The following is a 57671-nucleotide window of genomic DNA, read 5'->3' on the forward strand; positions in this document are numbered from 1 at the left end:
ATGCTCATGATTATATTGGTGAGATGGAATTATTAAACGATGTGTACTATACAAAAGGAATTCAAGCATCCACAAAAACAGTCTGTTTTGCAATGCCTTTTTCCAAGTATCGAACCAAACTGCTTGAAGATACAAAATTCCTTCGTGAATTGACAAAATTCTTGAGTCTGAAAGCAACGTTAATGGCAGCCAAGTATTCACAGAGCCTTGCTTTTCCCTTGGAAAACAGGCTTGCAGACTTTATTTTACAAACGTCCGATAAAGGAGTTTACCTGGAAAAGCACGTCATTGTTTGTGATTATTTAGGCGTCTCTTACCGACACCTGCTGCATGTCCTGACACAGTTTTGTGAAAAGGGGTATTTGCAAAAAGAAGGCAGGAACTATCGGATTAAAAAGCAGCATGCTTTGTATGAGCTTGCCGAAGCGATAAAGAATAAATAAATGTTGATCTCTTGAGTTCTTGACATCTGATATGTTTAGATACAAAAGGTGAACCTTACCATATAGTAAATGGTGAAAGTTGCTGAAAAGGTTGGAATTAAGGAAGGCACGGAGGGTTGAAGAAGAGTATTTTGATTCAGAGGAGAATCCTTGTGATTAATGCACTGATTATCACAGGTGCGGCCATCTTTGCAATAAAAGGCCTAGAAAGGTGTAGGCAAAACCAATGAAGAATGTGGGGAATCTACTGCTTCGAACATTTTGTGGAGCAAGGTCATCGCTATTCCGAAGTCAACGTGGACAAGTCTCCGACTCGGAAATCTCCATGTTTACGGTTACTTCGCTTTGGGTTGTTTGATGACTTCGTCCTGCCACATTTAATACAGATAGATGATAAACGCAAAACCGGCCATCATAGCAACAATAGCTATTGTAAACAAAGTCGATTCACCCGATACCAGTCCCATCCGTTGCCATACCCGGTAAACGATGTACATAAATAACCCATCCAACAATATATTGACAGTCAAATACATCCAAAATTCCCCGAAAGTAAAGCGGAATATCCAGATAACTATAACTAAATATGCTCCATACAACCAAGGGACCGGGACGACTTTATCCCACCCGAACAGAATTAATGACATGAAACAAATTATTCTCTGGTCACTCTTGATATTGCCTTGGGCGTCCTTGTTTTTTTGAAAATGGATACGGTACGCAGGTACATGCCGGTCGCTCTATTTATGACAGTTATTCATACCTTGGCATATCAAGCGGCTTACCATTATGGATGGTGGAAAGAGACAGGTTCCAGACCCTGAAGTATCCCTGATTTAAAACTTTAATAATTATGTCGCCTTAATTAGGTGCCATTAAGCATTTACTCTTAATCCAGATTCTCTTTAGGTTTTTTTTTATGCTTTCTATTTTTAACCTCGGTAAATAGGTTATCTGAGGTACTTGAATGTGTTTTTGAATTATCATTGGGGGGATTAGATTGATTTGATTCAATCAATGCTTTCAACATTTGAATATCCTCTTTCGTAGCATATTGCTTATCAGATTTCAGCATATAACCTAATTGCCCGTTTGATTCTATTGTTGCCCATTGTAAATCAGTAAAATGCTGAATCTTTTGTTGTCTCATTCGTACTTCAAGCATATCAACAGTTAACCTCAGTTTTTTTAAATTGCTTTCATTAACTTGTCCATTTTCGACTACTAAAAGTGATTTTCCATATATTAAAGTTTCTAGAGTATTCGACCTCAAAACCATATACTCAATAGAAATAAGCGTAAGTACCATTAAAAAGGTAATCACCATCGTAATCCAGATGTTTCTGTCACCCACAGGTTGAATAATCAATGATCCGACCGCTATCATCATGACAGTCTGAGCAACCGTAAGCTGTGAGATTGACTTTCTTCCAGCTAACCGTAAAATAAGGACTCCTCCAACGACGACAACAATTGCTTTCCATATGAAGTGAAAATCCATAAGCATCCGCCACCCTTTCTGAACAATCAATTGTGTTTAGTGCTTTTTTTCTTTTTTTCTACATTTTCTATGGTTTCTCCAGGTGGAAGATTATATAACCTGCTCTTAGGGTCATATATTTTTTGAGATGGCCATAGTCCATGATGTCCTGAAAATAAATAGCTGACTAAACATGCAACCAAAAAGTACTCTAATCCTTTACCGTTAAACATCTCAATTGCCAGCAGGAAAGCAGCTATAGGGGTATTGGCCCCCCCGGAAAAAACCGCGATTAATCCTAAAGCGGCAAGAAATGACATAGGTAAGTCAATGAACGTGTGTAAGGCATTACCTAATGTTGCCCCGATAAAAAATAAAGGGATGGCTTCCCCGCCGACAAAGCCGCTGCCTAGAGTTACCGCGGTAAATACCAGCTTGCCCAGGAAAGCAAAAGTCGGCACCTCTTCTGAAAAAGATTGTTGAAGCATTTGTAATCCCCGGCCATTGTAGTCTTGTGAACCCACAATTAAAGTTAATGCCACAATGACAATTCCTCCAAAAAAGGCTCTCTTCATATGGTTTTTCTTAAAAATCTTTTCAGAGAAATTTTGTATTCCGTGCCTCAACTGACAGTACAAAACACTCATGAGGCTAAAAATGACTGCTAAAAGAATAACTTTTAAAAACGTAATAGACGATATTTCCGGTACTTTTTGTATAATGAATTCTTCGTGTTTATGTCCCCAAGCTGCTGTAGTTACATAGTGGCCAACAAAGCTGGCCGTAACACAAGGAACAAGTGCTTCAAATTTCAGTTTGCCTAAAGCTGCCATCTCAATCCCAAAAATAGCACCAGTTATGGGCGCTCCAAAGGCAGACCCAAAACCAGCACTTATACCGCTCATAATGAAAATTTTCTTGTCGAATTTGTTTACCTTGAAAAATTTGTTGACTGCTGCAGATACACTCCCTCCCATTTGGACAGCTGCCCCTTCCCTACCCGTAGAACCACCAAAAAGGACGGTGATAAAAGTCCCCAAATAGACGATCGGTCCCATTCTTCGCGGTACCTCTTTTTTTCCATGCACTGAGTCTATCACGAGGTTATTTAATTCAGCGGTGTCATTCAAAGTATTATTCAAAAATACCTTTCCATAGTTCATATATATGTATCCTATGATAATTCCTCCAAAGGGAAGAAGGAAGATAAGCCAATCTCTTTTTGATCTTATATCATCTCCTAGATAATCGTTTGTCTCTAAAAGAAAAGTTGTTGCCGAGCCAACAATTAAACCAATTATGCTTCCAAAGAAAATCCATTGACCAAGAATTAAATAAAAGTTTTTATGTTTTAGAAGTATCAATAATTCACCTTATTTCTAATTTAGTGGGAATATTAATTCTAGTTTTACCCAGTGTATTAAAATTATTAAAATAAGTATGGAATAACTAAGGATTGAATGAAGCAATTGGTATCATACCTTTCAGAATAAATGTGTCCTACACACTAATCTAAAGATTCTCATATAGATACATGAGGTGAAGTGTCACAAACATTCAGACTAGTAAACCTAAGTTCTATACCCTTAACAAAAAAAGGGTCAATTTTTTGCTTTCTCTAGGTTTCTGCCACCTCGAAAACAGACTTTCCACTTTTTTAAAAGCTCAAAATAGTATATAATTATCAGATAATGGTAGATATTTTGATCCCAAAATCATTATAATAGATTATGGTATGGTTATAACAGAACAGGTGAATTCCAGGGTGGCGCCTTGCTTTAAGTGAGACCCGAGCAGGTGCGCTTACTCTTTTTTGAAAATATAAAGAGTAAGGAAGGTTATCATGAGCAGCATACAGAAAAAGACAGACGTAATTTTAATTGGTGCCGGAGTCATGAGCGCGACTTTGGGATCATTGCTGAAAGAGTTAGCACCGGATTGGGAAATTAAAGTGTTTGAGAAACTGGCAGAAGCGGGGGAAGAAAGCTCGAATGAATGGAATAATGCGGGTACAGGACACGCTGCATTGTGCGAGCTTAACTATACGTCAGAGAAACCAGACGGATCGGTAGATATAAGTAAAGCGATTAAAATCAATGAACAGTTTCAGCTATCAAGACAGTTTTGGTCCTATCTTGTAAACAAAGGTTTGATAGGTAATCCGCAGGACTTTATCATGCCTATACCTCATATGAGTATGGTACAAGGGGAAAAAAATGTAGCGTTTTTGAAGAAACGATTGGAAGCGCTCTCAAGCAACCCTCTGTTTCAAGGGATGGAATTTTCCGATGACCCTGTCAAACTGAAGGAGTGGATTCCGCTTATCATGGAAGGCCGTACATCGAATGAACCGATAGCGGCGACCAAAATCGACTCTGGGACAGACGTCAACTTCGGGGCTTTAACACGAATGATGTTTGACCACTTAAAGAGTAAAAATGTCGAGATGAACTACAAGCACAGTGTGAAGGATCTTAAACGTACAAGCGACGGGTCGTGGGAAGTTAAGGTGCATAATATTGATAGCGGCAAAATCGAACACCACATGGCAAAATTTGTCTTTATCGGCGGTGGGGGCGGTAGTCTGCCATTACTGCAAAAAACCGGTATTCCAGAATCGAAACATATTGGGGGATTCCCGGTAAGCGGACTATTTATGGTATGTAACAATCCGGAAGTAGTGGCGCAGCATCATGCTAAAGTATATGGTAAAGCCAAGGTGGGGGCACCTCCAATGTCCGTTCCGCATCTTGATACTAGATATATCGATAACAAAAAGTCGTTACTGTTTGGACCGTTTGCAGGCTTTTCGCCCAAGTTTTTAAAAACAGGTTCAAATCTTGATCTGATCGGTTCCGTCAAACCGAATAATGTCCTCACGATGCTCGCGGCAGGTGCTAAAGAGATGTCATTGACCAAATACCTGATCCAGCAAGTATTGTTGTCGAATGAAAAACGCTTGGAAGAATTACGGGAGTTCATACCAAACGCTAAACTCGAAGATTGGGATATCGTAGTAGCCGGCCAACGTGTGCAAGTGATCAAAGATACTGAGGCAGGGGGTAAGGGAACACTCCAATTCGGTACGGAAGTGGTCAGTGCCGCTGATGGTTCAGTCGCTGCACTACTTGGCGCATCCCCTGGAGCTTCCACTGCCGTTCACGTTATGCTTGAATTATTTGAAAAATGCTTCCCGCAACATATAAGCGAATGGGAACCGAAATTGAAACAAATGATTCCTTCATATGGGGTGTCATTAGTGGAAAACCCTGAGCTGTTTAAAGAAATTCATACTTCAACGGCAGAGACGCTTGGTCTAAGCGAGAAAGAGTTAGCTTATAGTTGATTCTCTGTATGTTTTTTAAAAGATCATTATAGTTAAAAACCCAAGTCGACCAGTCCCTGTCGGCTTGGGTTTCTTTATTGTACTTTACTAGATTTTAATCGTGGTACCGTCAAATTTTGTGAGGGTGAATCCCTCGAACTTCTCATTATAAGTGGCCTTGTAATCACGAAGGATACCAATGGCTATCGATTCTCCAAGTTGGAACCCATTGATACCGCTGGCACGATAGTGAACACCGGCGGCATCCCGTCCATTCGCAATATTATAGGCAAGTTTATTCAATTCACCGCCGACAGTGAGAGGTGGACCTTCATACCGATCCAAGGACAGACCGTCGCTTGTTGCTACGACAGGATCAGGAATGACGAATGATTCGTTGAACAATGCCTTTAGCATCGTCACCATCGCCCCGACAAATGAAGCATGTCCAGCGGGATAAGATGGATGTGTAGGACAGCCTTCTGGGTAAGCCTGAGGTAAAAGATAGGATCCATATTTTTTATAGGTTTCCTCTACTGCCTTTGAGTTGAGTACATCAGGATGAATAGGATAATCGGCTTTTCCTATCAGCTTGTTGTGGATGCGCCCACCGAATTCCTCAGGTCGAAGCCGTCGATGGACCAGCCATTTTTGGTACCAGGCTGCTTCTAAACCTGGACGGGCTGCTCTTGTCACAAAATCCAGTATATGTGGAATTCCAAAGGTAGGGAAACCGATTTGTGTGTCAGATTCGAGATAAGGATTATTCTTATCCCATGCGGCAGTCCCATAACCGAGCAGGATCAAACATGCACCAAATCCACTTTCAATGGAGAGATCGTTATGAACAAATTGAGCCATATCTCGTGCATTTCGAATATAACGAGGGATAGGATCATAATCAGGACCAGGTGGTATGGAACCATTCTGAATGGCAAGCCAATCATCGTAGTCGGTTAAAAAGTCTTCCCCTTCCTTAGTTGTTCGATAGCGTTGGGTAATATTAGTCGCCACATAAGGGATGTCTTTCCAAAGAAATTGTGAAATATACGGACCTGTCAATGCTCCTTGGAGATTGTCCCGGAATAATGTCCCGGTGGTGACTTTACCATCAACTTTAGGCCCGCGAAAATCTGATAAGGTAGATAGCTCATTTGCAGCTGCAATCGTTAGAGGATTCGTGTCATATTCGTTGAAAGGGATATCCCGTGTAAGTGCTTGCCAGTAAAGCTCCACCATTTCAGCAGCGATTTCTGGACTACTGAAGGACGGAGCCGGCGGTATAACCAATTGGTGACTGTCCGGTCCAACCATTTCAAATGCATAAGCAGCTTGAGGGTCTACCAGTTTCCTTTCACCAGCAAGTGGAAGATTTTCAAAATCATCTGGATCGCCAGAATTCAGAATCTGAATATATTTGTCATAAGCCTCAACATCTACCTCCCCGAGTTCATTATGAGGTAGCCCTTTTGAAAAATTGGCTATTTTCTCAGGATATTTTACCTCGTCTCCATTATTTGGGTGGCTCGGTGTGGGAAGTAGTTTATAGAACAAGGAGGCCCTTACACGAAGGATGAGGACCTTCATTCGTCGTAACCACGTTGATAAATACTCTATTAACTTAAATTTCAAATGTCTTACTCCTTTCTATATGATTTTATTACCATCGTATGTAATGAAATCAATAAGGAGTGGACATACCTACTGGTTTTCCCGCAATTTAATAGTTAAAAGATAGGTAGTGTTGTCAAAACCTAAACTATTGTGCCGTTTTATAAACAAAGCCCGAAATCAAAGATGATTCCGCGCAATATTGATAGGATATGCAAGCTTTCGTAAATCGCCACTAACACCACACAATGATTCTGTAAGGTGTGGTTTGAGCGGGTATACTCATCGTGCTGGGGCCATAAATCACTATAAGGTTTCGATTGGCAGGGTATCTTGAAAAAGATTGTCCGTTGGTTAATACAATTTGAGTGTAGGGGGATAGATTTACTCTTAACATGCCATCGCTGCTCTCCAACTGTGAGTTGAAATAGTCTACCTTCACATTTTGTGAAGGGTTATCTTTTACCATGACAAGAGCGCGGTATTGTGGTGGATAAATAAGGGGAACAGGTGCATTCACGTCATAATAGCCGGTTACCCTGTCCCCTGCTGCCACCATGACATGGTCCACAAAGTAGGTGGTTGGTGACACGACAAAATTCACCGAACCACCTGATCCGTCGTCTACAGATATTAATTTATAACAGCCTTCCCCTTCACCATTTTGTCCTGTCACAAAATCACTGATCATGGTGATGGTACCGTAGAAAGAATTAAAATTTATCATGCGAATCCTCCATTCATAATGAATTGAGTGGTCCGGCATTCAAGCTTAATGAATCATGTCTTCCCTGCGAAATTTCGAACCAAGTCATTGAAAATCCATATCCATTAACACAATATAGTTTTAAAGTAAGGAGATTATCCCGAATAGTGAAAAATAATTTCTTTCTCCTTTTGTAAAGATTTCATGAAGAAAGCCCCGTTATAAAGGATTTTCCATTGCCATCTAAGAATGAATACTGTAAACCAGGTTTCTTAAAAGGGGTGTCAAACATGAAGTGGAATACTGCTATTCGAAAGCCTTTTCTTATGCGGGTATGGGAAAACTATCCGAAGACTTGGAAATTTATCATTGATGTAGGCATTTTAGTAAAGTACAAAACGTTGAATATTAAAAAGCTGCCTAAAACATTAACACTGCCCAGTTCCACGGTTCTATATATAGATTCCGAGGAAAATCGCGGAAGGGCGCTGCTGATCAGCAATGGGGTGACCCAAAAACGGCTGGCTCGATTCTGGTCCGCTGCAGTGAAGAAAATGAAGCCCGACCTGGTGATAGATGTAGGCGTGAATTATGGGGAGTGTATCTTCTCTATTCAGTATTTACCTGAAACCAGGATAATAGGCGTTGAAGCGAACAGCCGCTTATTACCGTTTATTGAACAATCCAAAGAAGTTCACCCTAACCGGTCACAAATAGCAATCTATAACGCAATCGCCTCGGATAAAGACAATGAAGAAACGGTTTTCTTTGTTGACCGGCATTGGTCAGGTACTTCGTCAGCCACTTATAAACCTTCTCATAAGTTATTAGAAAAAATACCTGTCCAGTCCATCACCATTGATACCATTTGCAGTGATCAAACCTATGAAACAGTCCTTTTTAAGGTGGACGTTGAAGGATATGAAGCGTTTGTATTAAGAGGGATGACTAACTTATTCAAAACTAGTAAGTCAATTCTTGGCTTTATTGAGTTCAATAGCGAGTACATTGAAAAGCTGGGTATCAATGTAGATGCGTTTCTCCTGTTTCTACAAACGTACTTTACAATCTACGTATATAAGAAAGACCATAGTCTGGTAAAGGCAGACCATTATAACCATATGGACCTGAAAAATTTATTTGGAACAGATTATATTCATACTGATTTTTTATTAATGAGTGATGAATCCTATATCGAACGAATGCATCTGGACAAAGTGTGAAGTTCCATCTCATCCTGGGGTGGATTTCTTCATTCACGATAGGATAGGTGATAACCCACCCTGAATTGAATTTGGAAGCACCAAAATAAATCCGTCTCGATTCGAGGCGGATTTATTTTGATACCACTCATATCATAAAACGTACTCGCTTCTTCTCTCGACACTCCAAACAACATACTCTCATGGAACGGATCTACAATATTCGAGAACATGATGACGGCTAATCCGAACTTCCGGTCCAGCCAGGAATGCTTTACAGTTACTTGTTGTATTCGATCTTGGTGGGGAACGAATGATTCTTATCCCTTCCTTAAAAATACGCTTTTGTAAAGGGATTTTCATTTTCTTGGAAAATACCTACTAATAAATAGGTTTCAATCTACAGAAAATGTGCTACTTAACAAGTAGTTCATATTGTTCATTGTTCAACGAAAATGGAAGCAAATAAAAGAAATAGGTAATATGAATCACGATTACATACGTTAAAAATAAACAGATTCTATCATTCTGACCCAATTTCATCCGTGTTATAGTTAAAAAGATTGGAAAAATTTAATAAATAAGAGTAATAGAAATCGAGTGAGGTGAACGTTCTTGTCTTTATTTTATTACTACGGGTTGTTGAGGGAAAAGCGGGAGCACCTTCAAAGACTTCAGGAATGTCAAAGCAAACTTCAAGGGAACAAACAGGAATTTGCAAGTTATCGGGAATCCATTACTAATCCTGAATTATCAGCATTCACCTGGCAAGGATCGCTTGCAAATAAATTTGATGAAATAAGACTTGAAGGAATGCTTCATTACTTTACAGACATTGAACATAACCAGTTTAGTGAAGTGTTCTCCATGCTGAGCAGTAAGATGCAAACCATACGAAGTGAAATCCAGGCGATTGAACATACCATTCTCAGGTTGGAATCTGAGGCAGAAGCAAAAGCCGAATAGATTGAAATGCATTGAATAGAGCGGGAGGTAGCTTGTATGGGTAATGAAATCAGGGTAGTACATGGTGAGATAGACCAACACCTTTCAAAGATGAAATCCTCTGCAGAGTCTCTTCAACCGGATGTACCTAAAAACATTGGTCATGAAAATCATCTTGAAGTGGTAACAAAATTGAACGAGTTAAACCAGAGCATGGAACAGATGGTACAGAGTTATAAAGAACTGCTTATCAGAAATGAAGAACTGACACGACAAGCTGTCCAGGATATGGCGGATGCCGACCAGGAACTGTCTTCACATATCAAAGCCAGGTAAGGAGAGAAATTGGGATGAAAACACTGGATGTCATGTCTTTGGAGTCAGGATTAGAACAAGTCCTTCGAAAGGTAAACCAGCAAAAAGAACAGATGATTGAAATCGAATCAGCCATAAATGACTTTATTTCTCAAGATGCCTCTTTCAAAGGAAAAGCGGGGCAATCGATACGGGCTTTCTACCAGGATTCCCATCAATCCTTCCTGGAGTTCTACCAGCAAATGGTGACGGCATATGAGTCGACCCTGGAAGCCATTAAAAATGAACTACAAGGGTTGGAGCCGGCACAAAATGGATATATACAGGAAAACTTTTTGCAGCACGATATGGAAAATGGATTAAATAGGGGTAGGGATATGGTCATGGACTTAACAACTGAGTCCAATGAGACGATTCAAAGTGTTCAAGATATCGTCTCATTACCAAGAATACAGGACGATTTTTTCCTTCAACAGGTTCACATTGCGAGGCAGCAAAAAGATCAAACCGTCGAAAAACTCCACCAGTTTGATCAAAGTCAGTCTGCTAAGCTAGAGCCAATCCAACAAGATGTCCACAAGATGAACCAATACATTCACCAAATTCAAGGTCTCTTCTCCAACGGGAAAATCTCAATCGATACGTATCAGCCCAATAGCTGTTACAACCCTCAATATATGTCCGAGAGCGGGTCGACAAACCCTTATTTCGAGCTGACCAACAATCCCCGATTTGTCGAGAATGGGGTTGAAGCGGCTGATACCGTAAATGGACTGCAGCCTGAATGGGACCCGACACCGACGTTGGGAGTCAATTTTGATCAGTGGCGAGAGCAGCCGATTAATGCCGCGACGAATTTGGGTATTGCGACTGCTGCCGGTTATGGCGCTGCGAAGAGTGTGAATTTAGCCAGAAAAGGTTTTGGTGTGACGAAAAACAGTTATACTACCGCACAGGGCAAGGATAGAGTAAGGTTAAAAGTAGATAAACCGGAATTATATAAAATTAATAAAAGAAACTACTCAGGTACCAATGCGACAAATTATACAAAACTTTATAAATTAGTGGACCCCATGACCAGTGTCAAAGAGTCATTTAAGTGGGCTGGAAACAGAATCGGTTACATAGGTGTGGGAACAACTGTTGTGGGTGATATCGTCCACGGGGTTCAGCATAAACAATCAGGGAGTGAAATTGCCGGTAATGTAACGGGAGATGTAGCAATAGCAGGTGCTTCTATTGCAGCATCTGCCATGGCAGGTGCCAAATTTGGAGCTATGGCAGGCGTAGCATTTGGTGGTCCGGTTGGGGTTGCCGTCGGAGCAGTAGTGGGTGCTGGAATAGGAATTCTAGTAACGACAGCTCTTTCAGATGTTAAATTTATGGATGTTGATGGTGATGGCGAGAGTGATTCAATTGGAGATGCAATTAAAAAAGGGACCACAAGTATCATTGATAAAGTTGGATCTTGGTTTTAAACTCAATTAATTCAATATGATTGGTCTTATGTTAAAAAGAGGTGTTTATTTGAAGAAAGCTAAAATAGATGAGATTACATTATCTTATTTAAGATTTCAGAATCCAAAAGAAAATAGGGGGAATATAATCGTTTTCTTTCTCATATTTTTGGATTTCATTGGAGTCATTTTTCTATTAGGCGAACCAATGATTCCCTTGATCTTTTGGTCAGGAATCATTCCAGTCATCCTAATACACTTATGGGCCATTCCAATTATTATTGCTCCATATAAATTTGAACACTCATACTATCTATTTTTTGGAGTTTATGGTGTTATTAATACCTTTGTTTACTTTTTAGTCATTCAAAAACTTATTTATAATACTTTTCAAGTTGAAGGAATGGTACCTGCATTCATGGGTTTGGTAATCTGTGTTTCTCTACTTGTAGTCTTGAATTGGATTAACATACGTTCACTATATTCCGGTACATACTCACGTCTTCAAAAAGGAGAAAAGTCCTTAAATCTTTCGCCGATAGCTGCTGCCTCAGGTATAGGCTACGTATTAGCCCAATTTATACTATCTTCCTTTTTTGTAGAGTCGATGAAAACACTTATTATTATAGGGGTTTTTTCGTTACTCTCTATAGCTACAGCTTTCTTTTCAACGAGTATTCACAAATTTTTCTTTATTAAAAGAAACATGGAAAAGGTAAAGCAAGTTTATCCTGAATTTGGATTACCTAAAAAGCTAAGAAAAAACACATAGAGGGGATGAAGACTATGTTCCTAAAAAAGAAAAAAGAAGAAAATCGTTTCTGTATCGCTATTTTCACAGAAAAAGAAATGAGTGATGAAGATTATGACTACCAATCAAACAAAATCTTGGATGCAACAGAAGAAAATGTGGTGGTTGTGACAGAGATTGAACCGCAAAATGAAATGGTCGAGGAGTTAAAGAATGCTTTTCCTAACACGAAGATAGAAGTGCCAAGTTACGGCGTCTACAAGTTTGACTCTGAAAAATTAGATGAAGAAACAAAAAAGATGGAGAAGAGGAACAAGTGGAAAAAGTTCTTTAACAACATCCATCCTGATGAGTACCTTATCGTTGAACATAAAGTAATGTACGATATCAACCAGGTTTTATATTATACGACAGATATTAACAAGGTCATATCATATATTCATGAAAATAAAAAAACAGGTTAAAGGGAACACAAATGAAATAACAGAGTGAAGTCTCAACCTTTTACCTGCAGAATTTGCAATTCCCCAGAGAACACAGAAGAAACGTCATCGGATTTTTATTAATTTTAATGGACTTTGTAGGATTATTGCCGCTCCTGAGTATTCCCTTTTTTGCCCCGCTATTTTGGGTAGCTCTTATTCCGATAATATGTATCCATATTTGGGCTCTTTTATATATAATTGCCCCTTATAAATTCGAAAAGTCTTATTACTTGTATCTTGGTGTTTTTGGAATTGTAAATACGTTTGTGTATTTTCTGGTGATTCAGAAGTTCTTATATAGGCATGTTGGTGTTGAAGGTAGCAGTTATTTTGTAATAGGGATACTATTAATGCTTTTTCTACTGGTTTCAATACAAATTATTAACGCAAAAATGCTATATTCAGGGACGTATACTAAACTTGAAAATGGAGAATCAAAGTTTAATGTATCTTTAATAATAGCCGCTTCAAGTTTTGGATATATTATTGCGCAATTTCTGATGTCGTATTTGGTTACTGATTCTGCCTATATGATTGTTATGATCACAGCTTACTCGGTCATATCCATTGTAACGGCTTATTTATCAACTTATATCCATCGCTTTATTTTCATTAAAAAGAACTACGAAAAAGTTATAAAGAGTTATCCTGATTTCGGAAAACCGAAAACATCGAGGAAATTCGGTTAAGACATAGGTTTATAAAGGGGGACTACAATTGTCTAATTGGATAGTGACCAGCAAGGACTTATATTTACTGGTAAAGATGTTAGGCGGGAAAGTACTGATAGGAATAACAAATCCATTTCCTCATTATCAAGAGGATGAATTAGAAAAAGAATGGGAAAAGATGTTCAAAAAGCTTAATAAGATGGGGCTGGTGGATTATATCCAAGGAGAATTAAAATTCGAGGATCAATTTATCGAAGCCATGTGGGTACTGGCAAGAAGCAATTTAGTTGCAGAAATCGTAACAGATCATCAGGAACAAAGTGTTTTTTATTTTAGTGATGATCGGGTCATTGAATGCCTGAAAGAGAATGAGTTGGGCTATAAGGTGATTAATCACCCAGCCCCCGACTATACAATAAAACAAATTATTCTTCCCCGAATGCTGATGGGTATTGAAAATCGATCTGTTCGATTAAATGATCCCCTGTATATAATCCCAAGTGATTATCTACTCTACTGTGAACGTCAAACCTTAATCAACCTGAACCAGATAGCGATTAATAATAATGTAGATTCGGATAGTTTACTAGTAAAGCATTTTAATAGATCAATACAAAGAAAGATTCATACGAATCGATTAATGATGTTCTACAGAAATAAATTTGATTGGAATATTGAAGGTGTTCATGTCCTATCATCCCCCTCTTTTAATTGGACGTTAAGAATGGTGAGTAAAGACGGTATTGAGTGGTTGGAAGCTCAGCAAGCAACGGGCGAAAAATTAGTAAGGGAGATCGTTGGGGTATTGGATAGAGTAAAGGAAAATGATTTAGTAAATTAACATCCCCCCTTCTGGCGAAATGGGTCTTTCAATGAATGAACATATCAAGATGGAAGTAAAGAATAAATTTCACGTGCATGTCCATAATAACCGTGAAGACAGGAGGTGTGGACATGCCAAATCAAAACGATAACAAACTAAAAAAGATTCAATCTGAAAGCTTCAAACAAGGGAAATCCCAAGAAGAATACGCTGCGGAACTTGAAATGAATAAGATGAAAAGCCAGAAAAGGAAGTAACGTTGAACTACATAAAAGAGCCATCCCGGTATCATACCAAGGGATGGCTCTTTCCGTTTACAGCGATGCTTTTATCACTTTTTTATAATACAGGACTGATAATATGCCAAAGATCGAGTATAACACCGTATATAACCCCATCACGATGATCATCGGAGTCCAAACCTCTGCACCGAACAGGAACCACCCGGATTGAACCGCGAAGTAACTGTGCAGCAGACCGGTGAGGAGTGGGATCCCGAAGCTGAAAAGCTGCTTGGCTTGAATGCCTCTCAATAAGTCACCCTGAGTGAAGCCCAGTTTTCTTAAAATCGTATAGTTCGGTTTCTCATCTTCACTTTCGTCCATTTGCTTAAAGTACAGGATGCATCCGGATGTGATCAGGAAGGTGAGACCCAGGAACCCGACGATGAACATGATGAGTCCGATATTTTGTTTCTGTTCGGCTTTCATATCATACTGTGAGTCGTTTGCCCATCCTTCGTCGAGTTTTAACTCATGAAAGAGGTCGTTTGCTTTCAAGATATCTTTTTCTTGTTCAATCGTCACCCCGATGTAAAGGGAGGATTCTCTCTGTATTGCAGGATCTAAATCATTCTTCAAGCGTTTGAATACAGTGTCATCCACGATCACGACAGGTGAACCACCCGCTGTAAAATACCATGAAATCGGGTAGTCATCACGCATTCCCAAGTACTTGAGCTTGGTGACCTCCGTTTTTCCTTTCAGCTCCGTCATTCCTGAATCATGTAAGGGAATGACCTTTTGAAGTAAGTCGCTATAGCCTGTAAAGACCGTTTCGTCTTCTTTTACTTCGACGCCTTCAACGTTTTTCTCGCTGATGACCGAGTTCGGCATGGCATCCAATGAACCGTTCAGTTCGCCAAATTCAGAGTCTGTAATGCCTTTCAGGTTGACCAACACTTCAATGACTTCGATTTCTTCCTTCTTGAATTCAATGCCATTATCCAGTAGGGCTTCTTTAAAGTGTTGGAAGTCTTGTGTATTTGTAAATGAAAAATCGGTCGGAACATTATTTTGAGCTGTTTTTTCAGCCGAATAATAGCCGATATAGCTCAGGGACAATAATGCTATAGCCAGTGCCGATACCGTCGTGATGATCGTCAGCAATAAAGCGTTCGATTTCATCCGGAACATGATGGATGAAAGGGACAGAACTTCATTGATATTCAGATATCCATCTTTCTTCTTTCGTATCATGTTAAAAATAAAGCTCACGGATCCCTTATAAAACAGGTAAGTACCGAGAATGACCGAGCCAAGGATGAAGAGCATGGCTCCAAACAGCTGAGGCATGGTCGTGAAGTCCCCGCCAAACAATTTGGAAGACACATAGTACCCCGAGGCAATCAGGATCATCCCGAGGATCCCGAGGATGATTTCAACCTTGGACATTCTTTTCACTTTAGTTTCCGTTGATGAACGGACTCTGAACAGTGATAGGATGCTTTGCCTTTTAATAAAGACAAAGTTCATCAGCATGATCAGCAGGTAGATCGCGCAGAAAACAAGGATGGTCTGGATAAGTGCCTGGGTTGAGAAGTGGAGTGTGGCAATCGCCTCGACTCCGGTTATTTTGAATAAGATCATGATGATCAATTTTGAGAAGGAGAATCCGATCAAAATGCCGAGTATCAATGACCCGAAATAAAGGATGAAGTTCTCCACGCTCAAAATGCGGAAGATTTTATTTTTTGTCATTCCTATTAATTGAAATAGGCCAATTTCTTTACTTCTTCTCTTAATGAAGAGAGTGTTGGCATATAAAAGAAAGATCGAGACGATTGCCACAAGTAGTACGGAAGCGGCACGAACAGCTGCGCCGCCTTTAATGGATCCCTTCGTTGCATCCATGGATGGATCATACTGCAGGGTGACAAAGGCAAAATAAAGCGCGACACTAAAGACCAGAGCAAATACATAAAGATAATAATTCTTGAGGTTCTTCTTCAGATTTCTGAAGATGAGCGTATTAATGTTCATTTTGCACCCCGCCAAGCACCCCTTGGGTTTTCATGATGTCCTTGAAGAAGTGCTGTCTTTGCTGCTCGCCTTTCGTTAATTGTGTATAGATCTGCCCATCCTTGATAAAGATGACCCGGCTGCAGTAGCTGGCTGCAACGGGATCATGTGTGACCATGACGATCGTGGCTTTCAGCTTTTGATTTAACTCACTCAGCTTGTTCAAAAGATCAGAGGCTGACTTTGAGTCGAGTGCACCTGTTGGCTCGTCGGCAAAAATGATGCTTGGTTCATGGATGAATGCCCGAGCTGCTGATGTACGTTGTTTTTGTCCGCCTGAAATTTCGTTCGGGTACTTATCTTTTAATTCTAGAATCCCAAGCTCCGAAGCAAGATCATTGAATTTCTGATCGGCTTCCTTTTTAGGTGTCTTGGTGATGGATAAAGGCAGAAGAATGTTCTCTTTCACTGTCAATGTGTCGAGCAGGTTGTAATCCTGAAAGATAAAGCCAAGGTGATTCTTTCGGAACTCGGCGAGCTGCTTCTCTTTCATCATCGTCATTTCATTGCTTTCAATTTTAATCGAACCTTCGCTCACTTTGTCGATGGAGGAAAGGACGTTTAAGAGAGTGGTTTTCCCCGAACCCGATGCCCCCATGATACTGACGAATTCTCCTTTTTGGATCGACAGGTCGATTCCCTTTAAGACTTCCTGTTTATTGAATTTATTGCCGTAGCTTTTATGAAGTTTTGTTGCTTCTAATATCGTCATCGTGAAAAACTCCTTTGATTTGATACTCTCATTATAAAAAGCAGGAAGATTCTTTTCCTTTTATTATCCGAACAAAACAGAAAAGCATGTGACATTATTGTCACACGCCGGTAAGATGGACGAAATCATTTTTCTTTGGAAAGGTGAGGGTTACCTTGGTTCCTTCACCCCTTTTGGACTCTACACTTATGGAAATCAGCAATTGCCCCGAGACTTTTTTGGTTAAATATAAGCCCATGCCTGTGGATGCATGATCATTGTGATCGGTCGTAGATGTAAATCCTTTGTCAAAAATCCTCGGCAAGTCCTTTGGGTCAATTCCCCTGCCAAAATCCTGAAACGCGAGCGTCGTATTATCATCCTGTTGCCCGCTTTTAATGATTATATCTTCACTTGTGCTATATTTCACAGCATTGGTCAGGAGCTGCCTGATCATAAAGGCAAGCCACTTGGCATCACTTAGCACTTCTTTTGTTTCCAATCGAATATCAAATCCAATTCCTTTCTGTATGCACCAGGATTGTAACATTTTAATTTCCTGGAAAATCACTGTTTCGAGATCGGTTTTCTCAATATAAAGATCATTTTCCATAAAAGCCATGCGCTTATGATGTAATTGTTGATCCAAAAGGAGATGGATACGCAGCCATTCGTACTTTAATGGAGCTTTTAACGGTTCGTTTCCCATTCGTTCTATCATTAAATGCATGGCAGTTAAAGGAGTTTTCACTTCATGAATCCAAGATAGGAGTTCATCTTTTTCCTGTTCAAACATCATCTTGTTCTTGGAAGCGGCATGTCTTAGGAGGTTCGCTTGTGTGTTTAGAGCATCCGAAACAATTTCTTCAAATGGAGTTTCAGGTACGCCCACCCCAGTAATATTGAGGTTGTGATCCCAATCGTTTAAACGTCTATAGAAACTCGTTTCCTTGTGATAGCGAACAATAATGAAACAAATAAAAAATAGAGTGGATAAAAAGATCATATACAGGATTGGCTGTAGTGGAATCGCTGTATCAATATAAGCGACAAAGATAAATAATAGCTGAAGAGTCAAGAAAAAAAGAATCCAGCTTTTTCTTTCCCATAAATATGTAAAAATCATACGGTTTCCTCTTCAAAAGCCATATACCCCTGGCCGACTTTGGTTTCGATAAATCCACCCAGCCCGATTTCTTCGAGGCGCTTTCGAAGACGATTCACATTGACAGTTAACGTGTTATCGCTGATAAAACGTTTATCATCCCACAAGCTGTTAATCAAGTTATCTCTGCTTACAATCTTATTCTTCTGTTCAATAAGGAGTTTCAGAATAAACATTTCATTTTTAGTCAATTCGATGGAGCCCTTCTCATTCGACACCGTGTTGCGTTCATAATCCACGGTAGCCCCGCACCACGTCTTCAAGCTGATCAGGTCGGTATTGTAGTTGTACACCCTTCGAAGAGTCGCCTGTACCTTTGCAACCAGCACATCGAAGTGAAAAGGCTTCTGTATGAAGTCATCTGCCCCAAGCTGCATGGACATCACCATATCAGTTGGATGATCCCTGGATGACAGGAACAGTATCGGCACATTCGAATGAGACCGAATCATCCGGCACCAGTGGAAGCCGTCAAACTTAGGTAATTGAATATCAATGATCACGAGATCGGGCTTAACCTCAGAGAACTCTTGCATCACTTTGTTGAAATCCGTGATTCCATGTACATCATAGGACCATTGGGTAAGCCGATCCTTGATCTCGTTAAAAAGGGTTGAATCATCTTCGATAAGTAATAATTTGAACATTTAAGTCACCACGCTATCTTACTATTTACATAAATTGTATAGGAAAAAGAGATTGTTTGCCAGAAGCCGAAAGCATGAAAGAGCCGGGAGAGAAACACAAAGTCTCCTATCAGAGGCTGGCCAAAACTTAGACATCTTGTGAAAACGGGTTAACCGTTATTATGGAACTTGTCTATATCATTTTCAAAAGCAAGAAATTAGTTTTTGAAAGTAAAAATTAGGATATATAGTAAGTAATTATTACTAATAATCGTAATGTTGAATACCTCCATCACTTTTTCATCACGACTGTTGACTCATGTACGGACAAGGGTATGTGACGGAATCTGCTTCGTTCTATCGACCTAATGGAGAAGGAGTTACTTTATACCAATTGACCCAATTCAATATATTCCTGTAGTTATATAGTTTTCTTTTTTCTGTAAAAATTGTGTTTATATAGATATTTATAATAGTATGATATTGGAAGTGTGTGAACATTTGTAAAAAACAGGAAAAATTCTCATATCTTCAAGAAAAGAGTTACATAATGTCATAGGTTTGCTTCTTATTTGGGTACTCTGATTTGATATAGATGATTACCACCAACAATTTCATTTAAGGGAGAGGAATTACATGTCAGGAATTATTCGTGTTACCCCAGCTGAATTGATTAGTATGTCTAACCGTTACACTGGCGAAAGCAGCCAGGTCGGAGAACAAATCTCACGCCTGGATAATATGATTTCAGAATTGGAAGGTATGTGGGAAGGGGAATCGAGCCGTGCGTTTGCTGAGCAATATCAAACACTGCGTCCTTCATTCCTGCAAATGCAGCAGCTGCTTGAAGACATCTCAATGCAATTGACTAGCACTGCTAAGTCTCTTGAAGATGCAGATGCTCAAATTGCCAATCAAATTCGTGGATAAGTATATCCCCATCCATTTTAAACATGAAGGAGCGCTTATCATTATGTGGCGCTCCTTCCTTATGAGGTGAACCCGGACATGTATATTGAAATCACCATTGATTTAGAGCGATATGATAATAAGTGCTTTGATCTCAGGTTATCAAACTATCATACCGTAAAAAAACTGATTGAACTTGTGTGGCAGTCACAGAAGCTTACAGCTGAACCTAGAGAAGGCTATTGGATTCGAATTGTGAATAGAAGACAAGTGATTCCTGGTCACACACGGTTGATTGATGCAGGAATTCATTCTGGAGATCGAATTGAAATTTTATAAAGGAGACCAATGGAATGACACAAAAAAGTGGATCATACCTACAAGAAAAGCTGGAAGCCGTTGTACATAGAAAAGAAAAAAGAATGACTTTGATCTTTCAAAAAGAAAAGATCAAGTTGGACGAAATAGCGGAAATTCACTTTCTGAAGAACATTAACCCGGCCATACAAAAAGAAATCACGATGGAAAATGATGAATTATGCATCGTGAATACCATACCTGACTCCTTCTCTTTTTATCCCCAATTAAAGGCGAATGAGAAGGAACGGTTGATGTCTGCCTATCAACTGGTACAAAATGTACGAAATCATACCTTGTCGCGCCTGCATCTCATTATTTGCCCGGACAATATTGTGTTTGACCAAGGATTGACTCCACACTTCATCCATTATGGTGTTAAGGAGAGCCTGCCGCCATATGAAAAAAATGCGGATCTGTTGTTAAAGCAGACAAAAGCTACGGTAGCAGCTATTGTGGATCGCCAACATACGTTTGATGATTACTTTAAATTCAGTGAGACGTTAAAATTGTCACCAATGACTAAAGATATCTTAGAAGCCGAAAGCATTGAAGATGTCGGAGAAGTGTTAAACCGCTATATTAAAGAAGCCAAAAAGTCTGATACCCTCCTCATGACTGTTAGTAAGAAAAAGTGGAAGATAAACCGGTATGTACTGCTGGGAGTGTCATTACTTTTGATACCAGCACTTATTTATTCAATTTATTCTTTTTTCTTTATGTTTCCAAAGCAGGAAAGGGTAGTAGCGGCCCAAGAGAGTTTTCTCCTTAATAAATATAGTGATGTGGTAACAGAGCTTCAGCCTTATGAGATCGATGAAATCCCGAAGGTCACTCAATATCAACTTGCACTCTCCTATATCATTAACGAATCCTTAACGGAAGACCAAAAAGAGAATGTACGTAACACCGTCTCTCTTCAATCGGACCCGCTTTATTATGAGTACTGGATCAATATCGGAAGAGGAAAGGCTAAGGAAGCATTGGAAACAGCCAGGTTCTTGGAGGACCGGGATTTAATTCTGTTTGGACTTTTAAAGTACCGTGAGCAAGTCAAGGCAGACGGAGATCTTGATAGCGAGGAAAGACAGCAGGAATTAGATGACATTGAAAGTGAAATATCTGAATACGAGGAAGAAATGAAAGCATTGGAAAATGAACAGCCGTCTCAACCGGCACAAACAACGGATGATCCGCAACAATCTGAAGAGAAAAAGACACCTGAACAAAAACCGGAGGCTACTGATGGAGAGAATTCCACGTCTCCAGCTGAAGCTGATAATAAGAAAGAATCCTGACTAACAAACTAACTGGGGGGTGAGCATATGTATGCCCTATGGCTATTTCACGATCACTACTATCAGTCGATCATGATTGAAGATGAAAATAAAAAAATCACTTTAGGTCCGCGACTGGAAGATACGATCACGATTTTGTCGTTGCCTCCGTCTGCCAAGTCCATTCTAGTGGAGCATTCCGGCGATGCTTTCAGGCTTTATCAAGACGGAAAAGAAGTGAGGGTTCTTGAACCAGGTCGCACAGAATCCTTTCTTGCAGGTGATAAGGAATTACAGATGATGGTCACGCCATTTTCAACAAAGTCAAAAATCTATTATATCGGTCATAAGGAAGAAATCAGTATATCTACTGAACAAACCGATGCCACCATTTATTATAAGAAAAAGGATCCCATTCAAAACTGCCATTGGTATAAAAACGGCGATGGTGCATGGGTAATGGATGCCGATGAGGCGTCGTCTCTTTATCTGAACGGACACCTGGTTACTGGAAAACATGAGCTTGAGGTTGGAGACATTTTATTTTCTCCTTTTTTAACTATTACCCTATTAGAAGACGATTTAATCGAGATACATAGTATCGATGACTATCAAACTGAATTAATGGAATCTACACGTCCTACCTCAGAAATGCAGAAGAAATACCCGAATTATCGGAGAACGCCACGAATGATTTATGACCTTCCTGATGAAAAGGTTCAATTGTCCTTTCCGAGTCAGGAATCGAGCGATACAAACCGGAGTCTGTGGTTGATCATTCTTCCCCCATTGATGATGCTAATCGTCATGGCCATAGTAGCACTCGTGATTCCACGTGGGATTTTCATTATTATCTCAATGGTGATGTTTACTACCACTTTAGTAACATCCACCGTTCAATTCTTTAAAGATAAGAGCAATAGAAAGAAATCCAAGGAACGAAGGAAGCGCATCTACACTCATTATTTAGAGAGTAAGAGAAAAGAACTTCAGGAGCTTGCCGAGAAACAGGCAGACGTTCTGCAATTCCACTTTCCTGCTTATGAAAGAATGAAGTATCTGACAGATCAGCTTTCCGATCGCCTTTGGGAAAGGACCCTTGAAAGCCCAGACTTTCTTCAGTTTAGATTAGGAAGTGGGAAAGTACCTGCAAGCTACAGTATTTCAGTGAATTCTTCCGATATGTCGAACCGTGAAATGGATGAGTTATTAGAGGAGTCCCAGAAGTTAGAGATGGTCTATCGTGAGATTGATCACTTACCTGTAACAGCTGATCTACATAAAGGGGCCATTGGGTTAATCGGTAAGGAATCCGTCTATAAAAATGAGATTCACCAGCTAATCGGGCAATTGGCTTTCTTTCATAGTTACCATGATGTCAGGTTCGTCTATATTTTTCATGAGGAAGAGTATGAGGACTGGGAGTGGATGAAGTGGTTGCCACACTTTCAATTACCTCAGTCATTTGCTAAAGGATTCATTTATAACGAGAAAACCAGGGATCAAATCCTTTCTTCCATTTACGAGGTCCTTCGGGAAAGAGATATCGAAGAGGACTCAGATAAAGTGCGTTTTTCACCACATTACGTTTTTATCATTACAAACCATCAGTTGATCTCCGACCATGTGATTCTGCAATACCTTGAAGGTGAGTATTCTCACTTGGGAATGTCCGTCATTTTCGCTGCAGAAGCGAAGGAGAGCTTGTCTGATAATATTCATACCCTCGTCCGTTATATCAATGACAAGCAAGGGGACATTCTGATTCAGAATAAAAAAGCGGTTAAGATTCCATTCGAAATGGATGAATACAAGCATGAAGGCAATGAGCAGTATGCAAGAACCTTGAAGACGCTTAATCATCAAATCGGTATGACAAACTCGATTCCTTCAAGTGTTTCCTTTCTGGATATGCTTCGAGTGAGAGATGTTGATCAGCTGCCTATTCAAGAGAACTGGCTATCCAGAGAATCGGCTAAATCGTTAGCTGTTCCCGTTGGTTTGAAAGGAAAGGAAGATATCGTCGAGCTGAATTTGCATGAAAAGGCTCATGGACCCCATGGACTACTTGCCGGAACAACCGGTTCAGGGAAGAGCGAGTTTTTACAAACGTATATTCTTTCTTTAGCGGTTCATTTCCATCCTCACGAAGTAGCCTTCTTATTAATTGACTACAAGGGTGGAGGAATGGCTCAGCCATTTAAGAGTATCCCACATTTATTAGGAACGATAACGAATATTGAAGGAAGTAAGAATTTCAGTACGAGAGCCCTTGCTTCCATCAAGAGTGAGTTGAAGCGCAGGCAGCGCCTATTCGATCGTTACGAAGTGAATCATATCAACGACTACACACGCCTTTACAAGCAAGGTAAAACGGAAGAGCCTCTTCCTCATTTATTCTTAATATCAGATGAGTTTGCTGAACTTAAGAGTGAAGAGCCAGAATTCATTAAAGAACTTGTAAGTGCGGCCCGTATCGGTCGAAGCCTGGGAGTTCATCTTATCCTGGCAACTCAGAAGCCTGGAGGAGTCATTGATAATCAGATATGGAGTAATGCCCGTTTCCGTGTCGCCCTGAAAGTTCAGAATACGGAGGACAGTCGTGAAATCCTTAAGAATGGGGATGCAGCCTCGTTGACTGTAACAGGAAGAGGATATTTACAGGTGGGAAATAATGAGGTGTATGACCTGTTTCAATCAGCCTGGAGTGGAGCTCCTTATCAGGAGGAATCCTTTGAATCAGAGGATGAAGTGGCGATTGTGACGGATCTGGGGTTGATTCCTTTATCGGAAGTATCGACTAATCCAAGCAATCAGAAGGAATTGATCAGTGAAATTGACGCTGTTGTCGATCGAATTGAAGAGTTACAGAAACAAATGAATGTGATGAAGCTTTCCAGTCCATGGCTCCCTCCTCTGGCTAATCGTTTGTACCGTACATCATTTGCCCAGAGAGAGGAGAATAAGATCTTACTTTCTATGATTGATGAACCTGAGAAACAGAGTCAGACTCCGTACCATTATGAGGTGGTTGAGGACGGGAATGTCGGTGTCTTTGGTTCTTCGGGATATGGGAAGACCCAAACGCTTATTACCTTATTGATGGGGATGGCCACTCAGTTTACACCTGAGGAAGTTCATTATTATCTTCTCGACTTTGGAAACGGTGGCTTACTGCCTTTAAAGCAGCTTCCACATACTGCAGACTACTTCCTGATAGACGAAGAAAGGAAAATCGAGAAATTCATTTCCATATTGGATGATGAATTAGCTCGCAGAAAACAACTTTTCCAAAAGAAAGAAGTAAGTTCAATAAAGATGTATAACACCATCAGTGAAGAAAAGCTTCCTCTCCTTTTTGTAACCATCGACAATTTTGATCTGGTTAAGGAAGAGATGCAAGAACTTGAAGCGCAAATTAATCAGTTTGCAAGGGACGGACAGTCATTGGGAGTGTACATGTACTTTACAGCGACCCGCGTTAATTCTGTCCGACAATCTTTAATGAATAACCTTAAAACCAAAATCGTCCACTATTTGATGGATAGCTCAGAGGCATACACGATGCTTGGACGATTGCCTTTTACCCCGGAAGCCATTCCAGGCAGAGCGATTGTTAAGAAGGATACAGCTTTCTTTTCTCAAGTATTCCTTCCAACCGAAGGGAAGGACGATTATGAGCAGTTGAACCTTCTAAAAGAAGAAATTCATTTATTGAAGGAAAAGTATAAGGGATCAATGTCACCAGATCCAGTGCCTATGCTGCCGACAGAGTTGACGATGGTCAACTTTACCCAGTATACCGATTCAGGAAGAAAAGAAGGACTGCTACCGGTTGGCTTAGATGAAGAACTAGTTAAGCCCGTGTATGTAAACTTCAAGAAGACAAAGCATTGTCTGGTATTGGGACAGGCCCAAAAAGGAAAAACGAACGTACTGAAGGTTTTAGCCAATACAGCGTTATTGCAGGATAGTGAACATATAGCGATATTCGATTCCATCGACAGGGGATTATCCCACTTGATGAAAGAAGAAAATGTGGTCTATATGGAAAACAAAGAACATATCACAATGTGGCTTACCCGTGTAGAAGAATTATTTAGTTTAAGAGAAGAGCAATATAACTTGTCCATACAAAAGGGAAGTTCACTTCCATCCTTCTCGCCTGTCTTCCTCATGGTTGATGGATATGCAAGGTTCCTGCAGAATCTGGATGCATTGCTTCAAGACAGAATCGTTAAAAGTATGAAAAATTATAGCCATTTAGGCTTCTGCATGATTGTTTCCGGAAATAACAGCGAATTAACTAAGGGGTATGATGCTTTAACAGTTGAGATGAAACAGATTCGACAAGCTCTAGTGTTAATGAAGAAATCCGAACAAACCTTGTTCACGCTCAGCTACGATCGAAGAGAAGCCGAAATCCAACCAGGGTTTGGTTATTATGTAGAAAACGGTAAAGAAACAAAAATTCAAATACCACTTATGGTAACGGAAAGGAAAGTACACGCATGACAGAGAAAGTAAGCCTATTTAAACTTTTATTAGCCGTCATGATGATTCTTGCCACTCCCCTTCTTTTCTTCCGTTCAGTTGGTGAAAATCCTCTGAAGGTGAAAGAAAACGCTACTCAGGCCATTGCCATTGTAAATGAAGACGCAGGAACAAAAGTGGATGGAGAGCCTTTGGCATTTGGGGGAGACGTGACGTCGATACTTGAAGATCAATCGACATTTGAGTGGACGGTCGTAGGAAGAAGTGCAGGAGAAAACGGTCTTCAGAGTTCTAAATATGATGCCGTTGTGTATATTCCTTCCGACTTCTCTGATAAAGTCATGACGTATGATGAAGAAAGACCGGAAAAAACAAATCTGAATTATAAAGTCCAATCGCAACTAAATGCTGTAAACAAGGAAAAGGTTCTATTGGAAATTGAAAAGGCTACAAAAAGGGTCAATCATAAGATGTCCTCTCTTTATTGGAATTACGTCTCTGCAGACATGGAAAATATCCGTGCTGAATTCGATGAAATTTTACAGAAAGAGCAGGCTTTCCAGGAAACGATGTTAGCGTTCTACAAACCCAGCTCAAAAGATCTGGCCGGACAAATTCAACAACAGACATCGATGCTATCGAATCTGCAAAACTCGATTCAGCAGGCAGATAGCCGGGCACCGCAGCAGCAAAATACGCTGGAATCCTTTGAACAAAGTCTTTCCAGTTTTGTTGAATATGTCAATCAATATAGAGAATATCAGGATAATCAAAAGCAATTACTTGCCGATATCCAAGCTCAATCCGTTCAGATGATCAATGAATCAACTGAAAATCAGCAGCCGCGCTATTTAAAATCCAAATCACTATTCTCGGAAGAAAGTGATGCCTTAACGGCAGGATTGACTCAGTTGAATAGCAATATGGATACAAATCAACAGGTATTTACTGATTTACAGCAGCGCAGGTTTGAAGAAGTGGGGAGACAAGTAGAAGACTTCTATTCCTTTCAGGAGAGAGTGTTGAATTTCTATCAGCAATTACAAGACACTACGACGTTAAATAGCCTGCAAGGAAGTATTTTTGAACTTAACAATAAGCTGGCTGAAGGAGACGGGGAGATCTTCAATCCACCTGCTCCTCCTGAAATTCCTGGGCCGCAAAAAGACGGAGAGGAACCTGACCCTCAACAGGTCGTCATTTCTTCTCAGGAAGGTGAGCACGAACCGGGGGGGCCAAACGACCCACCACCTGCTCCTCCGAATTTAAATCCGGAAATAAATGAACTGACTGCCATTTCAACAGAAATCGATGCGTTGAAAGAAACACTCACTAATTTAACAGAACCAACACCTGAAGCTATAACGGAAGCTGTGACGAATATTCAAACAATCAATGATCGTATCCTACAGGTTCGAACGCAGCTGCAAGGAAAAAATAATAGCTCAGAAAACCCTCTTCAGGCTGAAGTGGATAGACTATTGGAAGAAGTATCAAGACTTCTTGAAGATAATCAGACATTGATTGATAAAATCGATGAATTGACCAAGCAGGTTGAAACCCTTACAACTGAAAATCAAGAACTTAAAGATCAGATAACGACATTGACTGAGACGAATGAAGCTTTGATAAACCAATTGGAGATGTTCTCAGACAATATTGCGAATATCGTTGCCGAAATCGAGGATAAAGAAAGTTCCATCCTGAACTCAGCCGCTTTATCTGAAAATAGAAGAAACACCTTATATGGCTATTTTTCTCGCGGGATTAATAACTATAAGCTGATGGATCTTCTACAATATTACTCTTACCTGGATCGGTATGAAGCGACTCTTAACGGTATGTTAACGGAGAATGGAGTGAAAGCGGCCGTACTTCAGGATGAAGAGCTGAAAAATGAGGTAAATGAGATTCTGAAAGTAAGTCAGACTGAACAAGCGGAGTGGGAACAATTAAATACAGGGTTGCCGAATACAGAGGACGCTCTCAACACACTTCAAGACTCATTTACCGTCTTTGCGGCAGAATACAATCAAACCCTTGATGACCAGCAATCACAGCTTACAGAGAGCCTGAATGCGATTAATCAAGAAGCAACAAACGTATTGAATCGAATCCAACAGCCGGAGCAAACGGCTCCAATGCCTGTATCAGGGGCAGCTGGCCCTGATTTAGTGGGGAACCAGAAACAAATTGGAAGTGAAATCAAGTCTATCCATTCCTTCCTGGATACAGTGAGTGAAAGCCAAAATACAATCGTATCCTATACCAACGAGCTTCAATCGAATGTTTCCAATGTTCAAAGTGATGCGGATACACTGAATAATAAGTGGGCAACAAATGTAGCTTCCACTCAATTAATCCGTGATGATGTGTTTAGTGTACTGGGGAATGCGTTCGTTGACGGACAATCCAATGGATATGTGTATGATTTCTTGACGAACCCCCTTAATGTAAACGGAGATGTTCCGGAAGAGAAGAAAGCAAGTGCTCTGCCTCCGGTCGTTATTTTGTTTATTATCTTGTTATCCAGCTTGCTTATCGGATACACAAGTTATTACTTCCAAAATGCTCCTCTCTGGATTCAAGGAGTGATTTTCCTTCTACTGAATTTAATTGTAGGGTTTGTCATTAGTCTGTATGGATTAGATATCTATCCATTGGTGGAATCCCGTTCAGTCGAGTGGACGATCTTTACCATTCTCCTTCTACTAGCGGGTTCAGGACTAATCCGGGTTGCTTTTGTCACACATCGTTTGTTAGGATGGTTTGTTTCGGTAGGAATCATCGCCCTGTTTGTTACACCGTTACTTGCATTAACTACGCCTAATTTTAATTTCAAGGATCCTATGTCCACCGTTTATATGTCGATTCAATATGGGTCAGACTCATTATTCAATCAAGCGGTCATTGTATTAGGCTTAGTCATTATTGCATTAACTGTTGCTCAGGTTTTATTGGATAAACGCTCTAATCGAATCAAAGATGAGGGAACGGAAGCGTATGAGGGGTAAAGTACTTGTTCAACTGACTCTGGTTGTCAGCATGATCATGATGTTTTCACAGCCTATACTTGCGAATACTGACATAAATGACTTAATCCCGAACGACTATCAGAAAAATAAATTCAAAAAGAATAGTGACCTCATCCATGATCAATCATCAACAAATCAAAAGATACAAATTCCTGAAGAACAGAAAAGCCTGACGTTTGAAGGGAATTCAAATAACGGATTAAATGAATTGAAAGAAAAGATATTTCAAAGTGAAGAAAAAGATACAAATACGATAAAAGCTAAAGCCGAAAACTTGAAACTGTTTAGTCAATCCGGATCAGCAAAGTTAGGGAGCCTCGAAGAAGGAAGTTCATCATCTTCTTCCCTCTCTCTTTTGATTGTTGTATTTGTAGGCATTTGTGTGTTCCTACTCATCGTTGTTATTGTCATTTGGAATAGAACGGCTCAGGGTAAACAAAGTTTGAGGTAAGAAAAAGAAGAGGGTCCGTTTGAAACGGGACCCTCTTCTACTATATGTTAACCTTCATATAAGTATAATAAGGTGATTGTGAACTATATCACTTCGAGAACGCTCAGAAGCTATGTGTTACGTCAAAACAGGCATGGCTAAGGGTAATGTGGTCGGGCAAGTAAAGAAGCTCAAATAAAGCAATCTGGCGAAAGGTTTCTACATAAATACTTTATCTCTAGTAAACGTATGCCTAATCTCACTATACTGTACAATAAGATTACTAGAAAACCTTGGCACAAGGGTGTGTCGGGGTTTTCTTTTTTGTTCGCTCTTTTCGCAAAGATTGTTGCTTTTTAACATAAGCACTGTTAAGGCTCTGTCAATTAGTGAGTGCTGGATGGTGAGGGGAACTGCTCCGCTTGCAGCTAGCGTTCGGCCGAGCCTCCTCAGCTTAGCCGAACGGGGTCTCGGCACGCCCGTATTTCCGCAGGAGTCTGCGCAGTTTCCCTCACCATCTTTTACGGGTTTTTTGTGACAGAGCTTCAAGTTGTGCTAGAAAACAAAATTACTTGAAAGATACTTCCTTAAGACAAACAATCTCTCCTTAACTTAAATGAGATTATTTGCTAGAAAGCTACTTTTAATTGTTTTTGATTAAGGATACATGCTCAGAAAGTTGATTGGAGCGGAAGGATGATCGACTCCTGCGGGAATAGCTGGACAGGTGAGACCCCGGAGGCTCACCGCCAGCCCCGCGGAAAGCGAGCATCCTGGAGTGGAAATCAACTAGTACTTTCTCTTCTACAATAGCAACAAACTTTACGAAAAGAGCCTTTTTGTTCAATCCTCAAGGAAAATTCAATACCAGGGTTGTAAGCGGTAACAAAAATTAAATTGACTCACTTTGTTTCTCCGTATATCATTATTTTAATAGCGTCTATTTAACGACTATTTAGAACTGTCAAAAAAATAAAAGGGGTATAGGGGGAACAAACATGAAAAAAGAAATGCCGTTTTGGATGGCCATTATCCCGCTCAGTGTCATGATCGTGGTCATGTTCGTCACGATTGTCGTTCTTGAGCAGGGTCCGCATATTCCATTAATCATTGGAACAACGGTAGCAGCCATAGTAGCCTGGCGGGCAGGTTATACGTGGAATGAAATTGAAGATTCTATGTATAAAGGAATACGCCTTGCCCTGCCGGCAGTAGTCATCATCATGCTTGTTGGACTGACTATTGGTGCCTGGATCGGTGGAGGGATCGTGGCTACGATGATTTATTATGGTTTGAAAATCATTACACCATCCCTCTTCTTAGTTTCCATCACGGTTATATGCGCTGTTGTCGCACTGGCGATTGGCAGCTCATGGTCAACAATGGGGACAATTGGAGTTGCAGGTATGGGAATCGGTATAAGTATGGGAATTCCAGCACCTATGATTGCCGGAGCGATCATTTCCGGCGCCTATTTTGGGGACAAGATGTCACCGCTTTCTGATACCACGAACCTTGCTTCTGGATTAACGAATACAAATTTATTTGTACATATTCGTCATATGCTCTATACAACGGTTCCGGGATTACTCATTGCCCTTATTGTTTATGCCATTCTGGGAAGAAATTTCGGTTCAAATAAAATTGATACAAACGATATTGAACAAACAATCAACGTGCTTCAGGATAGCTTTGTGATTTCACCGTTTTTGTTATTGATTCCATTAATGGTCATTATTCTAGTGGCTAAAAAGGTACCTGCCATTCCAGCTCTGGTAGTGGGGATTCTACTTGGACTTTTATCCCAGGTATTCATCCAAAGTGGATCATTTTCTGATGCATTTGCTGCCTTACAAAGCGGCTTCGTCATTGATTCAGGTAATTCAATGGTGGACGATCTTTTTAATCGGGGTGGACTGGATTCAATGATGTATACGGTTTCCATGACCATTGTAGCGATGACCTTTGGAGGGATATTGGAGCATACAGGAATGCTGCAATCCATTGTGAACCAGATTTTAAAGGTGGCCAAATCAGCGAAAGGATTGGTGGCATCCACCGTTGTTTCTTGTTTTGCAACAAATGCCACCTGTTCAGAACAGTATATTTCCATTGTTGTTCCTTCAAGAATGTATGCTAAAGCATATGAGGAAAAGGGTTTGCACTCGAAGAATTTATCCAGGGCACTTGAAGATGGAGGAACCTTAACCTCTGTCTTTATACCATGGAATACATGTGGAGTGTTTATATTTGGTACATTAGGCGTTCATGCCTTTGAATATGCCCCTTATGCCGTGTTGAACTTTGTAGTGCCTTTACTATCCATTGCATACGCGCTAACCGGTTTTACGATTACAAAACTTTCGAAATCTGAATTAGTGAACACCAAAGATGAAGATGAAATGACCTTAAACTCGTAAGTATTTTAAAAGGGGAGATGAAGTTCGTAAATGGAACGGGGACGACCTTGTTGATAGGTCATCTCTTCTCCCACTATCCTGATCGAACCGTGATCTACCAGTTTTTTGATTATACGTTCAGTTGAGCGACGGGTAATTTGAAGATAATCAGTTAACTCGGCAGCTGTAAACTGTGAGGATGAACGCTTTCTGCTGAATTCTATCAATTTAGACAGATTTCCCGGACTGATTTTAATTTCCTTGGCAATATCAAAGAGTTTTGGATGATTATTCTTGAGACGCTGCAATTTAGCCTCTTTAGGATAAGGACCAAGAAGGTTTTTATCATCTGTTAAAATATATCCACACTTACCCAAGGGGTCATTCTGAGCAAAACGCAGGGCAATTCCAGCATTTTGCTCTGTTTCTATTGCCGTTGTACCATAGCCGAATCCAATTTTCATTCGACCATTCCACCTGGATATCAATTCCTCGAAAGTGTGATGAGAGACTAGTGACTCTATATGGCCCACAGTGCTATGAAGTAAATAAGTATGTTCATCAATTGATTGTCCGGAACCTTGAATATCATGGGTGAATGATTGTAACCATTGGTTAAATTCCTGATGTGATTGATCATGGGATAGATAGATAGCTGAAATCGTGGAAGCTTTTTTTTTGTTTAGTAGAGCGATAGATTTTACCTTCTGAAAGCCATTTAACAAAGACCTGATAGGGTCTACCATTCTTTCTGTTGGAACTCCAAGTTCTTTCAGGCGGTCATATACGGCGTGGATGCTTGTTAACGCCACATCAGTGTTTCCCAACTGGTGAAGTGAGTAGTGGTATTGAACAATGGAGGTTAAATCCAGCTGATAAGGAAGCCGTTCTTTATATTCCAAAACATGAGCAGCAGGAATGGAAATTCCTATATCCATCGATACATGTTTGGTGTATAAAGCTTCCATCAAATCAATCGATATACGGTCAATCGGAATTTTTTTGTGATAGGTTATAGACAATAATGAAGAAGCGACGGCCATTTCATTCTGTTCCAGGAATAAGGAAGGAACAGATAATTGATCGCATATCTCTTTTGAATAATAATAGGGCAAGGCACCTGAGAAAAAAATGGCATCACAAGGCTTTAAGTGTTGGATCAATTCTTTGGATTGATAGGGATCTTGATAAGTGTAGGGGTCTATTTCGATGTCAGTCATGTGAGGTTCTATGGAGTGTAAATCCTGGATAAAGTCTTGAGACCCGATAACAGCAATTTTTATCTTTTCCATGCTTCCACCTACTTTCGGTTTAATTAGCGACTATATAACGACATTATACCAATTTGCAAATAGTAGTGTAAATGAAAAGGAGTTATGACCTATGAAAATTATCGGATTAAACGTATATGCTATTCGTCTGCCTCTTCATGTTCCTTTTGTGGTAAGCTACCATACTTATCATGATATGCCTTCCATCATTGTAGAGATTGAAACCGACGAGGGGATCACAGGGTACGGGGAAGCAGTGGCAGATGAGCACGTTACAGGAGAGTCCTGGGAGAGTACTTATCATGTATTAAAGAGCACTCTAGGGCCTGCAGTGTTAGACCAGAATCCAATGAATATAGAGAGACTTCATGTTCTCATGAATGAATCCATATATGGTGTTCCAACTGCAAAAGCAGCCATTGACATTGCCTGCTTTGATATCATAGGGAAAAAGCTCTCTCAGCCTGTTTATCAATTGATTGGGGGACGTTATCATGAAGAATTTCCCCTTACACATGTTTTAAGCATCGCAGAGCCTGAAGAGATGGCAGATGAGGCAGCGCTCATGGTGGATAAAGGATATCTTTCTTTTAAAATGAAAGTAGGTACGGAAGTAAAAGCAGATGTCGAGCGTATACAAAAGGTTCGTGCAAGGGTAGGGAATCATATTGCCATTCGGGTTGATGTAAATCAGGGATGGAAAAACAGTTCGCAAACGTTAAAGGCTCTCCGCTCATTGGAGGGCATCGATTTGGATTGGATAGAACAACCGGTTCTCGCTGATGATATCGACGGAATGGTGACTGTAAAGTCCAAGACATCCATGCCTTTAATGATTGATGAAGGTCTTAAAGGAACAAGGGAAATGCGAGAAATCATTCAAAAACAGGCAGCTGATAAAGTGAATATCAAATTAATGAAATGCGGTGGGATCTATCCTGCTGTAAAGCTTGCTCATCAGGCGGAAATGGCTGGAATGGAGTGTCAGATAGGCTCCATGGTAGAGTCCTCTATCGGCTCTGCAGCAGGCTTCCATGTTGCTTTTTCAAAAAGGGTCATCACAAGCGTAGAGCTGACGGGACCATTGAAATTTTCAAAAGATGTGGGTAATCTTGTCTATGATGTTCCTATTATTCGACTTTCTGATAAGCCTGGATTAGGGGTTGAGATAAATAAATCGGTGTTGAAAGAACTGACGGTGTTTCAAGATTCGATTAGATGAGGAGGACAGCGTGTGAACGCACTTCACGAAGGAAAGTTAATCAAGGAGAACAGATTGTATACTGTCCATAAATTATCTATGCTCCACATTGAAGAAATTCTTTCATTGCAAGATATAGTAGTCGCTGATTTAGAGGATAAAACACGTTTACAACCCCTCGCGCGAGTTGAATATGAGTATATTCTTAAGGGGAAAGGCTTGATGGTTGGTGCTTTTCTGGAGCAGGAACTTATTGCGTTCAGAGCGCTTCTTCAACCTGAAATCGATGAAGAACATTTGGGATTGGATATAGGATTAAATGAAGATGAGTTAAATCAAGTCATCTACCAGGAAATCTCGATTGTAGACCCCATTTACCGGGGAAATCGATTGCAGCAAGTGTTAGGCGCTGTCATTATGGAGGAACTTCCCAACCTTCCCGGTGATTTCACGTATATTAGCTGTACCGTAGCTCCCTTTAATATACCAAGTTTGAAAGATAAATTTGCTCAAGGTATGGAAATAGCGGCCTTAAAAAATAAATACGGCGATCAAATGCGCTATATATTTGTTAAAAAAGTAATGAAACAATCTGTGCAAGCCGACCGGAAACGATTGATCATTCCAATGGACGATTTTCACACGCAGCAATCACTCCTGACAACAGGTTGGCGCGGTATTGGCATGAAGAACCTTCAAGAGAAATATCATATTGAGTTCGTTAAGTATCAATGAACCTTTATCAACAGTAGAACTAATGTACTCATAGGAGCAGTCTCATTTTAAGGAGGCTGCTCTTTTCTTATGCCATTTTTTTAAAAGATTTGTTTGAACCTTTAGGATTCCTATTATTTTCACCATTGTAATAATTTAATAGATTACTAGAGTAGTGGGTTGATAGTTACAAATCCTCCACTAAAATATGGATGTAAACAAAAATGTATACAAGTATACAAATACGTACACAATTGTAAACAAAAATGTATACAAGTATACAAACAAGTACACATATTGATATATAGGGATGTGTACAAAATATGTATACAACGATACAATTTGTATACATATTGACCTTGATTACGCTGCGAATATTCGATAGAAAAGTAGGATTGACCGGAGAGGTGAAATTGTATACTCTGAGAGTAAGAGTTGAAATTTTTTGACAAATTCTTACTCATGAATGAAAGGATGATTTTAATGACGAATTCACGAATTGCAGCCATTGACGTTGGTAATGATTCTCTTAAAGGTATTTTTGGAAAGATGGACGCTGAGGTAAATATTCCGAACGTCATTGCCAGGGATATTGAAGATCGCCCAATTATCGGAATCGAAGAGCTGGATACACAAGACCCACTTGACGGCATACATATCCGTGTCCACTCCCCTACTCTTAAAGATAATAATGCGATTTATCGTGTCGGTAATCTGGCAACGAAGAGCAATAACTCTACTGAACTGGATCCGGGCAGCAGTAAATCAGAAGAAGATCAAACACTGGTGATGCTGTTTGCTTCCATTGCACTTGATGCAGCACGCAATGATTCTAATTTTAAGAAGAATAATAACGTTATAGAAGCAAATTACACATTGGGTACAGGTCTTCCACTTCGCGAAGTAAAGGAAGGAAAAGATGTAGGGTACCGTTCTAGACTGTTAGGTTCAGTACACCAAGTTGAGTTTCTGGTAACTCCTCGCTACCAAGGCATCAAAGTGAATATTAAATTTGATGAAGTAAAGGTTTATCCTGAAGGGTTTGCCGCATTCATCAATCTTGTTATGGATAACAATTTAAATATCATCAATAAGGACCTCATTGATAAACGCATCTTAATTCAAGATATCGGCGGCTTATCAACGGATATCGCTGTGATTAAAGATCGAAAAGTAGATGACGATAAAGCTCAAGGATTCAACCTTGGTGTGTCTGAGTCCCTTGAATGGATCCGTGAAGAAATCCGCTCAAGACACGGAATTGAGCTGGACAGCCGTCGTGATGTGGTAGAAATCATCACGAAGAAAAATGATCGTAATCATATTATGGTTAAAGGAAGCCGTACAAGCGTACACGATATCGTTGACCGTATTATGCTTGAACTTGCTAAGAAGCAATATCGTCACCTGCGCAATATGTGGCAAAAGAATTCTCAAACTGAAATCTGCTACTTCATTGGCGGAGGATCAAGTGTTCTTAAAGAATATATCAAAACGCTTAATAACAATCTTGATGGTTACAATATCGACTTCTTTGAAGATGAGAAAGAAAGCATTTGGATGATGGCGAATGCTTATTATAAGCTAATTGCAGACTTCTCAAGAAAGAATCAAAAACAAGCACAAAAAGAAGATCAAAAATTAGCGAAAACCAAATAGGGTGATTGTATGAATGGAAAAGGGATGTCGAGGGGACAGCCGATTACGTTTCGAATTCCTTCTGATACACCTGATCATGTTTTAAAGCATTTACAAAAACTTAAGGAAACGGAAAAACGAAATTTCTCCAGTAAAATTGCAGAGCTTGTATTAAATGGAGTAAATGATACGATTTCCAAACAGAGAGAAGCCATTACGATCCCCCTTCCGAAGGGATTGGATAAATCCCAGCGTGACTGGTTGAAGCATGAACACTCAGAAGCGTTGTTAGGCAGTATCGTGTACCAGCTGTTATCAAACCCGGTTCGTACTGCCTCCCTTCTAGCTTCCTTAAGCAGTAATTCATTGGATATTGATGAAGCCCTCTATCTTCAGGAAGAATCTGCGGCAAGTCACGATTCTTCAAGAGAGTGGTCCCTTGATCAAGTGATGGATGATACTCCAGAAGAAATAGTAGATGAGCGCTCTTACTCTACTGACGAAGAATTGGACAACTTTGACTGGGACAGTGCCATGAAGCCCCAGGAAACCGTTGAAGAAGAACCTAAAGAAGAATCGATGGAAGATCTCTTAGGTGATTTTCTATCCCAAATGAATAAATAGGAAAAGAACCAGAAGCAAAGCTGAAAAGCATAATGCTTCTGGTTCTTTTTTTGCAAAGGCTTATCATGAGAATCAATTACCCCCCCCTCCCCCGATGAAAATCACACTTCTCCTCTAAATTCAAACCGATTCCTCCTTTAGAAACTGTAATCTATTTGTCTTATTTGAATTATTCCTTCTACAAAAATCCTTACAAGCTATATAACTGTAAGAAAGAAATATTACAGAGTGAAAGAAACGCAATCAAACATGTATAAAAAATGGCAGTTAATTTCAAATGATTCCCAGGACCTAGTTTAGGGTAGGTGTAAAACGAGGTAAACACCGATTAAACCGAATATAAAATTTGCACACAGTCATTGGCTACACCAATAAAGAGGAGAGATTCGATGAGTATTCAAAAAAGTAACGATAGCTCAAGTCTCGCAGAAGTAATTGATAGAATCCTGGATAAAGGAATAGTCATTGATGCATTTGCCAGAGTTTCCTTAGTGGGAATAGAAATTCTTACAATAGAAGCGCGAGTCGTCATTGCAAGTGTAGATACATGGTTACGATATGCAGAGGCAGTTGGGCTCTTAAGAGACGAAGTCCAAGAAGAAGGTTTAGCCAAGCAGGAAAATGAAAGAGGAACAGCGTTTAGCATTTAAACAAGTAAATTAAATATAGTTTTACTATTTTTGTAGAAAAGAGGATGAATATGGCAGAAACAAAAAGCAGTCAACAAGTAGAAGAAACGAAAAACATTGAAGAAAACGGAGAGCAATCAGCTGAAAATAGACAATCCATGAATTATGCGATTATCGGTGGAGTAGTCGGAGCTGGTATCGGGTTACTTTCAAATCCAGGTACAGGAAAGAAAGTAGTGGACAGTTTAGGGAAATCAGAAGTGATGAAAGCAGCAAGTAAGGAATTGCGAAGATCAGCACAGGAATTTCTGACAGAGCAAGCCATTATCACATTAAGACAATCTGCTACCGGATATATGAACAAGCTGGAAGGTGGCAGGCTTGCACCTAAGAAGAAAAAAGAAGAGGTATCGGAAAACACTGATGCCAAGGCAGATAGCGGTGAAAATTATTCTAATAATTCAGAAGAATTAGAAGAAATCAAAGAAGAAAACAAGAATTTGAATGAGCGTTTAGAACGTATTGAAGAAATGCTTAACAGCTTAGTGGAGTCTAAGAAATAATCGCATCCCTGAAGGGGGCATTACATGAGTAAGCCGGTGAAAAAAGCAGTTGGGAAGATGGCTAAAAAAGCATACGATCACGCCCCGGAGCCCGTGAAAGAAAAAGTGAAAGATTCGATAAAAGAGAAGGCGAAAGAAACATTTGTAAACAGTGTCGAAGGCGGTATTCAATCAAAAGCCAATGAAGCATCTGAGAAGTTAGAGAAGGCCAAAGAGAAAAATGCTGATAATGTTCATACCAAAGCTGAAGAAGCAAAGGAAAAAGTACAGGATGTCCTGCTCTCCGTTCGAGAAAAATTAGGCAATGCAAAAGAAGCAGGAGAAGAATTTCAAAAGAAAATCTCTTCATCCAATGATAAACAAACAAAAGTTAAAGGTGTCGCAAATATTAAGGGGGCGAGTGACATCAAGAGCTCCTTTAATATTAAAAGTTCTACAGAAATTAAAAGTTCGGAAAATATTAAATCATCGAAAGACATTAAGACCATCTGTTCTTAAACACCGGAAGGAGAATAACAATTGGCTATTCAAAAGAGTAATAATAGTTCGAGTTTAGCGGAAGTAATTGACAGGATTCTCGACAAAGGTATCGTCATTGATGCCTTTGCAAGGGTATCTGTCGTTGGGATTGAAATCTTAACGGTTGAAGCAAGGGTCGTCATTGCCAGCGTAGATACATGGTTGCGTTATGCAGAAGCTGTTGGCCTGCTTCGGGATGATGTCGAAGAAAACGGTCTTGCTACTCAGCAGAACGAAAGAAGCTCCCAGTTTAGTGTTTAAACAGGGGCAGTGGAGAAAAGAAAGTGAAAGGGGGCCATTATTGGCACCCTCCCGCTTTCATAACAGTAGGAGTAGGAGGCGACTATGGTTATCAAAGAGATTATGAATAATGTTACCGACTTCTTCAATGAACATGTAGCCCCGGTCCATAAGATTACGTCAGTGGAACTGACAGAAGATGAAGGCTGGAAGCTTCAAGTCGAGGTAATTGAAGAAAAAGAATATATGAAGAAATATGCTAAAGACGAAATGCTTGGAACATATGATGTTCAACTCAATAAAGAAAAGGAAGTCACATCATTTAAACGACGGGATATCCGTTACAGAAGTGCCATTGGACAGGAAATGTAGTGGATGAGCGAGTAGGAGGGAATTGTAAGTGACGGTCTTAACAAAACGGATCAAAAAGGATAGCAGGGCATTAATACAAGACGATGAAACGAAAGAATTGCTTTCGCGCTCATTGCAATACCTTAAAGCTGGATATCCTGTACATTTTACAGGTCCTTCCGGAGCCGGGAAAACCTCTCTTGCAATCGCTCTGGCGAAGAAGAGAAAAAGACCGGTTATGCTCATGCATGGTAACCATGAATTAAATAATAAAGATTTAATTGGTGATTTCACAGGGTATACGAGTAAAAAAGTGATCGATCAATATGTTCGATCAGTCTATAAAAAGGACGAAAGTGTCACCGAGACATGGAGAGACGGGCGATTACTGGAAGCAGTAAAGAATGGATATACCCTTGTATACGATGAATTTACAAGATCTCAGCCGACAACGAATAATATCTTCCTATCTATTTTAGAAGAGGGGATCATCCCTTTATATGGATCGAAATTAACGGAACCTTTTATTCGCGTACACCCGGAATTTGCAATCATATTTACTAGTAATCCTGCAGAATATGCAGGGGTTTACCAAACGCAGGACGCTCTCCTGGATCGGTTAATTACCATTAACGTAGATTACAAGGGAGCAGAAAAAGAGGCAAAGATTGTATCCGAAAAAGCAAACTTGGTTATGAGTGAAGCAAGAGCGATTACAACCCTTGTATCTACATTACGTGATCAATGTACAAACGGAAAGAACGGACCGAGCTTGCGTGCTTCCTTAATGATCGCAAGGCTCGCCATTGAATCAGACATTCCCATAGACGGTAAGGATTCAGACTTTCAACGTCTATGTATTGATATAGTAGCACATAGTCTAAGTCGATGTATCGACGAAGAAAACCCACAAGAAAAAGCAGAACGATTAATTATAGATGCATGTAAACATATGAAGGTATCTGAGGAATAAAGGAGAGTTTCATGATGAGTAAGGAAGAAATGGGAATCTATATATTTTGTGCCATTCAAACAGAAGAAGACGATCAATTTGGCTCCATTGAAATTGAAGGCGAGGAACGCGAGACGTTCACGATCAGATATAAGGACTCCGCGATGGTAGCAGCAGAAGTACCGATGAAAATCTATCATCCCAAGAAGCAGAATCTTCTCATGCACCAGGGTGCCGTATCACGGGTGATGGATCAAAAGGATACGGTCATTCCGATCAGCTTCGGGAATGTCTTTAAATCAAGAGACGATGTGCAGGCTCTTCTGGAAAACCTTTATCCTCAGTTCGAAACCCTTTTCCCGGCAATTAAAGGGAAAATCGAGCTAGGGTTAAAGGTTATCGGTAAAAAGGAATGGCTGGAAGCGATGGTTAAAGAAAACCCGCAGGTAGAAAAAATGGCATCAGCCGTTAAAGGGAAATCTGAATCTGCCGCGTATTATGACCGCATTCAGCTTGGAGGAATGGCTCAGAAGCTATTTACTTCCCTTCAAAATGAGGTGAAGCAGGAAGTCTATGCCCCCCTTGAGGAAACAGCCGTATCAGCAAAGGCAAATGACCCTTCAAGTGAGAAAATGCTTCTCAACGCTTCTTTCTTAATTGATCGGGACCAGGAAGAAGTGTTCGATCAAAAGGTCAATGAAGCCCATGAAAAATGGAAGGATAAGGTCGAATTTAATTATAGCGGCCCTTGGCCGGCTTACAATTTTGTCAACATACGCTTGAAGGTTGAGGAAGGCTGATGATTCATAAATTGGTGAGTGCACCAATTAATTTAGTCATTAAAGTCGGCGAAAAGATTAAAGAAGAAGCAGACAAAGAATTGTACGACCTTCCTACCATTCAACAAAAATTGATTCAGCTTCAAATGATGTATGAATTAGGTGAAATTCCTGAGGAAGTATTCCAGGAAAAAGAAGATGAGTTACTAGCACGATATGAAATTGCGAAACAGATGGAAATGGAGCAATGGGAAGAACTAACGAAAAAGAAATAAGGGTGATCAGATGAGCGATTTACTTTATTTATACGGCTTAATCCCAACAAAAGAAGCAAGTGAAAAGGCCCTTCCCTCCATGAAAGGATTCGATGGAGAAGGTGAACTATATACGATTGAAATCGGCGAAGTGACAGCAATTGTCTGTGATCTGCCACCGGATGAATACTCAGAAGAAACCATTAAGGACAAAGTCGATAACGATATGGACTGGCTTCAGGAAAAAGCGTTTCATCATCACGAAACCGTACTGATGGTTTCCAAGATGTATACCATCATTCCCCTGAAGTTCTGTACATTGTACAAGAACAAGGATAGCCTTATGGCCACGATAGAAGGCAATCGAAACAAGCTGGAAACGACCTTCGCACAGCTGGATGGTAATGAAGAGTGGAACGTCAAAATCTACTGTGATGATAAGCTGCTGAAGAAGCAGGTAAGCGAAAGCAACCCGTCTATCGAAGCCAAAAGAAAAGAAATCAGTGAATTACCAAAGGGCAGGCAGTTCTTTGAAAAGAAAAAAATCGATCAGCTGATTGATCGGGAACTTGAAAATGAAAAGAATCGTCTCTGTGAAGAGGTTCATGAAAAGCTGAAGGAACATTCCCTCCATGGAAATATCAAAAAGAATTGGAGTAAGGATGTCACAGGCAGACAAGAACATATGGCTTGGAACAGTGTGTTTCTCCTTCCAGTATCCAATGTTGATGAATTTGTAGAGGAAATTAAGCAATACGAAGAAGAACTGGGACACGCAGGTTGGAAAATTGAAGCATCAGGCCCTTGGCCACCTTATCATTTTTCTAGTTTTTCTTAATCACAAAACAAGGAATGAGAAATATGACAGTTAGAGAATCAATCGAGAACAAAGATATTGCCCTTATAGATATATTGGATGTCATTCTCGATAAAGGTGTGGCGATAAAGGGAGATTTGATTATATCCATTGCAGGTGTCGACCTCGTGTATCTGGATTTGCGAGTGCTGATTTCCTCAGTAGAGACATTGGTTCAACACAAGCAAGGGACGCGTAAAACGGTAACGTCCAATCAATTCGATAAAGAAAGGGAGGGATTGATTCATGCCACAGGCCAGCGGGACAAATGGGCGAATTAATTTCGACCCGGAAAAAGCAGAACAAGGCTTAGCGCAACTTGTATTGACCGTTGTAGAACTATTAAGGCAAATCGTCGAAAGACATGCAATGCGGCGTGTCGAAGGCGGTACTTTAACGGATGAACAAGTGGAGAATTTAGGCATAGCCCTGATGAACTTAGAAGAAAAAATGGAAGAGTTAAAAGAGGTATTTGGTCTTGATGCAGAAGACTTGAATATAGATCTTGGTCCTTTAGGGAGCTTAATGTAATGCCGATTAGGGAGGTTACATGATGGGAATGGAGCATCCGGTACAATCCAACACAATCGTGGATGTATTAGAAAAGATTTTAGATAAAGGAGTTGTCGTAGCAGGGGATATTACGGTGGGAATTGCCGATGTCGAGCTGCTCACGATTAAAATCCGCTTAATCGTTGCTTCCGTAGATAAAGCGAAAGAAATAGGCATGGACTGGTGGGAAAATGACCCGTACTTAAGTTCCAAAGCCGCAGATAACAACACGAAAGCACTTGAAGAGGAAAATAAGAAATTACAGGAACGATTGGAATCACTTGAAAAGAAACTGGATACGAACCGTCTTAACACGGCGGAAACAAACTAATTGGAGGTTTTACCGATGGCAGAAAAAAATACGCAAAACACAACAGTTGAGAATCAAGGACAAGAAAAGAATTCAACAAACGAGAACAAAACAAGAAGAAGCGGCCCTATCAAGAGAACCGTAGCTGGAAGTCTGTTGGGAGCAACTGTAGGATATCTGGCAACACCTGAAAATGGAAAAAAACTATTAGATCGTATCGATCAAGAGAAAATCAAAAGCAAAAGCCTGGACTTCGGGAAAGCAGCAAAAGAAAGATCCAGAAAAGCCGCTGTGTCCCTAAAATCATCAACAGCCAATCTGTTTAAGCGTGATAAAGATGAGGAAGCATCTGAAGACACGGAAACGGCCGTAAATTCAACAGAAACAAACAGCTCTGAAGAAGAGTCAAACCAGGACTATGATGCGCTTAAACAGGAAAATGAAGAACTTCAGGACCGTTTGCAGCAATTAGAAGAGAAAATGAATCAAATTGCCGCGACACGTGAAGATGGAAGTGATGAAGAGGAAGACGAGGATGAAGAAGAAAAAGAAGAAACCTCTTCAAGTAAGAAAGCTTCTAAAAAGTCTAAAGAAGAAGCAACAGATGAAGAAGATGACGATGAAGAAGACGAAGACACTAGTGAAGATGAAAATGAAGAAGATGAAGATGATAGCGATGATGAGGAAGAAGCCTCTAGCAAAAAGAAATCTAACGGTAAGTCAGGCTCTACAAAGGGCAAGAAACGTTCTACCCGCAAGTCAAGCGCTAAAAGTAAAAAATCTGCTAAGAAAGATGATGATAAAGACGAAGATCAAGAAGAAGATACAACACTCTCTACCGAAGACGACACAGTAGCTTAACGATAAAGGAGATGTGAAGATGAGTTTAGAATCTGGTACAGGAAAGGATAGCATCTTAGAATTTTTTGTACAGGCATCAAACAAACATGACTTTTCATTAGACATCACGTTAAACGTCAAGGGAGCCGTCATAACGGGTACCCTTGTTTCTGCAAAGGAATACTTCGACTCATTAAGTGAAACCTTCGAGGATGGCAGTGAGGTAGCACAGAAGCTGAGTGAGGAGCTTGCCAGAGCCGGGGAATCTGTAGATGAAAACCAAAATGCTGAAGCCCACTTTATTCACTTGAAGAACACAAAGGTATATTGTGGCGACAGCAAGCCGACCCCTTCAAAAGGGAAGATTATGTGGCGTGGTAAATTAAGTGAGATTGATGGCTTTTTCTTAGGAAAGATTTCTGAATCGAAGAGTAGTAAATAATAAAGAGCAACTGAACATAGAGTTCAGTTGCTCTTTATTATTTGAAAGAACGATACTTTGAATTATTTCCCGGGCAGAATATAACTTCAATTAAAAACAAGCTCCTTTCCAATGCTATGGAAGGGAGCCTATCAATGTTTATTTCTTCTGCACGTTGAGCGTTTCTGTACTGTTTGCTGGAATGGTAAGTTGTACTTCAAGATACTGCTTACGATCAGATGCATAATTCTGAAGAACTTCGCCTGTTGATACGTTGTAATTTCCTTCTGTCATATATAAGGGGATGGTGACGGTTAAAGGTTTGTTTAAACGATTTGTCACTTCCACCTGTTGTAATGACGCACTCCCGTCATTACTTGTCTGGTAGGCAGCATCAAAGGACATCGTCCCACCTTTGGTATCACCATTTTGATAAACAGGGATTGAGTGGCCGGTTTCTTCATAATTGTAAGATTCGATCTGACCATCTTGAACAGAAAAACCCCTGAATCCGACCCACGGCTTACCAGTCAATTCAATCGCTGTGGTCGTTGTATATAAAATGCCATCTTCTTTCGTTACGTTATCAATATGAGTGTGCCCGTGGAGACTAACGGTTACATTGTTTTCTTTCATGACATTGATTAATTCTTTAGCATTTTCTCCATGCCATTGCTGGTCATATTTGATTCCCAGTTTTTCCCCGAGTAGTAGTGTTTGCAAACGCTGAGGATCATGCTGTTCATTGTATTGTTCCCAATAGGTTTGGACCTCTGGGTCATCCTTTGGCCACATTTCCCGATCACGCCACAGTGGATTATGATGGGAAAAGAGTCCACGGACTTGCCCGCTCTCTGCAGTCTGGGCATTGCGTTGTAAATCTTCTTTGACCCAATTGAGTTGTTCCTCGCGTATTTGCCCACCCCAGGTTGGAACAGAAACAGTTCCATTACCGCTTCGATCGAACTTGTGCCAGTCAAATGAGTTGTATCCGATGAAGTGGGCATAAGGGCCGTAATCAAAAGAAAAATATTGAGGACCGAAGTACTTTTCCCAGTATTTCGCTCCATCTGTTAGCGTAGCATCCTGAGCGTAGTAGTCATGATTCCCTGGAACAAGATAGACGGGTACGTTCAGTTTTTGAAGCATTTTATACGTTTCCTCATATTCGTATATATACTCCAAGGGATTCATTTGCCCATACATGAGATCTCCTGTCACAACCACAAAATCAGGGTTTTTTAAATTAACTTCTTTAATGGCTTTCTGTAAGTATAACCATCTTTTTTGGGGATCCGGGTCCCACATGCCTGCTTCCTTTGCCAAAGCAGGGTCTACAGAGGATGGATCTTCTGGATCACCAAGATTCCGAGGGGAACCAATATGAGTATCCGTCATATGCAAGAAGGTAAAATCCTTTTTGTACTCGTCCACTACTTTAACGGAATGTGGTTGTTCATCGTTGATCCTTTGTCCATTTCCAGTGTAGGCTACTTGTAAATCATATAGCTTTTGTGGAGTATTTTCAGGAATCGTGACAGTGACATCAACGATGGAGGAGCTGTCCTTCCAATGAGATTGTCCTTGTTGAACTGATTTGACAGGTAATTCATACTCACTAGTCTGAGAAGAGTGGTTTGTCTGCTTTAATTTGACACTCCATGATCCCGCTTCTTTACCCTTGTGTGTCGATTTTTAAGGTAAGGTCCTCACCTTTCTTTTTAATGGCTGGTGTTGCGAATAGCGGGTAAATAATCTGGTTTACCTTCGGATCCAGGGAGATATTTGGAGCGGAATCCAGATAATGAGTACTGTTGCCGATACCGCCATCCCTTTCACCAGCTGAACTAAAAGGGGTTTCCAGTGCTTTCGCTGATAGAGGAAGAATCGATAATATTACAAGTGAAGCGAAACTTTTTTTGAACCATTTTTTCATTTTGGCTGCCTCCTTTTCTGCTTTAAGAGTATCTACCATATGTAAAGGAAGTGTTGATTTTTTTTTACAAATGAGGATTGGGAATGATTACCGACTTTGATTAGATATAGAGGTTTTCCGTTTGCTTAAAACGGGTAAACAACCTATAACAAAGGAGGTTACCTGCATGAAACGTTTAATTGGAAGACTGATCAAATGGGGACCTATTATTTACCCGTTTTATAAGAAGTATCGGAATAAAAGAAGACATAAGAAATCTATGACGTATTAAGAGGGCAGCCATCATTGGCTGTTTTTTTTATATATTTTTAAGGGCAAATAAAAAACCCCTGGAATTCAGGGGTTTCAGTGTTTTTTAATGAGAAGTCTTTCTCATACCTCTTAACAGTAAGCTTAACAGGAATACAAAGATAATAGCTCCCAGTAAGGCTGGAATGATAGCGATTCCTGCAAGTGATGGTCCGAAGCTTCCTAGAAGTTCTCCACCGATCCATGCACCGATGATACCTGCGATGATGTTCCCGATGATTCCACCAGGAACGTTTTTACCTAATATAAGACCAGCTAACCAACCGATGATCCCACCTACGATTAAGTACAAGATAATACCCATTTTTCTAACCTCCATTTAATGTTTTTGTGATGTGTTGTTACTGATTTAATTCCCTTTTCTTGTGGGATTAAAACCTAATATGTCGTTACTTGGAAGATTTTTTGCAAGATATACATGACATATTTAAAGGCAGGCAGTTTATCCTGATATTCCTCATATTTAACGGTGTAGGTGCCATCATCGTTGTTCCAGATACGGTTAAAATACTGATCAATATCCGACATGGTTTTGCTGTCAGTTGGGGCCACAATCTTTATGTTCTCTTCTAAGTTATAATCATCTAAGTTTCTCGATGTGTAATTACTGGATCCCCCGATGACAGTACTCTCTTTTTTCCCTTTTATATAAATGAATTTAGTATGGTATTGTTCCTTATTGGTGTTATACCACCGAATTGTAATATGGTCATTGTCCAGGTTGTGCAGCTCTGATGCGATTGGCAGGTTGGGTAACCCTATCTTTTCTTGACCGAAGGCATTCTGATTGGGGTCAAGCACTAATCGTACCTCTACTTCACGGTCTGCAGCATCCCCTATGGCATCGATAATGTCCCGATCCGCAAGATAGAACATCCCGATCCAGACGTCATCTCCTTTATTGGCATTATTCATAGCGTTTACGACACTTGTTTGAACTTTCTTTTCAGTAAGGATTTGTGCTTTAACGGAGCTCTCTTTAGAAGAAAGCTTTTTAATAGACTGATCTAAGTCTTCCTCTGTAGGAAATGCCTCTACGTTCCCCCCTGAAAAAGCAGCGACTGCCTTTTCGGCTTTTACCATGTCCTTGAGGATTTCTCCCTTGACCTTGAATCCGATATTAGAGTGAAACCCACTTGCATCGTGGGGATTGGCGGAAAGTATTAGTCCCTCCCTTTCAGTGATGACGACTTTTCGGTGATTGGCTTTAACATTTAATAGTTTTAAATACGATCTCATGGTTACCTTGGGTGCAGATGAAGCCATAGGGTTAGGGAGCCAGCCATAGCCATCCTGACCGAACCAGCCCAGAGCGGTCCTCCACACCCCCGAGTATATGATATTGGGATCCCTGAGGCGGTTTAGATCGGTATAAATGACTTCAGCCCCGAGATCCTCTAAAGGCTCTAATTGCTTTGCGGAATGAGACCCATACGTGGTATTGACGATATCACTGATGAAGACAACCTTTAAATCAGGTTTCTTCTTCATCTGTGCTTGAATCGTTTTCGATAATTTTTCACTGATTCTCGGGTAATCACGATCACCCTTTGTATATCCATTTACTAAAAATAAGTCCAAGATAAGAAAATCCTCTGCTTCTTCAATGGTTTGGTATACTTCATCAAAGATCGAATGGTCATAGAGTTCTTTCCCATCCTTTTGGTATGTAAGGTCGTATAAGAACTCCACATCCTTTTCGGGTATGGTATAGGTATTACCTGCATAGGATATTCCCGGAGGCAACGGCTTAACGCGGTGGTATACCATAACGACGGTAAGGATCAATAGGATGACACCCCCGATCCACCAGCTTTTCTTCTTATACCACTTTTTCTTTGTTTTCAATTGAATTCCCCTGTTCTACTGTTTTTTTCTTACTATACCCTTATTGGTAGTGGAGGAATCCATTCAGGCTAATATGAGCACTATTTATTTACAAATAATAAGGTCCAGGCAGATATACTGCCTGGACCAGATTTTATTGATGGTTGATTCTCTTGCGGTACAAGAATAATAGAATAAGGGATAGTGTCATTAATACGATCAGAACAAGGAATGTATTCTGAAATGAACGGACTGGGAAATCTGCTCCGCCCATCTCGACAATGATTCCTCCTAGAACAGAACCAGACGCACTGCCTACGAAGTGGGTAAGCTGTTTCATGCCGATTCCTGAAGCAATCAGCTCCTTACTCATGACACGGGATACTTCATTGGTCGAGCTTGACGAAAGACTTGAAAAGCCAAAGCTTGTAAACATATAAGCCAGCATAATCATGTATTCATTGAGGGGTGATAAGATATAAAAGATGACGGTTGAAATGATCAGAAGGATATGAGCAAGGAACATCACCCTCATATTTCCATAGCGATCAATCAGTCTCCCGACATATACAGCTGCCACTGCCGACAGCATCGCACCCGGAAAGATAATGAATCCAACTGCTGTGGGATTTTTACCAAATACATGCTGAAGCATAAGAGGCATGACGATTAGAATCGCAAAGTGAGTGGCGAAACCCAGGAAACTCATATATAGAATCTGACGGTATCCTTTGTCCCGTATCAAACTGGGTTGAATAAAAGGTAGTTCGATCTTATGGATCCGAATCCACAATCCTCCAAAGAATACAACGGCACCTGCGAAATAATACCAGTGGAACGTTGAAATGAACAGCAGAAAGAACGTAATTCCGATTCCGGTTAAAAGGCCTCCCCATACATCAAAGTACCCTTTCCTGGTCGTCTCATCCGGCAGGAAGCGGTAGAGTACAGGTATCATTCCAAGGACACATAACGTGATTAGAAATAAATAGTTCCAACTTAAATAATCGGTAATCACGCCACCTACGACGGGCCCTAATCCAAAGCCCAGGGAAGAAGCTGAGGCAATCATAGCCAATGCCCGGCCGCGTCTTGCCATCGGGACAAAACGTCCGGCAAACACCATGGATAACCCAGGAATGGCTGCAGCACCTGCCGCTTGGAATAAACGGGAGATCAATAGCCAGGTAAAGGTATGAGCAAAGAAACCTATGAACGATGCCAGCCCGAAAATGGAAATGCCCAGGATAAGCAGCCTCCTGATGGGAATGTAGTCTGCCAGGCGCGTATATGTAATGGTGCAAATGGCGAGTACGATAGAATATCCCGATACAATCCAGGCTCCTTCAGAAGGGGCTAAAGAGAAATCCTTTAAGACATTGGGGAGTGCTACATTAAACATGGTGGTATTCATGACAACCAGCCAGACGGTTAAGCTCAAGAACAGAATCGTCTTTGTATAGGAAGGAGATGCCTGTGCATGTGGTAGTTCTGCATTCATCGTGACCACCTCCATAATATATTTAGATACTCGAAGTAATATATCATAAAAAACGTGAATGTGAAATGAATTCGCTTAGAGGTGAAAAAGTTTAATTTATTTAAAATGGTCTATTATATAAGAAGAATGAAAGAGGAGGATGCGTATGTCAAATCTCAATATAAAGGCTTTTGTGTTCGATGCGTATGGAACTCTTTTCGATGTTCATTCCGTCATTGAAAAGTGTAATGAACTCTTTCCTGATAAAGGGAAGGACATCAGCCAGGTGTGGCGTCAGAAGCAGTTGGAGTATAGTTTTTTACGTCAATTAATGGGTACGTATACGACTTTTTTTACAATAACGAAGGATGCTCTCCATTATGCGGCTAAGCAAGCAGGAGTTGACCTTACTGAAGTAAAAGAGAAGGAATTGCTGGAGGCTTACCTGGAATTAAATCACTACGAAGAAGTAGGGAGTGTATTGCAAGAACTGAAACTTTATCAAAAAGCCATCTTTTCCAATGGTTCACTGGATATGCTATCTCCTCTTGTTGAGCAATCTTCCTTTGGGCATTTGCTGGATGAGGTTTTGTCAGTTGATGAAGTGAAGCAGTTTAAACCAACCCCGATGTCTTACCAGCTTGTTCTTGAAAAGCTTGGGATCAGAAGAGAAGAAGTGTTGTTTATGTCTTCTAACCCATGGGACATTGCAGGAGCGACGAACTTTGGATTCTATACGGCTTGGATAAATCGTCAGGATAAAGTGATGGATGAATTAGGGGTCGAACCGCATTTTGTATATAAGGATTTAACCGGTATTCTGGAACATATGGGGTAACGAATAGGGATTGTTCTGTCTTGGAGATAAGATAGAATAATCCCTTGATTTTTTAGTAAGCTAAACCAATGGATTCATCCATATGCTTCTCTTGAACTATGCTTTGAAGCAGGAAGTGAGCGACATCAGCGCGGCCAATCTTTCTTCCCTTCGACGGAATCGATTCTGCGTCTTGACGGTACGATTTCGATAGAGGCTGGGTAGTCAATTGCATGGGTCTGGCAATCGTATAGTGGACGCTGCTTTTCATTATTTGTCCCACAGCATTCCTGTGATCCATTAAAACATTCCGAAGAATGAACTGAATGATCTTTCCTTGAAGGCCTGGTATTTCTTTATGAATACCAGCTGATGCCACATAGGCAATTCTCGTGATGCGATGTATCTCCATCCCCTTCAGGATATTTGTGGTCATATTGGTAAGGACGTTTGTTTTCTTCAATCCATCGGAACCTAAACAGGATATAACGGCTTCTTGCCCCGTTAATGCTTCTCTCACTTCTGTAGCGTTCAGAGCATCCCCTTTTACGAAAGTTAATTGCGGACTATCTTCTTCCAATTTAGAAGGATTCCGAACAAATACAGTGACTTCATGGCCATCTGCCAATGCTTGCTTCACTACTTCCTTGCCTGTTCCGCCGGTTGCTCCGAATACAATCAATTTCAAGAATCTTCCCCTCCCTTTCTTTTATTATTCATTGTATAGTACAGATAGATAATTAGGCTAGAATGAAGCTAGTAGTTTACGGTTTTAGTAGGAATAGTGACTATGTATATCGAAATTTACTGCATAAGGGGAGGATGATTATGACTGAAAAGCTGATAAAGGTGACCGGTGTGGAAGTGGATTCGAATACAAAGTGTAAACATTACCGAACAAGGAAGGATATCATCGCCATTAAATTTAAATGCTGTAACGCCTATTACCCTTGTCATACATGTCATGATGAAATGGCAGATCATGAACCTGTCCGATGGGGGAAGGATGAATGGAATGCCAAGGCGGTACTTTGTGGCGAGTGCAAAAGTGAGTTAACGATTTTACAGTATATGAACTGCCAATCGGTATGTCCCCATTGTCGAGCCTCTTTTAATCCGGGGTGTCAACATCATTATCATCTTTATTTTGAAGGATGAGTTTGTGTGAGAACGAAGGGTCATTAAATGTTTCACGTGAAACGAAAGGAGCGTTGAAATGGAGAAAGCAACCTTTGCTGGAGGATGTTTTTGGTGTATGGTGGAACCCTTTGATGAGCAGGAAGGAATTGAAAGTGTTGTATCCGGTTATACAGGGGGTGATATGGCCAATCCAACTTATAAAGATGTGACGTCAGGAGGGACAGGACATTATGAAGCCGTCCAAATTACATTCGACCCTGATCGGTTCCCTTATGAGAAACTGCTCGATCTTTATTGGAAACAAATTGACCCTACTGATTCAGAAGGGCAGTTCAATGATCGGGGTGACTCCTACCGTACAGCCATTTTTCATCATAACCACAATCAAAAAATGCAGGCCGAGGAGTCAAAACGAGAGCTGGAGCAGAGTGGAGTATTTAAGGAGACTGTTGTGACACAGATTCTCCCCGCACGTGAGTTTTATCCTGCAGAAGCTTATCATCAGGATTTCTATAAGAGAAATGCCTTTCGCTATGCACTTTATAAGCGTGGATCCGGACGAGAGGATTTCTTGAACAAATATTGGCCAAAAGATCGATCCCATTTAAAAGAACATCTGACGGAAATGCAATACTTCGTTACACAGGAAAATGGAACAGAGCCTCCTTTCGAAAATGAGTATTGGGATAATAAAGAGGAAGGGATCTACGTGGATATCGTTTCAGGTGAGCCTTTATTCACCTCAAAAGACCAGTATGATAGTGGGTGCGGCTGGCCAAGTTTTACAAAGCCTGTCATGGATGCAAGCGTCAAAGAACAATATGATCTCTCTCATCGTTCTACAAGAATCGAGGTAAGAAGCAGGGAAGCCGATTCTCATCTCGGGCATGTGTTCACAGATGGACCCGGTCCTAAAGGTCTTCGGTATTGCATCAATTCTGCTTCTTTACGATTTATTCCTAAAGGGAAATTAGAAGAAGAAGGGTATGGGGATTTTTTAATTTTGTTTAAAGGCAGATAAAAAGACATGGCAGCACAAGAGCCGCCATGTCTTTTTATCTTTCTATCTTCTCTTCAACTTTTTCCCAAAGATTTTCAATTCCTTGTACACGCTTAATAGACGTTATGGCTCCTTGATGTAAGCCTTCATGCCAGTTAGCAAAGGAAAGAACTTCACCTAAAGTGGTAAACGTAGTATGTTCACCAAGGACAAACGGCTTCTCTCCTGTTTCATCCAAACGACCGGAAAACGCTTCTTTCATCCTTTGCGGTTGTGCCTCCAGTTTCTCACGAAGTTCCTTCAGTGTAGGGGGTGTGAGCGCATTCCAAGTGGAAGGGCTTGTATGAAAGCCAAATAACTCCCCATATTCAGGTGGAAGTGTTTTACGGTCGTTTTCCCCTACAAAGGAGAATAACAGGTTTTCCTGAGACAGCAGGATATGTCCTAAATTCCATCGGATAGAATTTCTGAATCCTGGAGGCATTTCATCCGCCTGCTGTTCCGTTGTCGCATCAAGAGCAGCCAGTGTGCGAAGCCGAATGAATTCCATTTGTTGAAATAACATTTGTTCTTGCATCATCTATTCCTCCTAATCAATTTCTCTATAACGTATTCGAGGTCGGCAGTGAGATTCCTCTACGAAAAGATGAACGGACCAGGAGAAAAAAGAAAAGAATAACCTGACGCAGCGGTACTGCCGGTTATTCTTCAATCAGCTAGTCGTTACTAGTCTTGTGGTCGGTTTTTCTTCGTATTCGCTTGACCGGTTGTAAACTCCACTAATTCAGAACTTGTTCGATTTTGTTTAGCATTCGTATTACTTTGAGCATTACGGTTACCTTTTTTAGTACGTCCCATTCAGAATCCCTCCCCAAATAGTAACTCAAGCCTTTATAGTTTGAGACATAATCGAGGAAATATTCTTCTGTGAGATACGACAAAATATGTCAAATACTTTGGAAATCCGGTTTATTTCCCAGGCTATATTCGACAATAATCGGAAGCTTCCTTCCAGAGGTCCGTCCCTCAATCGGTCACTTCAAACCTGGTGAGAGGTTTCTTCGCAGGGCCTTCAATCACATCCCCATCAATGGAGAAACGGGATCCGTGACAAGGACAGTCCCATGTGTGGTCACCGTGGTTCCATTCGGTTTCACAGCCGAGATGGGTGCACGTAGTGTCTACGACGTGCAGCTTTCCTGTTTCATCCCGGTATCCACCACAGCGTCGCCCGTTCAGGTTCACGACATCGCCCTCGCCTTTTTGTAGCTCCTGTACCTTTTTAGTTGGGACTTGAAGCTTTCCTTTAATGAGTTGTCCAGCCACATTTATATTCTCTTTAAAGAAATGCTTAATGCTAGGGTCGGCAACAAATCGGGAAGGGGTGTACACATCAGCATAAATATGATGATTTCCTAAAATCTGATCAGATAGGATCTGCCCCGCTAGAGTGCCGGATGTCATTCCCCATTTTTTAAAACCCGTCGCTACGAAAATGGATGGATGTTTTTCCGTTAACTTACCGATGTAGGGTACTTTATCTAGTGTAATGAGATCTTGAGCAGACCATCTGTAACGTACCTCTTCTACTCCAAGGACCTCCTCTCCGAACTCCTTCAGTGCATTGTAATGCTCCAATGTATCTTTACCTTGTCCCGTTTTATGATTATCCCCCCCGATTAATATAAGCTTTTCCCCATTTTCATCGTCTTCAGAACGGAGGGAACGGGTAGGGTCTTCTGCGCTTAAGTACATGCCTCCCGGGTAATCCTTTTTCGCTTTCACTCCAAGGATGTACGAGCGTTCGGCATACATTTTTGTGAAATAGAAGCCCATGCCATCATAAAAAGGGAAGTGAGAGCAGATGACTACATGCTCGCTATCCAGGTGATATCCATCATCCGTCACCACTTGTGTGGAGTCTCCTTCGTTAATGGTTTTGGCGGGTGTTCCTTCAAATATTTGACCGCCAAGTCCCGTATAAGAATCAATCAAGGCTTTTAGATACTTTAAAGGGTGAAACTGTGCCTGTTCTTTCATTACGACTGCGTTTTTAATGGATAAATCGATCGGGAGTTTTTCGATGAGCTCTCCCTGAATCTCTAACTTCTGATACGCCTCGTACTCCTTCTCGATTTTTGTGGCATATTGATCAGTAGTCGCGTAAACATACGAGTCCTCTTCTGTAAAATGACAATCTATCTTTTCGCTGGAAATCGTATCTTTAATAAACTGAAGAGCCTTTGTCTGAGACAGGTAGTATTTCTTTGCAAACTCTACTCCAAAATGCTGGATGAGTTCATCATAAATCAATCCGTGTTGTGCCGAAATCTTAGCCGTTGTATGCCCCGTTGTCCCGTTCAATAAGTGATCAGCCTCAATGAGAGCCACTTTTTTCCCGCCTTTAGCTAACAGATAGGCAGTGGTGATACCTGCAATCCCTCCGCCAACCACGGTTACGTCCACTTTTATGTTTTTATCAAGCTTTTTAAATAAGGGGAGTTTAGCCGTTTCCCTCCAATAGGGTTCCGGTGTTTCGGAAAAAGCATTTTGATGATGTGTGTCCATATGAACGCTCCTTTATCTTTCTATTCCTTACCATTCTTTCCTGAAATGTAGAAAAAATAAGTCCGAAATAGCAAAAAAAGAGACTGGCTCTCCTAAACGAGTCAGTCTCTTGAAGTTTAAGGATTATGAATTTTGTAGGACAGAACCATATTTCTCAGCAGAATCAACGGTTTGTTTTAATAGCATGGAGATGGTCACCGGGCCAACTCCACCTGGTACAGGGGTAATCGCGCTCGCTTTTTCATAGCATGCGTCGTAATCGATGTCTCCGACGTTCCCTTTGTTATAGCCCGCATCAAGAACGACAGCACCTTCTTTTAACCAATCCCCTTGAATGAAGTTAGGTTTACCGACTGCTGCCACCACGATATCTGCAGTAGCGAGAATGTCAGGCAGATTCTCTGTATACGAATGACAGGTCGTCACCGTTGCGTTTCGATTCAACAGCATCATGGATACAGGCTTTCCTAGAATCGGACTTCTTCCTACTACGACAGCGTGTTTACCTTCAAGGGATACACCGTAGTAATCGATGATGCTCATGATCGCGGCAGGTGTGCAAGATGGATATTCACCAAATCCAAGAGAGTTTTGACCGAACCCGAGGCTTGTGACTCCATCAACATCTTTCTCAATGGAGATTGCTTCAAAAGCAGCACGTTCATCAATGTGGTTAGGAACAGGGTGCTGCAAGAGAATGCCATGAACGGTAGAATCTTGATTAAGCTCCCGGATCACGTCCAACAATTCAGTTGTTGTCGTTTCCTTAGGAAGATGAATCCTTCTTGATTCCATTCCGATCTTCGCGCACGCATTGCCCTTCATCTTCACATACGTAGCAGAAGATGGATCGTCTCCAACAAGCACCGTGGCAAGGCATGGGGTAGTACCATTCTCCTTTAATACAGCGACTCTCGACTTTAGGCTTTCCTTTACCTCAGATGCAACAAGTTTCCCGTCTAATACTAGTGGTTCCACTGCAATCCCTCCTGATTATAGTAAAAGAAGACAAGGGTATCCCCTTACCTTCTGCCCAGGCGAACGGCTAATGGCTCATGATTTATAAGATTCGCAGCTCCCTTGTGGTTGATTCCACATTTTCGCCAGTCACTGCTCTATTTATTTTCAATTTGATTATAACACGAATATAAAACATATTTCTAGTATTAATGTTCGTGTTTTTATGAAACTACATCAAAAGGCTGATAGCTTGCTACATCTAATTTTCTATTCCCCATGACCACTTATAGACGATTTGTCGAAAGGAGATTTTTCATAAACTATGAGTAATAAGAGTTATGAAAGGGGAAATAAAGATGTTGAAAAGCAAAGTAGTCATGATAACCGGAGCTTCAAAAGGGTTGGGAAGGGCCCTTTCCCTACAATGTGCCAAGGAAGGAGCAAAGCTTGCGATCTGTGCACGAACGAGTGGACCCCTTCGGGAGTTGGAGAAAGAATTGAAAGCGTTAGGGGCAGAAGTGGTAGCCTTGGAAGCAGATGTTTCTGATTCCAGGGATGTAGACCGTTTTGTTTCTGTTACGGAGGAAGTATTGGGAAGAGTCGATGTTCTTTTTAACAATGCATCTGTCTTTGGACCTGGTCCCCGCCTTCTGGCTGATTATCCTGAAGAAGAATTCCTTGAGGTGCTAAGAATCAATGCATTGAACCCATTTTTAGTAACGAAAAGAGTCCTGCCGGGAATGATCAGCCGGGGTAAAGGATCAATCATAAACGTAACATCAGAAGCGGGTAAAACAGGCTTTGCTGAGTGGGGGGCATACGGAATTTCTAAATTTGCCGTCGAAGGATTGACTCAAACATGGGCCGACGAACTCAGTGATACAGGGGTAAGGGTGAATATGGTCGATCCAGGGGAAATGGATACGGACATGCACGACAAGGCTGTCCCGGAATGTGATTATCCCCTTGCGAACCCTCATGATCACCTTGACCTCTTTTTATATCTTGCTTCCGACGCTTCAG

60 protein-coding genes and 1 riboswitch (2 of these 61 cut by a window edge) are annotated in these 57671 nt (G+C 40.6%); of the genes, 40 read left to right on the plus strand and 20 right to left on the minus strand.

Annotated elements, in window-relative coordinates; translation table 11 throughout:
- Positions 1-443: the 3' portion of a transcriptional regulator YeiL gene (yeiL, locus tag ACFQWC_RS18735; RefSeq protein WP_377108809.1), read on the plus strand. The gene continues 229 nt to the left of window position 1, outside the view; the window shows 443 of its 672 coding nt (coding positions 230-672); the start codon falls outside the window, past its left edge; it ends in the stop codon at positions 441-443.
- A 377-nt stretch (positions 444-820) separates the two neighbouring features.
- Here the strand turns inward: yeiL and ACFQWC_RS18740 are convergent, their stop codons facing one another.
- The 3 genes from ACFQWC_RS18740 to ACFQWC_RS18750 form a co-directional block, all read right to left on the minus strand.
- Complete coding sequence (locus ACFQWC_RS18740; protein ID WP_341357214.1) at positions 821-979, minus strand: hypothetical protein; 159 nt, start codon at positions 977-979, stop codon at positions 821-823.
- Positions 980-1332: 353 nt separating this feature from the next.
- Positions 1333-1944, minus strand: coding sequence for a DUF421 domain-containing protein (locus ACFQWC_RS18745; RefSeq protein ID WP_299745461.1), 612 nt, complete (start codon positions 1942-1944; stop codon positions 1333-1335).
- 26 nt (positions 1945-1970) lie between these two features.
- On the minus strand, positions 1971-3287 hold the full coding sequence (locus ACFQWC_RS18750) for a voltage-gated chloride channel family protein (protein ID WP_341357213.1): 1317 nt from the start codon (positions 3285-3287) through the stop codon (positions 1971-1973).
- Positions 3288-3766: 479 nt separating this feature from the next.
- On the opposite strand from ACFQWC_RS18750, the gene ACFQWC_RS18755 reads away from it, so the two are divergent.
- Positions 3767-5269 carry a malate:quinone oxidoreductase gene (locus ACFQWC_RS18755; protein ID WP_377108810.1) on the plus strand — a complete coding sequence of 501 codons (1503 nt, stop codon included), beginning with the start codon at positions 3767-3769 and terminating at the stop codon, positions 5267-5269.
- Between the two features lie 87 nt (positions 5270-5356).
- Here the strand turns inward: ACFQWC_RS18755 and ACFQWC_RS18760 are convergent, their stop codons facing one another.
- Together ACFQWC_RS18760 and ACFQWC_RS18765 are read right to left on the minus strand one after the other, a co-directional pair.
- Entirely contained in the window at positions 5357-6880 is a 1524-nt protein-coding gene (locus ACFQWC_RS18760; RefSeq protein ID WP_377108811.1) for a vanadium-dependent haloperoxidase, read from the minus strand.
- Between the two features lie 214 nt (positions 6881-7094).
- A complete protein-coding gene (locus tag ACFQWC_RS18765; RefSeq protein WP_299745450.1) occupies positions 7095-7586 on the minus strand; it encodes a hypothetical protein in 492 nt (163 codons plus the stop codon).
- A gap of 269 nt (positions 7587-7855) precedes the next feature.
- Here ACFQWC_RS18765 and ACFQWC_RS18770 point away from each other — a divergent pair, with 269 nt between their 5' ends.
- The 9 genes from ACFQWC_RS18770 (at position 7856) to ACFQWC_RS18810 (ending at position 14471) form a co-directional block, all read left to right on the plus strand.
- Positions 7856-8788, plus strand: a complete 933-nt coding sequence (locus ACFQWC_RS18770) for an FkbM family methyltransferase (RefSeq protein ID WP_377108812.1) — start codon at positions 7856-7858, stop codon at positions 8786-8788.
- A 594-nt stretch (positions 8789-9382) separates the two neighbouring features.
- The gene (locus ACFQWC_RS18775) at positions 9383-9733 is read left to right on the plus strand and encodes a YwqH-like family protein (protein ID WP_299745444.1); all 351 of its coding nucleotides are present in this window, start codon (positions 9383-9385) and stop codon (positions 9731-9733) included.
- Between the two features lie 36 nt (positions 9734-9769).
- Entirely contained in the window at positions 9770-10048 is a 279-nt protein-coding gene (locus tag ACFQWC_RS18780) for a YwqI/YxiC family protein (RefSeq protein ID WP_341357210.1), read from the plus strand.
- Positions 10049-10062: 14 nt separating this feature from the next.
- Positions 10063-11505: a ribonuclease YeeF family protein gene (locus ACFQWC_RS18785; RefSeq protein WP_377108813.1), complete on the plus strand. Its 1443-nt coding sequence runs from the start codon at positions 10063-10065 to the stop codon at positions 11503-11505.
- 49 nt (positions 11506-11554) lie between these two features.
- Positions 11555-12256: a hypothetical protein gene (locus tag ACFQWC_RS18790; protein ID WP_299745436.1), complete on the plus strand. Its 702-nt coding sequence runs from the start codon at positions 11555-11557 to the stop codon at positions 12254-12256.
- A 14-nt stretch (positions 12257-12270) separates the two neighbouring features.
- Positions 12271-12699: a hypothetical protein gene (locus ACFQWC_RS18795; protein WP_299745433.1), complete on the plus strand. Its 429-nt coding sequence runs from the start codon at positions 12271-12273 to the stop codon at positions 12697-12699.
- Between the two features lie 371 nt (positions 12700-13070).
- Positions 13071-13409, plus strand: coding sequence for a hypothetical protein (locus ACFQWC_RS18800; protein WP_377108814.1), 339 nt, complete (start codon positions 13071-13073; stop codon positions 13407-13409).
- A gap of 28 nt (positions 13410-13437) precedes the next feature.
- On the plus strand, positions 13438-14232 hold the full coding sequence (locus tag ACFQWC_RS18805; protein ID WP_299745427.1) for a hypothetical protein: 795 nt from the start codon (positions 13438-13440) through the stop codon (positions 14230-14232).
- 113 nt (positions 14233-14345) lie between these two features.
- Positions 14346-14471, plus strand: a complete 126-nt coding sequence (locus tag ACFQWC_RS18810) for a hypothetical protein (protein WP_258549627.1) — start codon at positions 14346-14348, stop codon at positions 14469-14471.
- A gap of 57 nt (positions 14472-14528) precedes the next feature.
- Here the strand turns inward: ACFQWC_RS18810 and ACFQWC_RS18815 are convergent, their stop codons facing one another.
- The 4 genes from ACFQWC_RS18815 to ACFQWC_RS18830 form a co-directional block, all read right to left on the minus strand.
- Positions 14529-16475, minus strand: a complete 1947-nt coding sequence (locus ACFQWC_RS18815) for an FtsX-like permease family protein (protein ID WP_341357208.1) — start codon at positions 16473-16475, stop codon at positions 14529-14531.
- A complete protein-coding gene (locus tag ACFQWC_RS18820) occupies positions 16465-17226 on the minus strand; it encodes an ABC transporter ATP-binding protein (RefSeq protein ID WP_299745417.1) in 762 nt (253 codons plus the stop codon). The genes ACFQWC_RS18815 and ACFQWC_RS18820 overlap by 11 nt, the downstream gene beginning before the upstream one ends.
- Positions 17227-17326: 100 nt before the next feature.
- Positions 17327-18331 (minus strand): sensor histidine kinase, encoded by a 1005-nt coding sequence (locus ACFQWC_RS18825; protein ID WP_377108815.1) that lies wholly within the window; start codon positions 18329-18331, stop codon positions 17327-17329.
- Positions 18328-19017, minus strand: coding sequence for a response regulator transcription factor (locus tag ACFQWC_RS18830; protein WP_299745411.1), 690 nt, complete (start codon positions 19015-19017; stop codon positions 18328-18330). Before ACFQWC_RS18830 ends, ACFQWC_RS18825 begins: the two co-directional genes overlap by 4 nt.
- Positions 19018-19632: 615 nt before the next feature.
- On the opposite strand from ACFQWC_RS18830, the gene ACFQWC_RS18835 reads away from it, so the two are divergent.
- The 7 genes from ACFQWC_RS18835 (at position 19633) to nhaC (ending at position 31918) form a co-directional block, all read left to right on the plus strand.
- Positions 19633-19926: a WXG100 family type VII secretion target gene (locus ACFQWC_RS18835; RefSeq protein WP_173107938.1), complete on the plus strand. Its 294-nt coding sequence runs from the start codon at positions 19633-19635 to the stop codon at positions 19924-19926.
- Positions 19927-20004: 78 nt separating this feature from the next.
- Positions 20005-20244: an ESX secretion system protein YukD gene (yukD, locus tag ACFQWC_RS18840; protein ID WP_299745401.1), complete on the plus strand. Its 240-nt coding sequence runs from the start codon at positions 20005-20007 to the stop codon at positions 20242-20244.
- Positions 20245-20258: 14 nt separating this feature from the next.
- Positions 20259-21560, plus strand: coding sequence for a type VII secretion protein EssB (gene essB / locus ACFQWC_RS18845; RefSeq protein WP_299745398.1), 1302 nt, complete (start codon positions 20259-20261; stop codon positions 21558-21560).
- Positions 21561-21587: 27 nt separating this feature from the next.
- Positions 21588-26054 (plus strand): type VII secretion protein EssC, encoded by a 4467-nt coding sequence (essC, locus tag ACFQWC_RS18850; protein ID WP_377108816.1) that lies wholly within the window; start codon positions 21588-21590, stop codon positions 26052-26054.
- Positions 26051-29047, plus strand: coding sequence for a type VII secretion protein EsaA (esaA, locus tag ACFQWC_RS18855; RefSeq protein ID WP_377108817.1), 2997 nt, complete (start codon positions 26051-26053; stop codon positions 29045-29047). The genes essC and esaA overlap by 4 nt, the downstream gene beginning before the upstream one ends.
- Positions 29037-29519 (plus strand): type VII secretion protein EssA, encoded by a 483-nt coding sequence (essA, locus tag ACFQWC_RS18860; RefSeq protein ID WP_341357205.1) that lies wholly within the window; start codon positions 29037-29039, stop codon positions 29517-29519. The genes esaA and essA overlap by 11 nt, the downstream gene beginning before the upstream one ends.
- 977 nt (positions 29520-30496) lie before the next feature.
- A complete protein-coding gene (nhaC, locus tag ACFQWC_RS18865; protein ID WP_299745386.1) occupies positions 30497-31918 on the plus strand; it encodes a Na+/H+ antiporter NhaC in 1422 nt (473 codons plus the stop codon).
- A gap of 5 nt (positions 31919-31923) precedes the next feature.
- Here nhaC and ACFQWC_RS18870 read toward each other — a convergent pair whose 3' ends face one another.
- Positions 31924-33189 (minus strand): transcriptional regulator, encoded by a 1266-nt coding sequence (locus tag ACFQWC_RS18870; protein WP_377108818.1) that lies wholly within the window; start codon positions 33187-33189, stop codon positions 31924-31926.
- Positions 33190-33280: 91 nt separating this feature from the next.
- Between ACFQWC_RS18870 and ACFQWC_RS18875 the strand changes: the two genes are divergently transcribed.
- The 18 genes from ACFQWC_RS18875 to gvpU all read left to right on the plus strand — a co-directional run bounded on the left by ACFQWC_RS18875 (position 33281) and on the right by gvpU (position 44632).
- Positions 33281-34390: a mandelate racemase/muconate lactonizing enzyme family protein gene (locus ACFQWC_RS18875; protein WP_377108819.1), complete on the plus strand. Its 1110-nt coding sequence runs from the start codon at positions 33281-33283 to the stop codon at positions 34388-34390.
- A 12-nt stretch (positions 34391-34402) separates the two neighbouring features.
- Entirely contained in the window at positions 34403-35104 is a 702-nt protein-coding gene (locus ACFQWC_RS18880) for a GNAT family N-acetyltransferase (protein WP_299745378.1), read from the plus strand.
- 462 nt (positions 35105-35566) lie between these two features.
- Entirely contained in the window at positions 35567-36742 is a 1176-nt protein-coding gene (locus tag ACFQWC_RS18885; protein ID WP_299745375.1) for a ParM/StbA family protein, read from the plus strand.
- 9 nt (positions 36743-36751) lie between these two features.
- Entirely contained in the window at positions 36752-37345 is a 594-nt protein-coding gene (locus ACFQWC_RS18890; protein ID WP_299745372.1) for an uL1 family ribosomal protein, read from the plus strand.
- A gap of 389 nt (positions 37346-37734) precedes the next feature.
- The gene (gene gvpA, locus ACFQWC_RS18895; RefSeq protein WP_060674023.1) at positions 37735-37995 is read left to right on the plus strand and encodes a gas vesicle structural protein GvpA; all 261 of its coding nucleotides are present in this window, start codon (positions 37735-37737) and stop codon (positions 37993-37995) included.
- Between the two features lie 50 nt (positions 37996-38045).
- Positions 38046-38537 carry a GvpT/GvpP family gas vesicle accessory protein gene (gene gvpT, locus ACFQWC_RS18900; protein ID WP_377108820.1) on the plus strand — a complete coding sequence of 164 codons (492 nt, stop codon included), beginning with the start codon at positions 38046-38048 and terminating at the stop codon, positions 38535-38537.
- Positions 38538-38561: 24 nt separating this feature from the next.
- A complete protein-coding gene (gene gvpQ / locus ACFQWC_RS18905; protein WP_299745360.1) occupies positions 38562-39035 on the plus strand; it encodes a gas vesicle protein GvpQ in 474 nt (157 codons plus the stop codon).
- 21 nt (positions 39036-39056) lie between these two features.
- Positions 39057-39317: a gas vesicle protein GvpJ gene (gene gvpJ / locus ACFQWC_RS18910; RefSeq protein WP_299745357.1), complete on the plus strand. Its 261-nt coding sequence runs from the start codon at positions 39057-39059 to the stop codon at positions 39315-39317.
- A gap of 84 nt (positions 39318-39401) precedes the next feature.
- Positions 39402-39668, plus strand: a complete 267-nt coding sequence (gvpO, locus tag ACFQWC_RS18915) for a gas vesicle protein GvpO (RefSeq protein WP_299745355.1) — start codon at positions 39402-39404, stop codon at positions 39666-39668.
- 28 nt (positions 39669-39696) lie between these two features.
- Complete coding sequence (gene gvpN, locus ACFQWC_RS18920; protein WP_377108821.1) at positions 39697-40620, plus strand: gas vesicle protein GvpN; 924 nt, start codon at positions 39697-39699, stop codon at positions 40618-40620.
- Positions 40621-40634: 14 nt separating this feature from the next.
- Positions 40635-41399 (plus strand): GvpL/GvpF family gas vesicle protein, encoded by a 765-nt coding sequence (locus tag ACFQWC_RS18925; protein WP_377108822.1) that lies wholly within the window; start codon positions 40635-40637, stop codon positions 41397-41399.
- Positions 41399-41653, plus strand: coding sequence for a gas vesicle protein GvpG (locus ACFQWC_RS18930; protein WP_377108823.1), 255 nt, complete (start codon positions 41399-41401; stop codon positions 41651-41653). The genes ACFQWC_RS18925 and ACFQWC_RS18930 overlap by 1 nt, the downstream gene beginning before the upstream one ends.
- Positions 41654-41663: 10 nt before the next feature.
- Positions 41664-42470: a GvpL/GvpF family gas vesicle protein gene (locus ACFQWC_RS18935; RefSeq protein WP_377108824.1), complete on the plus strand. Its 807-nt coding sequence runs from the start codon at positions 41664-41666 to the stop codon at positions 42468-42470.
- 23 nt (positions 42471-42493) lie between these two features.
- Positions 42494-42769 (plus strand): gas vesicle protein, encoded by a 276-nt coding sequence (locus ACFQWC_RS18940; protein WP_377108825.1) that lies wholly within the window; start codon positions 42494-42496, stop codon positions 42767-42769.
- Positions 42735-43019 carry a gas vesicle protein K gene (locus ACFQWC_RS18945; protein WP_148970611.1) on the plus strand — a complete coding sequence of 95 codons (285 nt, stop codon included), beginning with the start codon at positions 42735-42737 and terminating at the stop codon, positions 43017-43019. The genes ACFQWC_RS18940 and ACFQWC_RS18945 overlap by 35 nt, the downstream gene beginning before the upstream one ends.
- A 22-nt stretch (positions 43020-43041) precedes the next feature.
- Positions 43042-43371, plus strand: a complete 330-nt coding sequence (locus ACFQWC_RS18950) for a gas vesicle protein (protein WP_113969330.1) — start codon at positions 43042-43044, stop codon at positions 43369-43371.
- 15 nt (positions 43372-43386) lie between these two features.
- Positions 43387-44211 carry a GvpT/GvpP family gas vesicle accessory protein gene (gvpT, locus tag ACFQWC_RS18955; protein WP_299745338.1) on the plus strand — a complete coding sequence of 275 codons (825 nt, stop codon included), beginning with the start codon at positions 43387-43389 and terminating at the stop codon, positions 44209-44211.
- Positions 44212-44230: 19 nt separating this feature from the next.
- Positions 44231-44632, plus strand: a complete 402-nt coding sequence (gene gvpU, locus ACFQWC_RS18960) for a gas vesicle accessory protein GvpU (RefSeq protein ID WP_299745335.1) — start codon at positions 44231-44233, stop codon at positions 44630-44632.
- 138 nt (positions 44633-44770) lie between these two features.
- Here gvpU and ACFQWC_RS18965 read toward each other — a convergent pair whose 3' ends face one another.
- The 5 genes from ACFQWC_RS18965 to ACFQWC_RS18985 form a co-directional block, all read right to left on the minus strand.
- On the minus strand, positions 44771-46009 hold the full coding sequence (locus ACFQWC_RS18965; RefSeq protein ID WP_377108970.1) for a metallophosphoesterase family protein: 1239 nt from the start codon (positions 46007-46009) through the stop codon (positions 44771-44773).
- Positions 46010-46286: 277 nt separating this feature from the next.
- A complete protein-coding gene (locus ACFQWC_RS18970; protein WP_377108826.1) occupies positions 46287-46547 on the minus strand; it encodes a hypothetical protein in 261 nt (86 codons plus the stop codon).
- 355 nt (positions 46548-46902) lie between these two features.
- A complete protein-coding gene (locus ACFQWC_RS18975; RefSeq protein WP_098438646.1) occupies positions 46903-47160 on the minus strand; it encodes a GlsB/YeaQ/YmgE family stress response membrane protein in 258 nt (85 codons plus the stop codon).
- Between the two features lie 74 nt (positions 47161-47234).
- Complete coding sequence (locus tag ACFQWC_RS18980; RefSeq protein WP_377108827.1) at positions 47235-48704, minus strand: phospholipase D family protein; 1470 nt, start codon at positions 48702-48704, stop codon at positions 47235-47237.
- A gap of 133 nt (positions 48705-48837) precedes the next feature.
- Positions 48838-50184, minus strand: a complete 1347-nt coding sequence (locus tag ACFQWC_RS18985; RefSeq protein ID WP_299745317.1) for an MFS transporter — start codon at positions 50182-50184, stop codon at positions 48838-48840.
- A 145-nt stretch (positions 50185-50329) separates the two neighbouring features.
- On the opposite strand from ACFQWC_RS18985, the gene ACFQWC_RS18990 reads away from it, so the two are divergent.
- The gene (locus ACFQWC_RS18990; protein ID WP_377108829.1) at positions 50330-51001 is read left to right on the plus strand and encodes a haloacid dehalogenase type II; all 672 of its coding nucleotides are present in this window, start codon (positions 50330-50332) and stop codon (positions 50999-51001) included.
- Positions 51002-51053: 52 nt separating this feature from the next.
- Here ACFQWC_RS18990 and ACFQWC_RS18995 read toward each other — a convergent pair whose 3' ends face one another.
- Entirely contained in the window at positions 51054-51668 is a 615-nt protein-coding gene (locus tag ACFQWC_RS18995) for an NAD(P)-dependent oxidoreductase (protein WP_377108830.1), read from the minus strand.
- Between the two features lie 140 nt (positions 51669-51808).
- On the opposite strand from ACFQWC_RS18995, the gene ACFQWC_RS19000 reads away from it, so the two are divergent.
- Both ACFQWC_RS19000 and msrB read left to right on the plus strand, forming a co-directional pair.
- Positions 51809-52138 carry a CHY zinc finger protein gene (locus ACFQWC_RS19000; RefSeq protein ID WP_299745308.1) on the plus strand — a complete coding sequence of 110 codons (330 nt, stop codon included), beginning with the start codon at positions 51809-51811 and terminating at the stop codon, positions 52136-52138.
- A 58-nt stretch (positions 52139-52196) separates the two neighbouring features.
- Complete coding sequence (msrB, locus tag ACFQWC_RS19005; RefSeq protein WP_377108831.1) at positions 52197-53141, plus strand: peptide-methionine (R)-S-oxide reductase MsrB; 945 nt, start codon at positions 52197-52199, stop codon at positions 53139-53141.
- A 34-nt stretch (positions 53142-53175) separates the two neighbouring features.
- On the opposite strand, the gene ACFQWC_RS19010 is transcribed toward msrB, so the two are convergent.
- The 4 genes from ACFQWC_RS19010 to ACFQWC_RS19025 form a co-directional block, all read right to left on the minus strand.
- The gene (locus ACFQWC_RS19010; protein WP_377108832.1) at positions 53176-53697 is read right to left on the minus strand and encodes a DinB family protein; all 522 of its coding nucleotides are present in this window, start codon (positions 53695-53697) and stop codon (positions 53176-53178) included.
- 149 nt (positions 53698-53846) lie between these two features.
- Positions 53847-53978, minus strand: a complete 132-nt coding sequence (locus tag ACFQWC_RS19015) for a hypothetical protein (RefSeq protein WP_262372000.1) — start codon at positions 53976-53978, stop codon at positions 53847-53849.
- Positions 53979-54146: 168 nt separating this feature from the next.
- A complete protein-coding gene (locus tag ACFQWC_RS19020) occupies positions 54147-55688 on the minus strand; it encodes an FAD-dependent oxidoreductase (RefSeq protein WP_377108833.1) in 1542 nt (513 codons plus the stop codon).
- A 123-nt stretch (positions 55689-55811) separates the two neighbouring features.
- Entirely contained in the window at positions 55812-56666 is an 855-nt protein-coding gene (locus ACFQWC_RS19025; protein ID WP_377108834.1) for a bifunctional 5,10-methylenetetrahydrofolate dehydrogenase/5,10-methenyltetrahydrofolate cyclohydrolase, read from the minus strand.
- 46 nt (positions 56667-56712) lie between these two features.
- A riboswitch (ZMP/ZTP riboswitch) is annotated at positions 56713-56809 on the minus strand.
- Between the two features lie 195 nt (positions 56810-57004).
- Here ACFQWC_RS19025 and ACFQWC_RS19030 point away from each other — a divergent pair.
- On the plus strand, positions 57005-57671 hold the 5' portion of the coding sequence (locus ACFQWC_RS19030; RefSeq protein ID WP_377108835.1) for an SDR family NAD(P)-dependent oxidoreductase. Its footprint extends 68 nt past the window's final position; the window shows 667 of its 735 coding nt (coding positions 1-667); the start codon lies at positions 57005-57007; its stop codon lies off the right edge, out of view.

The sequence above is a fragment of the Rossellomorea sp. GCM10028870 genome, from assembly GCF_042666755.1.
Lineage (GTDB): Bacteria > Bacillota > Bacilli > Bacillales > Bacillaceae_B > Rossellomorea.

Excerpts from the sequence above, each read along its gene's own strand:
- ACFQWC_RS18740 (WP_341357214.1), bottom strand. The coding sequence starts at position 979 with ATGTATTTGACTGTCAATATATTGTTGGATGGGTTATTTATGTACATC.
- ACFQWC_RS18745 (WP_299745461.1), bottom strand. The coding sequence starts at position 1,944 with ATGGATTTTCACTTCATATGGAAAGCAATTGTTGTCGTCGTTGGAGGA.
- ACFQWC_RS18755 (WP_377108810.1), top strand. The coding sequence starts at position 3,767 with ATGAGCAGCATACAGAAAAAGACAGACGTAATTTTAATTGGTGCCGGA.
- ACFQWC_RS18765 (WP_299745450.1), bottom strand. The coding sequence starts at position 7,586 with ATGATAAATTTTAATTCTTTCTACGGTACCATCACCATGATCAGTGAT.
- ACFQWC_RS18770 (WP_377108812.1), top strand. The coding sequence starts at position 7,856 with ATGAAGTGGAATACTGCTATTCGAAAGCCTTTTCTTATGCGGGTATGG.
- ACFQWC_RS18780 (WP_341357210.1), top strand. The coding sequence starts at position 9,770 with ATGGGTAATGAAATCAGGGTAGTACATGGTGAGATAGACCAACACCTT.
- ACFQWC_RS18785 (WP_377108813.1), top strand. The coding sequence starts at position 10,063 with ATGAAAACACTGGATGTCATGTCTTTGGAGTCAGGATTAGAACAAGTC.
- ACFQWC_RS18795 (WP_299745433.1), top strand. The coding sequence starts at position 12,271 with ATGTTCCTAAAAAAGAAAAAAGAAGAAAATCGTTTCTGTATCGCTATT.
- ACFQWC_RS18800 (WP_377108814.1), top strand. The coding sequence starts at position 13,071 with ATGCTTTTTCTACTGGTTTCAATACAAATTATTAACGCAAAAATGCTA.
- ACFQWC_RS18810 (WP_258549627.1), top strand. The coding sequence starts at position 14,346 with ATGCCAAATCAAAACGATAACAAACTAAAAAAGATTCAATCTGAAAGC.
- ACFQWC_RS18815 (WP_341357208.1), bottom strand. The coding sequence starts at position 16,475 with ATGAACATTAATACGCTCATCTTCAGAAATCTGAAGAAGAACCTCAAG.
- ACFQWC_RS18820 (WP_299745417.1), bottom strand. The coding sequence starts at position 17,226 with ATGACGATATTAGAAGCAACAAAACTTCATAAAAGCTACGGCAATAAA.
- ACFQWC_RS18825 (WP_377108815.1), bottom strand. The coding sequence starts at position 18,331 with ATGATTTTTACATATTTATGGGAAAGAAAAAGCTGGATTCTTTTTTTC.
- ACFQWC_RS18830 (WP_299745411.1), bottom strand. The coding sequence starts at position 19,017 with ATGTTCAAATTATTACTTATCGAAGATGATTCAACCCTTTTTAACGAG.
- ACFQWC_RS18835 (WP_173107938.1), top strand. The coding sequence starts at position 19,633 with ATGTCAGGAATTATTCGTGTTACCCCAGCTGAATTGATTAGTATGTCT.
- yukD (WP_299745401.1), top strand. The coding sequence starts at position 20,005 with ATGTATATTGAAATCACCATTGATTTAGAGCGATATGATAATAAGTGC.
- essB (WP_299745398.1), top strand. The coding sequence starts at position 20,259 with ATGACACAAAAAAGTGGATCATACCTACAAGAAAAGCTGGAAGCCGTT.
- essC (WP_377108816.1), top strand. The coding sequence starts at position 21,588 with ATGTATGCCCTATGGCTATTTCACGATCACTACTATCAGTCGATCATG.
- esaA (WP_377108817.1), top strand. The coding sequence starts at position 26,051 with ATGACAGAGAAAGTAAGCCTATTTAAACTTTTATTAGCCGTCATGATG.
- essA (WP_341357205.1), top strand. The coding sequence starts at position 29,037 with ATGAGGGGTAAAGTACTTGTTCAACTGACTCTGGTTGTCAGCATGATC.
- nhaC (WP_299745386.1), top strand. The coding sequence starts at position 30,497 with ATGAAAAAAGAAATGCCGTTTTGGATGGCCATTATCCCGCTCAGTGTC.
- ACFQWC_RS18870 (WP_377108818.1), bottom strand. The coding sequence starts at position 33,189 with ATGGAAAAGATAAAAATTGCTGTTATCGGGTCTCAAGACTTTATCCAG.
- ACFQWC_RS18875 (WP_377108819.1), top strand. The coding sequence starts at position 33,281 with ATGAAAATTATCGGATTAAACGTATATGCTATTCGTCTGCCTCTTCAT.
- ACFQWC_RS18885 (WP_299745375.1), top strand. The coding sequence starts at position 35,567 with ATGACGAATTCACGAATTGCAGCCATTGACGTTGGTAATGATTCTCTT.
- ACFQWC_RS18890 (WP_299745372.1), top strand. The coding sequence starts at position 36,752 with ATGAATGGAAAAGGGATGTCGAGGGGACAGCCGATTACGTTTCGAATT.
- gvpA (WP_060674023.1), top strand. The coding sequence starts at position 37,735 with ATGAGTATTCAAAAAAGTAACGATAGCTCAAGTCTCGCAGAAGTAATT.
- gvpT (WP_377108820.1), top strand. The coding sequence starts at position 38,046 with ATGGCAGAAACAAAAAGCAGTCAACAAGTAGAAGAAACGAAAAACATT.
- gvpQ (WP_299745360.1), top strand. The coding sequence starts at position 38,562 with ATGAGTAAGCCGGTGAAAAAAGCAGTTGGGAAGATGGCTAAAAAAGCA.
- gvpO (WP_299745355.1), top strand. The coding sequence starts at position 39,402 with ATGGTTATCAAAGAGATTATGAATAATGTTACCGACTTCTTCAATGAA.
- ACFQWC_RS18925 (WP_377108822.1), top strand. The coding sequence starts at position 40,635 with ATGAGTAAGGAAGAAATGGGAATCTATATATTTTGTGCCATTCAAACA.
- ACFQWC_RS18930 (WP_377108823.1), top strand. The coding sequence starts at position 41,399 with ATGATTCATAAATTGGTGAGTGCACCAATTAATTTAGTCATTAAAGTC.
- ACFQWC_RS18935 (WP_377108824.1), top strand. The coding sequence starts at position 41,664 with ATGAGCGATTTACTTTATTTATACGGCTTAATCCCAACAAAAGAAGCA.
- ACFQWC_RS18940 (WP_377108825.1), top strand. The coding sequence starts at position 42,494 with ATGACAGTTAGAGAATCAATCGAGAACAAAGATATTGCCCTTATAGAT.
- ACFQWC_RS18945 (WP_148970611.1), top strand. The coding sequence starts at position 42,735 with ATGCCACAGGCCAGCGGGACAAATGGGCGAATTAATTTCGACCCGGAA.
- ACFQWC_RS18950 (WP_113969330.1), top strand. The coding sequence starts at position 43,042 with ATGGGAATGGAGCATCCGGTACAATCCAACACAATCGTGGATGTATTA.
- gvpT (WP_299745338.1), top strand. The coding sequence starts at position 43,387 with ATGGCAGAAAAAAATACGCAAAACACAACAGTTGAGAATCAAGGACAA.
- gvpU (WP_299745335.1), top strand. The coding sequence starts at position 44,231 with ATGAGTTTAGAATCTGGTACAGGAAAGGATAGCATCTTAGAATTTTTT.
- ACFQWC_RS18965 (WP_377108970.1), bottom strand. The coding sequence starts at position 46,009 with ATGACGGATACTCATATTGGTTCCCCTCGGAATCTTGGTGATCCAGAA.
- ACFQWC_RS18970 (WP_377108826.1), bottom strand. The coding sequence starts at position 46,547 with ATGAAAAAATGGTTCAAAAAAAGTTTCGCTTCACTTGTAATATTATCG.
- ACFQWC_RS18975 (WP_098438646.1), bottom strand. The coding sequence starts at position 47,160 with ATGGGTATTATCTTGTACTTAATCGTAGGTGGGATCATCGGTTGGTTA.
- ACFQWC_RS18985 (WP_299745317.1), bottom strand. The coding sequence starts at position 50,184 with ATGAATGCAGAACTACCACATGCACAGGCATCTCCTTCCTATACAAAG.
- ACFQWC_RS18990 (WP_377108829.1), top strand. The coding sequence starts at position 50,330 with ATGTCAAATCTCAATATAAAGGCTTTTGTGTTCGATGCGTATGGAACT.
- ACFQWC_RS19000 (WP_299745308.1), top strand. The coding sequence starts at position 51,809 with ATGACTGAAAAGCTGATAAAGGTGACCGGTGTGGAAGTGGATTCGAAT.
- msrB (WP_377108831.1), top strand. The coding sequence starts at position 52,197 with ATGGAGAAAGCAACCTTTGCTGGAGGATGTTTTTGGTGTATGGTGGAA.
- ACFQWC_RS19010 (WP_377108832.1), bottom strand. The coding sequence starts at position 53,697 with ATGCAAGAACAAATGTTATTTCAACAAATGGAATTCATTCGGCTTCGC.
- ACFQWC_RS19015 (WP_262372000.1), bottom strand. The coding sequence starts at position 53,978 with ATGGGACGTACTAAAAAAGGTAACCGTAATGCTCAAAGTAATACGAAT.
- ACFQWC_RS19020 (WP_377108833.1), bottom strand. The coding sequence starts at position 55,688 with ATGGACACACATCATCAAAATGCTTTTTCCGAAACACCGGAACCCTAT.